Raw genomic sequence first — 57,671 nt, 5'->3', positions numbered from 1 at the left:
ATCGCATTACCCATCACGCTGTTATGAATGTTTTGGAGCCAATATTTACCAAATTATTCACAGCTGATACTTACAGTTGTATCAAAGGGAGAGGAATTCACGGGGCGGCTAACAATCTAAAAAAAGCATTGAAGGACCAGGAGAATACAAAATACTGCGTGAAATTAGATATTGTCAAGTTTTATCCAAATGTAGATCATGAAGTTCTAAAGCAGCTATTGAGAAAAAAGTTTAAAGACCAGAATTTACTTTGGTTGTTGGATGAAATTATTGATAGCGCTGACGGTTTGCCAATTGGCAATTATTTAAGTCAATATTTTGCAAACTATTACCTAACCTATTTTGACCACTGGATAAAAGAAAACAAGGAAGTAAGATATTATTTCCGGTATGCTGATGACATAATAATTCTTTCGAATAACAAACCACATCTTCACGAACTGTTGGCAGAAATTAAACAGTATTTAAATGAGAATTTAAAGCTTCAGATAAAAGGGAATTATCAAATATTTCCGGTTGAAGCCCGTGGAATTGATTTCGTAGGTTATAAGTTCTACCATACGCACACAATGCTTAGAAAATCAATCAAAAAAAGATTTGCCAGAGCAATATCAAAAACAAAAAATAAAGCCACAATAGCCGCTTATTTCGGATGGGCAAAACATTGCAATTCAAAACACTTATTAAAAAAATTAATACCTAATGAACAATTTTAAAGATTTCGATATAAAACCTGTGATAACAAATTTTGTAGGTGAAAAAATCAAGATAAATAATTTGCTTGACAAAGAAATAATCGTAGTTGATTTCAAAGTACTTCCATCAAACTATGAAGGAAAAGGAGATAGAATTGACATACAAATTGAATATCGTGATGAACCACGAGTAGTTTTTACTGGAGGTAAATATCTAATACAAACCATAGAAAAAGTGCCAAAAGACAAGTTTCCATTCAAAACAAAAATTCGCAAAAATGGTGAGCATTTAGAATTCACATAAAATAACCCTATGATTTACAACGCCACAAACCCGCTTCAAAAAAACCAAGCAATAGAAAAGCTGAAATATTTTATTTCTAAAGGAAAAACTTTCGAACTCAAAGCAAAGCATCCAAAAAGAAGTATTTCCCAAAATAGCTACTTGCATTTAATCCTGACTTGGTTTGGAATCGAAACTGGATATACAATGGAGGAAGTAAAACAGGAGATTTTCAAAAAGCATGTCAATTCAGCCATTTTTTATGAAGGAGAATTTGAGGGTAAAATCAAGGGATTCAAAATTGAGCGTTGGCGAAGTACTGCAAGTTTAGATACTGCAGATGCGACATTGGCCATTAATAGGTTTAGGAATTTTTCAAGCAATGAACTTGGGATTTATCTCCCGGAACCGAAAGAGTTGGCATTATTACAAGATTTAGAAAATGAAATTAGTAAACACTCAAATCAAGAATATTTATGACACCATTTGAAATAACTAACCAGGCCGTTGAAGAAGTTGAAGAAAACAATAAAGCCTATTGCGACAGACTTTGTGCATTTGCCGAGAATTGGGTCAAAACCCAAATGAAACCATTTACAGCCGATGATCTAAAAAAGGCATTTTATAATTTAGGAAATGCACCTCCATCTCAACCAAGTGTTTTTGGAGTTCCTTTTAGAAAATTATCAAAAAGATATTTGATTTTTGATACCGAAAGAACTCAAAAAAGCACTAATCCAGAAGCACACCAAAGACCGTTGAGAGTTTGGATCAGTAAAGAATACCGATACATTCAACAATCGAATGCAACACCGAATAGAAACCAAATATCAATATTTAATTAAATAACAATCATGGCAAAAGAAAAAGTTTTCACAATCCTTACAGAAAAATTAGGATTAGCAGATCAAGTTCAAAAAGATGTAGAAATAAAAAGCGCTTCTCTCAAAGATGCCCTTTGTAGCTATTCCTACGAATTATTAACCGGAAAAACAAAAGGCGACGGACTTTCAAGAAATGGGAAACATATCATTCATGAAGATTTACAAATAGCTTTTGATAAGTTTGATGTTTTTCTTGCTCATTTGGATGATGCTTTCACAGGAAATGACAACGCAACGGAATTATCCTTTCTAAAGGAAGAAACTGAAACAGAATCCTATTATGTGAATTCTTTTTCAATATCAGGAGTGGAGGAAAATAGATCTTTAGTTCTATCAGGGTACAAAGAAGTTTCAAATGGAGTAATTAAGTTTAGCGCTCCAAAGGTAAAACTAAACGGAAGCTACCTTTATTTGACCCAATTGATCGAATGTTTGGACAATGCAATCAGAGAGGTTGAGTTCTACATGAACGGTAAATCGGCTCCACAACCGGAACAAATGCACATGGATTTTGCCTCAGAAGATGCCTCTTTTGAAAACGCAAAACTTGACGAAGAAGCAGTTTAACAATGGGATTCCAATACAGAAATTATCAATCGGAATCTATCGAGGTAGGTATAAATTTTTTCCAATCAGACACAACTGACAATGGAATTACAATTTTACCTACCGGTTCTGGAAAGTCGATTGTTGTTGCGGGTATTGTTTCACGGCTGGAGGGCAAAACGATTGTTCTCCAGCCCTCGAAAGAGATTCTGGAACAGAACTATGACAAGTATTCAAAATACGGAAAAGCATCCATTTATAGTGCATCCGTTGGCGAGAAAAGAATTGACAAAGTTACGTTTTGCACCATTGGCAGTATCATTAACAAAAAACATCTTTTTGCCGGAACAAATAACATCCTCATCGATGAATGTCATTTGGTTAATTCCGAAGATGGAATGTATCAGGAACTTATTAATTATTTGCCTAATGCAAAGGTTTTAGGATTGACGGCAACTCCTTACCGATTGTCGCAAACAAGCGAAGGACCACAATTAACATTCTTGACCCGTTCTGCTCCAAAGATATTTAACAAAGTACTGTATTATGTTCAAAACAGTACGCTGTTTGATGCCGGATATTTGGCAAAGCTGGAATATTACTCCTTTGATGTTATTGACCGCTCCAAACTGGAATTAAACAGTTCAGGAACCGACTTTACCCAAGCTTCGTTAAGCCGGTATTACAAGTCAATTGATATGCCCAGCCGAATAGTGAAATATGCGTATCATATTCTTTCCAAAAAGCCCAATCTATTGATTTTTTGCGCCTTGATCACCGAAGCCAAGGAAGTGGTAAAACGTATTCCAGGAGCCGTTCTTTTGACATCAGACACCAAGAAAGAGGAACGGGAACGAATCCTTTCACATTTCAAAAAAGGAATTATAAAATGCTTGGTAAACGTAGGTGTTTTGACAACCGGTTTTGATTATCCGCAACTTGAAGCAGTCCTGATGGCCAGATCAACTATGTCACTTTCATTATACTATCAAATCATCGGTAGAGCAATGCGTATTTGGCCGACAAAAGAAAATGCTTGGTTTGTAGATTTAGGTGGAAACATCAACATGTTTGGCAAAGTAGAAACTATGAAAATCCAAATTGATAATGAAGGTAGATATGCAATTTGGAACAACGGCAGACAGCTGACCAACGTACCTTTTAAAAAGTAGAATTAATATGGCTAGAGAACAAAGAAAAGATGTTGATTATTTTCCACACGATTGTACTCACGGACGTAAAATGCACATCATTGAAACAAAGTATGGTAATGATGGGTATGCAACTTGGTTTAAGTTATTAGAACAGCTAGGAAAGGCCAATAATCATTACATAGATGCTTCGGATGAAATGACCTTGATGTTTCTAACTTCTGTTTTTAAAATTGATGAAGAAAAAACACTTTCGATTTTAAATGATTTGGCAAAATTAGGAGCAATTGACAAAGCTCTTTTTGATGATTACAAAGTGATTTTCAGTCAAAAATTTGCTGATAGTATTCAAGATGCTTATCGAAATCGAAAAGGTAAAATTTTTCAATACAGCGACATATTGGACGAAATAAGGCAAAAAAACGGTCAATCTTACGTAAGAATGACACCCAATGACGCCAATCTTACGGAAGTTATCCCTAAAGTAAATAAGAGTAAAGTAAAAGAGAGTAAAGTAAAAGAAAACAAAGAAGAATATACTCCTAACGGAGTTGTTGATTTTCCAAATCAACCTCCAGCTCACAAGATTGATTTTGATAAACTTCTTTCTTTTTTTAATTCAAACCGTGGGCTTTTGCCGGAGGTAAAAAAAATGTCAGATGTCAGAAAAAAAAGAATTCAGCTTTTAGAAAAACAATACGGCAAAGAATCAATTCAGACCGTAATTCAAAAAACGAGAGATTCTCCATTTCTGCAAGGCGAAAACAAAGAAAACTGGACGGCTAGTTTTGATTGGATTTTCAAACCAGCCAATTTTTTAAAAATTTTAGAAGATAATTATGCAAGAAAACAAAACATACGAGGTAATAATTCATCAGCAACAGATGCTGAACATAAGCAATCAGCAATCAATGCAGTTAATGCATTGTTTGGCGTCAAATGATGAGGTTGGATTAATTGTTTTTGAAAAAAATTTAAGTCTTCTAAATGCAATTGATGGAACTAAATTAAATAAACTTGAAAAATCAGTTGGCGAAATTAATACCATAACTGCAATTTGTTATTTGTTGAACCGGTTCAATTCTAATTTCAATGTAGGCAAATCCCTAACACAACAGCAATCAGCATTATTGGCATCGGATATTGTAGAAAAATACCCCTATGAAACCATTGAAGATGTAGTGTTGATGTTAAAACAAGTTAGACAAGGAATTCTTGGGGATGGAAAAGATTACAAGCTCGATGGCCAAAACGTACTTGCAAAATGGTTTCCTGAATATCTTGAAAAAAAATACATAGAATTTGAGCGCATAAAAAAGAAAGAAAATAGCGATTCTGAAACCGAAAAAAACATTCGAAGCAATGCGGTTCATCAGTTTTACGAAAAAAGAAAAGCCGAAAAAGCACGAAAGGAAAAAGAGGAAAAAATACATCTTGAAATTGACGAAATGATCCAAAATATGGATAGGCAAATGCTTGAAGACACTATTTCACACTGGGAAAAACAGGAAGAAATGAAACCTTTCTTAAATTATTTAAGGGAAAAAAGATTAGTCGTTAAAGGCGATTATAAATTTTAATTATGAGCAAAATACTTATTGGAATTGATCCAGATGTTGATAAAAGTGGTTTTGCAAGGATAGAAGGCAATCAATTGAAACTGGACAACCTTTCCTTTTTTGACTTATACGAAGAGTTGAAATTTTACAAGGAACTTGAAGTAAAGCCAGTGGTGTATATAGAATGTGGTTTTCTAAATAAATCAAACTTTCATAAAAAAGCAGGAATGAGCGCTGCATTAAATGCCAAGATTGGAGAGCGAACCGGAGCCAACTTTGAAACCGCAAAAAAAATTGTTGAAATGTGTGAGTATTTGAAAATGCCATACGTAAAAATTCAGCCGAAAGCTTCCAAAATTACCAATGACTATTTCAAAAAAATAACTGGTATAAACGCCAGGACCAACCAAGAGCAACGCGATGCAATGATGCTTATTTGGGGAAGATAATTTTAAACAATCAAATTTTAAAAACGAGTAAAATGAAAACATCAAACGCATTTAAAGAAACCATCAAGGCTTACCTTGACAAAAGAGCATCAGAAGATGAACTCTTCGCTGTTACCTACCAAAAAGAAAACAAAAATCTGGACGAATGCTGCAACTATGTTGTGCAATGCGCAAAAGAGGGAAAATGTGAGGGATATGATCCTACTGAAGTTTTTGGGTGGGCAGTTCATTACTACGATGAAGACGACATAAAAAACATCAAACCTATCAATTGTAGAGTAGTTGTTAATCAGGCCGTGGAACTGACCGAAGAGGATAAAGCATTGGCTAAAAAACAGGCAATGGACTTGGTAATTGAAGAATCAAAAGAGGAAGCAAAGAAAAACCTTTCTGAAACTATTGAACTATCTGAAGAAGATATACAGGCTGCTAAAAATCAAGCTATCGAGAAAATAGCTTCTGATCAAAAAGAAAAATTGGTCGCCAAGGCTGCCAAAAAGAAACCAACTGCCGAAGTGGAACAAATAGACTTATTTGAGTAATTATGAAGCCTAAAACTAAACTACATCTGGAAGTTTGGAATCTACATCAAAAACTTTCAAATCCTAAAGAACATGAACCTTTTGTAATTTCTAAACACGAATTCTACTATACAACACATTACAAGAATTTAATTTGCTTAGAATGTAATCATAGCTGGAAACCATCACAAGTTTGGCACGAAGAAGTTTTAGGTGTTAAATGCCCTTCATGTAATCAAAAACTTAAAAAAATAAGCACTGAAAACGGAGGAATGGTAAGCAGATTTATAACCTACTCTGTTGTTAAAGTTGTTGATAGATTTCAAGTAACAAGATACTTTTCGTGTTGGAAGCACATGTCTAAAAATAAAATTCCTAGATATGGTTTTCATAGTTTGTTTGAAGAATGGAAAGATTGGGATAAAAACAAAAGCGTAATTGTTGGAAGAACCAAAGGATGGACTGGTGATGGATTTAATTCTACTGAATATGAAATAAGATATATTAATAATTCAGGATGGCATGGAAATCCGTATGCTGCTTTTTCATCAGATTACAATTGTCCTAGAGCAGAATTTTTGCCTAGATTTCAAAAGTATGGATTGACAAAATACAAACACGACTGTGATTATAGAATTTTACTTGACAGAATCGAACATTCGCCAAAAATAGAAACCCTTTTGAAATCAAGGCAAAAAGAGTTGTTAGAATTTGCGTTGTACAAAGACAGCAGACACAACACTTATTGGGATTCAATCAAAATTGTAATCAGAAACAATTACAAGATAAAAGATGCCGGAATTTGGTATGATTACTTGGATTTGTTGCGATATTTCAAAAAAGATTTGCACAATGCAGTATATGTGTGCCCGAAGAATCTCAAAAAAGAACACGATCGATGGATGAAGAAAAAAAGAGAGATTATAAGGCTTCAAGAAATAGAAAACGAGCGTTTGAGCGTGATTAGACGCCAACAAAAACTGGAAAAAGCCATTGTAGATTATGTCGAAAGATGGCAAAAGTTTTTTGATCTGGAATTCAAGAAAGGAAATATATCTATTTCAGTATTGAAAAGCATTGAGGAATTCAAGGAAGAAGGCGATGAACTCAAGCATTGTGTGTACACCAATGAATATTATCTCAAGGAAAAATCCTTAATCCTTTCAGCCAAAGTCGATGGCAAACGAGCCGAAACCATCGAGTTGAAGCTTCCAGAACTAAAGATAGAACAATCACGAGGTTTGAAAAATGAAGCAACAAAGCATCACGAGGAAATAATAAAATTGGTCGAAAATAATCTGGAGAAAATCAGAAAAATAGTAATCAAAACAAAGCCTAGAGGCAAAAGCAAATCAGCAGCATAACAATTAAAAACAAAATTTATGAAAATTACAGTCGAAAGCCAATTGTTGGCAAAAAATTTAAACGTTTTGAAAAAAGTAGTTCCAAACAACTCCACAATGCCTATTTTAGGATGTTTTCTTTTCAAGGTAGATGAAGGCAAATTAACCATTATTGCCAGCGATCTGGAAACTACACTCCAAATCCAAACAGAAGCAATATGTACTGAAGAAAAAGGTGATTTTGCCGTGTCTGCCGATTTACTTATCGAAATTGTAAAATCACTTCCAGACGATTCATTGACCTTAAATTTATCGAAAACTGAATTGGAAATTGAAAGCTTCTCCGGGAACTATAAGATGGCCGTTGATGACGCAAGTGCTTTCCCAAGCACACCGGAAACTAAACAAGAAAATGAAGTTTCACTGGAAGCTCACGTTCTAAACAAAGCGCTTATGAGTACTTTGTTCGCCACCGGAACCGATGAGTTAAGAGCGATGTTGACAGGAGTTTGTTTGGATTTCCAAAAAGAAGCTTTGGTCTTTGTGGCCACCGATGCCAACAAACTGGTAAAATATACTCGAAACGACATCAAATCAGATGAAGCAAAACAGTTGATCATCCCTAAAAAACCAATTATGGTACTTACAAATGCATTAATGGGTAAGGATGAGACAGTGAAAATTGGCTATAACGTTACCAATATTTCTTTTGAAATGGAAAACACGGTAATGATCTGCCGTTTGATTGATGCTAAATATCCAAACTATGAAGGCGTAATTCCAAAAGAAAACCCAAATACGCTGGTGATCAATAGAGCCGAATTGCTGAAATCGATAAAAAGGATTTCCATTTTTGCCAATAGAACCACACACCAATTGGTTTTTGACAAAAAAGGAAACTCACTCACCATTTTGACAGAAGACAAGGATTACAACAATAAAGCGGTCGAAAACTTGACCTGTGTAGGTGATGGAGATGATTTAAAGATTGGTTTCAATGCTCGATTTTTGGGAGAAATACTCTCCAATTTGACCAGCGAAAAAGTTAAAATAGAAATGTCGCAACCCAACAGGGCAGGTATTATAACGCCAATAGTCACCACCGAAGACGAGGACAGTATTTTGATGCTGGTGATGCCGGTTTTAATTGCTTCATAAAAAATCCTGAAATAGTAAAAACCATCGGAGCATATATTCCGGTGGTTAAATTAAAAATCAATTAAAAATTTTTAGAATGGAATTACAGATACTACGAATTACCCATACAAAATATTCCGGAATGGATATAGAACTTTTAAGAGATAAAAATCAAGACGAGGAGGATTATGTTCCGCCAAAGTCAGGTGACTATGCTCTTGTGAAAATCGAATCACTAAACGACAGAATCGCAGTCGAGGAATTTATTAAAAATCTAAAAAAATAATTTATGAAAGCACTATCAATCAAACAACCTTGGGCATCATTAATCGCTCACGGCTTCAAGGACATCGAGAATAGAACCTGGAGAACTCATTTCAGAGGTAGAATTTACATTCACGTATCAGCAAAAACAGCAGGAGATTTTATGCGTTTATTAAGTAATAAACAATTAAATAAGGTAGTTTGGGAACTAGAAAACTATAAAACATTTGAAACATATTTCGAATATTCAGCCATCATTGGAGAAGTGGAGATTATCGACTGTGTTATAAATCACGAAAGCATTTGGGCTGAAAAACAACCAGATTTAACTAAAAAACCCATTTGGAATTGGGTACTTGACAATCCGGTTCTTTATGATAAACCAATTCTTAACGTCAAAGGGAAATTATCTTTTTGGTATCCTGATACTGACATTGTAGAATGTATTGGATGCAGTCAAAAATTTGACATTGAGACAATGGAAGAAGATGATGGTGGTGAGAAATTCTGTCCAGAATGTTGGGAGGTACTTGCTCCAATTATGGCACAAGAAGCTAAAGAAATTAGAGAATTAGAAAAATAAAAACTATGAGCGAAAACATTAAAAAAACTCAAAAGGTAATCCTGTTTCCGGAAGATCCGGAAATAAATAAAGAAGTAAATCAGGAAGTAGTAATTTCAGAAAATGGATCCTGCATTAGTATTATGCACGATGGAGAAGCAATTTGGATGAGTGTGGATAATTTCATAAAGTTTGCAGAACTGATTGATTCAGCTTTCAATGAATTATGTGTTGAAAACCATAAACGGTTTTTGTAATGCTTAATCCCAACAATACCTACAGCAGAAAATCCAACGTAATTTATGAAAATGATATTCCGATCATAATTCTGAAACATAATTTCATTGACATTGAAAAACTCTCTGAAACCGTTATCAATTATATGAACCGGTTTATGGTAATGTTTCCTGATTTGTTTGAAATAATAGTTAAAAAAGAGGAAGAAATCAACGACCAACTTTCTCTTTTTTAATTCAAAGAATAAACCAAATCCTCTTGACAGTGAAAAGATGTCAACCTAATATTGCTCTACAATTAACTTAAAAAAGACAATATTATGGCTATACTTTTATTCACTCCAAGAACAACAATTGACGCAAATTTACTGCAGTACAGATTAGATAATTCCTCTTACCACGCCGAGTGGAATGTTTGGACCGGTGCTTACGAATTTCAAGAAGAGGAAGAAAATATCGATCAACTGGAAGAGGACTTATCAATGTCAATTACTTACGACATCAATGGATATTTTGAACTACAAAGCTAAAATTTTAACCAATGACAGAAAACGAAAAATTATTTCAAAGCGCTTTATTAGAATTAGCTTTTGAGATTGGCAGAAACTACGAACAAATATTTTTGAGTTTGGATTTATACAATACTATAAATTTTGAAGAAATGAGTTTTGCTCAAGAAAAAGGAGCTATGTATTGCATAGATAATACAAAAATAGAAAATATTGTTAAGGCTAAATACAATTCACTATCTGAAATTGAACAAAGAAAGTTTCAAAGACTGATTGATTTAAAAAAACAAGTTTCTGAATTACCAACTAAATTTAAAATTTAATATGTTTCACTCTGAATTTTTCCCAACTCCATTATCAGCTATCGAACTTATGCAACTTGATTGCACAGGCAAAGTTATATTAGAACCACACGCTGGAAAAGGCGACATTGTGGATTATTGCTACCTAAACGGAGCAAAAGAAGTTTTGGCTTTTGAAATCAATAAAGATCTTCAGCAAATAGTAAAGCAAAAAGCCAATTTATTAGGGGATGATTTTTTTGACTGTAAACCCGAACAAGTCAGTCATATTCATGCAATTTATATGAATCCACCTTTTAGCAATGCTGATAGACATATTCTCCATGCTTGGGCAATTGCTCCGGAAGGTTGTGAGATAGTGGCGCTTTGTAATTATGAAACAATTGCAAAGGATTTGAGATATGGCCAGTTATCAAAACTGATTAATACTTACGGAACGGCTGAAAATTTAGGAGATTGTTTTTCCACAGCCGAAAGAACCACCGGAATAGACATAGGATTGTTGAGGTTATTCAAACCGTTAGTTTCAAAAGAATTTGAGTTTGAAGGCTTTTTTATGGATGAGGATGAAGAAGAAGAGCAAGGCGAAGGAATGATGCAATACAATGAAGTCAGGGCGTTGGTGAACCGATACGTTGGCACAATGAAAATTTTTGATAAAATGAAAACCGAAATTGATTCAGTCAACATGATGATTGGACAAATCGGAATGTCAAGCATCAATTTAGCCATTGGCCACGAGAAAGATGTAACTACCAAAGAGCAGTTTTCAAAAATAATCCAAAAGCGTTCCTGGAACCATATCTTTCATAAAATGAATATGGAAAAATATGTTACTTCTGGAGTAATGAAAGACATCAATAAATTTGTTGAAAACCAAGAGAAAGTTCCTTTCACGATGAAAAACATTTATAGAATGTTGCAAATCATCGTCGGAACACGTCAAGAAACATTCAATAGAGCGCTCGAAGAAGCAATTGACAATTTTACACGGCATACCCACGAAAACAGATTTGGAGTAGAAGGATGGAAAACAAACTCCGGATATATGCTTAACAAGAAATTCATTTGCGAGGGAATTATTGATACTGGTTGGGGATTTCAAGTAAAATACGATTCTTATAGTAGTCGTAAGATTGATGATTTGGTAAAAGTCTTATGCAACATCACGGGAACAAACTATAATGATGTTGGTTCGCTTTACCGATTCAATTTTGACCCTAAAAAAATGGAAAAGACATTTGATTTAGAACCAAATACTTGGTATGAATGGGTTTTCTTTCATATAAAATTCTTTAAAAAAGGCACAATGCACGTTAAATTCAAGGATGAAAACGATTGGTACTTGCTAAACAAAGCCTACGGAGAATTGAAAGGATTTACTCTTCACGAACAATATAAAAAAGCATCCTGATTACAAGTAATTAATATTCAGTTATTTATGATAAAGTCACTTACTACAAGTGGCTTTATTGTTATAACATATTTTGCAACATTATAACATATTTTGTTACATTTGTGGTATAATGTAACCAAAGAAAAATATTTCAAAAATAATGACCCCACAAACTATCAATTCAAGAATCATCAAAACAGAGCCAATCAACTGGCGTGAGCTTCAATTCATCCAACAGGAAAATTTCAAGGAATGGGTCAATAACGGAGCGGAAAAGTTAGTTGAATCTATATTAAAATACCAATTCATTTCTCCATTTATGGTATGGCATAACGGGGGAGTGAACTACTGCCTTGATGGTCGACATAGGTTTTTAGATTTGGAAAAAGTATCATTGTCCGGTAGTTCAGTTCCGGAATTGCTACCAGCCACTTTTGTTGATTGTGCCAATATGAAAGAAGCAGCCGAATTGGTTTTGGTATATTCATCGGCTTACGCAAAAATAACCCAACAAGGATTGCTTGACTTCGTCAACAACTTTGATTTGGACTTTCCGGATATGCAAGCGATGTTAAACATTCCAGACTTTGATGATATCGCTTTTCAAGGATTGATGAATAAAAATGATTCAGAAAGTGAGACAATCATTCCATCATCTTTGAAAGATAGTTTTATATTTCCTCCATTTTCAATTTTAGATACACGCTCTGGAATATGGCAGGAACGAAAACGTAAATGGCTGTCTCTTGGTTTCAATTCACAAGAAACCCGAGAAGATGTTGAGCTAATCGCAAAAAGTGGCCAATCGACAGCAATCTATGAACTTCGAAATAAAATGCGTGAAAGTTTAGGACGCGACCCCGAGTGGGATGAAATCCTCGATTATGCAAAGAAAAAAGGAATGCACGTTTATGAAGGCGCCAGTATTTTTGATCCGGTGTTGTGTGAGCTTCTGTACAAGTGGTTCTGTACTAACGGAGGTTCTGTACTTGACCCATTTGCTGGTGGTTCTGTTCGTGGTATAGTGGCCGGAGTTCTCGGTTATCCTTATGCCGGAATTGATTTGCGACTGGACCAAGTAGAAGCCAACCGAAAACAAGCTGCTTTGTTAAGCCTTGAAAATGTAGAATGGTTTGATGGCGATAGTAATGAGATTCTTGATACTTATAAACCACTCGATGGATTTGATTTTCTTATGAGCTGCCCACCTTATGCCGATTTGGAGAAATACAGCGACGATCCAAAAGACTTGTCGAATATGGATTATACCGACTTCAAAGAGGTTTATTTCAGTATCATCAAAAAGGCAGTTACACAACTCAAAGATGATCGTTTCGCCTGTTTTGTAGTGGGTGATGTTCGCGATAAAAAAGGATTCTATTACAACTTTGTGAGTGATACAATTCAAGCGTTTAGAGATGCCGGAATGGAATTGTACAACGAAATAATATTGGTAAACGTGGTTGGTTCTCTGGCCATTCGTGTTCGTCGCCAGTTCAACGGTGGCCGAAAAGTAGGCAAAATGCACCAGAATGTATTGGTGTTCTACAAAGGCGACCCAAAGAAAATAAAAGAAAACTATCCTGAATTAAACTTGGGTGATGATATGGAGGAATTAAATAATGAACCGACTATCGCTTTATAAATAGTTTAAAGTTTTGCTTACATTTATGCCATTGTAACAAAACTAAGTGAAGAAATGGCAAAAACAAACTACCAAATATTAATCGAAATGAGAGATTCCATTTTAGAATACTTAGAAGAAGAAAAAACGATAAATGAAAAAGCATTGTTAGCTTATGAGCCAAAACCAATTGCTGAAATACGTATTTTAAGAGAAAAAGAAGCTATCAAACTTCGTGATAGAATAACAGAACTGAGCCGACATATTGCAGTTATTAAACGAATGTACCCAAATCAATAAACGATATGCCGGGTGTTAGATCAAGTAAATTAGAAACTGAAAAGCGAGTATTCACTATTCAAGGTTGGATAATCAATGGCGTGCCCGATTATTTGATTTTAAAGAATATCGAGCAGCAGTTTGTAAATAAAGATGGCGAGTACATCAAGAGAAGGCAATCAAAAGTTTTACTTCAAAAGGCTTACAAGATTTGGCACGAAGAGCAAGAAGCTACCGTAGAACAAAAGCGGTCGTTAAAAATTGCAGAACTAAAGCAAGATGTTCGTTCTATGGATGCTAAATTTAAAAACACACCTCAAGGAATGGCTGTTTTGCTTAACTACAAAAAGGAAATAAATAAACTTGAAGCAATATACCCAGTGACTAAGATTATGATTCAGGGTGACAAAGAAAATCCTTTGGTAATAACTAATTCCGATGAACGAGAAGCACGCATAGCTGAACTTATAGCCAAAGCACAAAAATAAATTTTGGATTTTTTTTAACTTTATAATAACATATTTTGCAATTTAATAGTAAAATATGTTATTTTTGATGTCGTAATGAAGCCTTTCTAGTCAATGAAAGGCTTTTTTAAATGGGGAAGTAGCTCAGGGAGTAATCCAAGGTTAGAGCATCACGAAAACAATAGTCGTAATCTGAAAATGTACAAAAGTAGGGTTAGATATTCTAGTAGGAAGGTCAGCGGTTCGAGTCCGTTCTTCTCCACAAAACAAAAAGCAGTTCATACCGATAAGGCGGAACATGGAACCAGTCGGGTTGAAAAAGGCTCGTTAAATCATTCTATGATACATCGATTACTGGGTAAAAATAGGGATGTAGACAATTTGAATCGTATGGCGTTAGGTAGTATTAATGTTTTTTAATTTTCATTGATACACCTTATAAAAAATCAGATGTGAGCTGCTTTTGTTTTTTAATCAAACCAAAAAATTATGATAGAAATTGTAAACGGCCGTGTTTTCGTTGAAGGAGTAGAAACAGTAGACCCAACACTCATTGGCTACGCACTACTTGATTTTGCAGAATCCCAAGAAAATGACGGGATGAAAATTGTCTTCAAAGATCAGGATGTATTTGTCCAATCATTAATCACGGAACTATAATGGCCAGACAAACAAAATTTATCAAAGACAGCAGGATTTCAAACAATAGAGTATCAAAGTATGTTGGCGTTCGCTGGGATAGGGAATACTCTAAGTGGGTTTCTACCGTGCTACATAACAAAGTAAAATACTTATGTGGTTGCTTCGATGATGACCGAGAAGCGGCCAAAGCCAGAGACGTGAAGATTATTTCATTAGGACTTGCAAAACCATTACAAATTTTAAAAAGAGCGTGAAAATGAACTTCTTCCTAAAATCCATAAAAAGAAAGCTATCGATCCGGTTTCAAAACCTAATCAGGAAACGTGCCCAAAAGGAACAGGTTAAAAGAATCATCGAAAAACACAACCTAAAAGACCCAATCGAGCAACAAAAAATAATTGATAAATTTGTATTGATGCAACAAAATAAACGAGCCTTTGGGCGTAAAGCAAGGGAAAGCATCAAGGACAAAATCAAGTTTATGATCTATTATAAATTAATAAAAGTTGTAGAGTAATGAAAAGGCAAAACTATTACCAGGTTCACAAAAACAAAAAGCCTAAAAAGCTTCGAAAAAGCAATCCGAGTAGGTTTGTAATTCAAGCTGCAATTATTTCAATGCAATCATTTGCTCAACACGCTATAATAGTTTCTCAACAATTTAATTCAGTTATAGAAAAATCTTTGGCAGTAGTTGAAAACATAAAAAATCACGCTGAAGCAATCTCTAATTTAACCAAAAACAAGAATGGAAGAACTTCAATCCGAGCTAGACGAACTAATTCAACTTCGAGAAAGCTATATGGTAAATGCCAGAAACGATGAATCATTGAATGATAAAATCAGGGAACTGCAAAAGAAAATCAGGGATTTTAAAAAATAACAATTGCTAACAGATGCTGAAATATTGGAATTAGAAACTCTTTTGAAAGAAAGAGACATCGACATTTCCAGAAATAAGCTAAATGTAATTAACGATGACACCAATCCAAACTATAAACTTCTGCAGGAATCGATTGTTCATCAAGAATACAATGACAAGGATGAATTAGTTAAAGGAAAAAGAGGTTGTGCATTAGAAGGTTCTTCACGTTCTGGAAAAACCTGGTCCGGTGTAGACATCATTATTTGGCTTTGTCTTTACGTAGAAACCAAATGTACCATCAACATTTATCGTGCTACATACAACGAATTCAAAACAACTTTATACGATGATTTCAAACGTAGATTGGACGATTACGGACTTCCAAACAAGTTTCACGATGCCGAAGAGATTAAAAGTTTCAAAATAGGTCAAAATACAATCTATTTTCTTGGCGATGGAAAGCATGGTGGAGGTTGTGACTATGCTTTTTTCAACGAAATGATGTTTATTAAAAATTCGGTGTTTGATCAAGTAGAAATGCGCTGCCGTAAATTTTGGTGGGCAGATTACAACCCATCGTTTACAGAACACTGGTTTTTTGACAAAGTTCTTTCCCGTCCGGACGTTGGTTTCTTAAGAACCACATTCCTTGACAATCTCACGCATTTGTCGGTACAAGAAAAGAACAAAATCAAATCTTGGGAACCTTGGAAGCCTGGATCATATATTGTAAAAGATGAGGAAATACATTGCTACAATAAAGCAACTGGCAAGGTTGAACCTATAACCAAAATAAACCAACCGCCACCGCATCCAACAAACATTACTAACGGAACGGCCGACGACTTTATGTGGAAGGTGTACGGTCTTGGATTGCGTGGCGCAATGAAAGGCGTGATCTTCAATCACGTTACTTGGATTGAGCCAAATGAATTTCCAGACATACAGCACATTTATACCAATGACTTTGGATTCACGACCGATCCAAACGCATTAAATAGATATGCCGAAGATGAACATAATATTTGGATAGAGCCCCTGATTTATACACCAATTGAAACAGCGGCCGAATTGGCGGGTGTTTTAGAATCTTTTGGAGTACGGAAAAATTCCAGTGACTATGATGAAGATGGAGATTTAATTATTTGTGATAGTTCCGATAAATACACGGGCGAGAACAAAGGAACAGTTGAAATGGTTCGAGAATTAAAAAAAAACCATAGATATAATGCTAAAAAAGTAAGCAAAACCAAAGGTGTTATGTATTGGCTTAACTCGATGAAGACAAAAAAAATACACATCGTCAAAAACCATCTGTATGCCCAAATTAAGAAAGAAAAAGAGAATTATAAGCTGAAAGAAATTCAAGGAATTTGTATCAACCAGCCAATTGATTTGTGGAATCACTTTTGGGATTCTGGAAGATATGGCCACATGGCGCATAATAGCCAAGGCGAAACCGTATTTAAAATGACAGAGGAACAAAGCAGAAAACTAAATTATTAATAAATTATTGTTATGGAAGAAATAATCGCATTATTACAATCAGACCCAGCAAAGGCAATTGAGGCCATTAAAGCTCAAAGTACCAAGAAGGCATCTGACATCGAAAACTATGTCAAAGAGTACAAAGAATTTGACAGGAACCAACGAGATGGTCAGCTCGAAAAAATTCAGTTAGATAAAACTCTTGAAGCTGGAAAAACTTCTAAAATGGTTAAAATTTACATTAACCACGCTCAGAACATTGTCGAAACTTTGGCGGCTTTTGTCATTGGAAAACCTATCACGTTAATTCCATCAGAAGAAAATGATTTATCAAAATTGGTAAAACAAATCTGGAGAATAAACCGTATCGATTCTAAACTTTTAGATGCTACCATCATCAAATTTTCACAAACACAAGTAGCAATGCAATTCTATATTGTAGATGCCGGAGAAACTTCCCTTTTAAACAAAGTGTTGTCATTTTTGAAACTAAAAACACAAGTCAAAGAAATTAAAGCTTTGGTTTTAGATAATACCAAAGGAACAATGACACCTTATTTTGATGCTACAGACGATATGTTGCTTTTTATGTGGGAATATAAAGCCAAAGAAGGAGAAAAAGAAGTGGACAATGTGCAAATTTGGAACGAAACTAATATGATTCATTTCAAAGATTCAGTTTTATTCGCCAATCTTCCTCACGGATTCGACAGGATTCCAATTGTTTATGATAGTCAAGATGAGCCTCTTTGGTACACCGTGAAATCTCCAATCGATAGACACGAAGTTGCTTTGTCAAAATTAGGTGATGCCAATGATTATTCCGGCCATCCAATATTGGTAACTGAAGGAGAAGTGTCTAATATGCCATTGAAATCGGAAAGCGGTAAACATTTCAATATTCCTATTAAATTGGGAGGTGATGATGGAAAAACAGTTATCAAAGGCAGCGTTAGTTTTCTTGAAGCTAAAACAGCACCGGAAAGTAATAAACTAGAATTAGACAAGCTCGAAGATACAATTGCTTATGGATCTGGAGTTCCAAATTTATCATTAGAAAAACTAAAATCACTGGGTAATGTTGCCGAAAAAACAGTCAAACTAATGTTTTTAGCCACTGACATAAAAGCATCTTTGAAACAATCAGCAACGAGAACATTTATAGAAAGATGTTTGAATATCATCATTTCGGGTGTTACAAAAACAACTAATACAACTATGGCCACAGAAGGTAAATCGCTGTATTATGACGTGCAGTTCAATTCTATTTTGCCATCGGATATTGCAGAAACGGTAACATATCTTTCAGATGCAGTTGCCGGTAAATTTGTTAGTCAAAAAACAGCCATTGGATTAATTGATTTGGTAGATGATCACGAAGCAGAAATAGCTCAAATAGCATCGGAAAATAAAGTGGATATTGTAGTGCCTACAGCTTAAATTATGAAATCAAAAACAGTTCCAATACCCATATATTTCGGTAAACTTACGATCATAAGTACCGATGATTTTAAAGAAGTGAACAAGATTTACAAAACAAAAGCCAAAAATAAGCTTTATGATGCCGTTGTGTTTGAAACTCTTGGAAGAGGAGAATATGTAGTAGCCATAAAAGTAGTTGATTGGTCGATAATTGCCCACGAAACAGTACACTTGGTAAACGATATTTTTTTAAAGTGCGGTGTGCAACTAGACCGAGTAAATGATGAACCACAGGCTTATTTAACTGGATGGATAGTAAATGAAATCGATAAATTTTTAAAAGAACAATAATAAATAAAACAAAAAGTAAAATGGACAAAGGAGAAGTAATCGGAAAAGTGTATTTCAAAAGTGAAGTAGAACTTATTGGAGCCAACCAAATGAAAAAACAAAACTTGGTAGTGGAAACAGATGCTCAATATCCGCAAAAACTGCCTATCGAATTCATCAAGGAGAAATGTGATTTATTGAACAATCTTCAAATAGGCCAGCAAGTAAAAGTGAGCGTGAATGTCCGAGGTAACGAATATCAGGACCGTAACCAAGTAACCCGTTTTGGATTGAGTTTTCAAGGATGGAAAGTTGAATAAATAAAGCGGAACCCGAAAAGCTAACGAGTAGGGAAAATATAAAAATATATAATTATGCCACAAGTAAGAGCAAAATTCGTGTGTAATCAAATTACAGACAGTCCAGAGTATAAGCAAAAATTAGTTTCATTAACTCCAGTAGTTTCCGGAAGTGAAGAAAATAAATCATTTGCAAAATACACACCAGCTGGAAGCGTTTCATTAAATATTAGTGATGAAACAGAGGCAGCCAATTTCTTCGAACAAGGTAAAGAATACTACCTTGACTTCACAGAAGCATAAAATTAGAAACACTTCAATATTAAAACCACTCTTTTTTTGGGTGGTTTTTTTATGTTAAAATTTATTATTTAGAATGATTCTAAATAAGATATTTTATTTTACATTTGTTAAATAAAATTCCATCACATGAGTTTCCAAACATTTGTAACCGAGAGATTAGCAGCTATAACGGCTACTATAAATGCAATAGCTACTAATGCTAAGAAAATTGACGAGTTACCAGTTCAATCTAATTTAGATCCAGCATCAAAAATACACGTTTCAAGAGGTGGAATTTCTGAGAGTTTGGAAGTTCAAAAAATAATAGATGCTGTTGCTTCAGGTTCTTATGACCAATTATTAGCTATTGGTGAAATTACGTTAGCTGGCAATGTGGCCACAATTCCAGCCAATGCACAATGGAAGATAGATGAGGTATATTATGGAAACATAGCTGATATAGTAAGAACAATTCCTTATTGTGCAACGGGGCTTGCGAGAAAGGATATTTTAGTTGCCAATACTTCAAATGATATTGTTTTAGTAAAAGGACCTGAAACAGCTGGAATTACCATTAGACCAAACATCCCTATAAATACTGTTTTAGTAACTGAGATGGATGTGACTGATGTAGCTATTGGCGAACCTACGCCACCAATAGTAGGTGATAATTACATTGCTAAAATCGAAAAAACATATAAAACACTTACTGGAACAGGAATTGTTACTGTAGTTACCGTGTTGAGTGATACCTATAATTCAGCTATCTTGATCAATGATGCTGTCACTCAAATAAACACTATAGGATATGGTAATTCGATGTATTTATATCCAAATAAAAAACTGATAATAAAAAACGCACAAACTACAGATGTGATTTTAAAGCACAATACATCAGGTACTGGAAGTTACAAGTTTTTCTTTCCGAATCTTCAAGATTTTGTTTTAAAACCAAATGAAGTAATTGAATTTGTTTTACGATTTACAAATACTAATGCGGGTAAATTTGATTATGTTGGAATAATCACAGATTTATCCACAAAAGTAGATAAAGTAACTGGCTACTCCTTGACTAAAAATGACCTGACCGATGCTTTAAAGTCAATTTATGATAGTGCTGTAACGAATGCTAACAGCTCATGGACTTGGATAGCGACTAATGGAAGTAGTTTATTATCACATTTAACCAGAACTGACAACCCGCACAACGTCACGAAATCGCAAGTGGGATTGGGTAATGTTGACAACACGAGCGATTTAGACAAGCCAATATCTAACGCTACAAAAGCCTACGCGGATGGTTTAGTAGTGGGTTTAATTGATGATAGAGGTAACTATAATGCCTCAGTTAACACATTTCCCACAACTGGAGGAAGTGGTACAAGTGGCGCAATTCTTAAAGGTGATTTGTGGTATGTTTCCATAGCAGGAACTCTAGGAGGTCAATCAGTAAACGTTGGAGATAGTTTCAGAGCTTTAGTTGATACACCTGATCAAACAGCCACAAATTGGGATATTTTAGAATCTAATATTGGATATGTTCCAGAAAACACTTCTAATAAATCGACTTCAATTGTAACGGATTATTTAAGTAATATCAAGTTTCCAAGCGCAAAGGCAGTATATGATTGGTCTACAAGTATCTTTCAAACTTGGATTTTAGGAATTGAGACAACGGCAGGAATCACTTATACTTTGAATATTGCTAATATTTACAAAAGAACCGTTTTCACGGGAACTAATCCAGTGGCTCTTACGGTTCCAGTTAATTCAAGTATTGCAATAGCTATTGGAACTAAAAAAGAATTCACGGTACAAGGAACTGGAGCTGTTACTATTGGTGGTTCAGGAATAACTTTTGTTCAAACTAATCTAGTTTTTGGAACTGGAGAAACTTTTCATTTAACCAAAATTGATACTGATACATGGACTGTTGAGGGTAACGCGCCAGCTTCAGGTGCAAAAACGCCTTATACTTATTATGTAGATTTAATAAATGGAAATAACACAACAGGGACTTATCAAGATGCTAGTAAACCCTTTGCTACTTTAGATTATGTAATGTCTTTAACTGGTTTAGTAGCTAACTCAAAAATTCAGTTAATGGATACAGGCACATACTACGTTAATGGAATTTTTAATGATAAAGTAATTGAGATAAATAGTGATTTTGCTTGTACAATTAGTTTAGTAAATAATCCTTTAGCATCTGCAATATTTAGTAATGCAACTAATTTAAAAATAAATATACCTAAAGGTATTGTCGATTTTAGAAGTACGGCGGTTAAAAACCATTCAGGGTATTGGGGGTGTAAATTAAATATTACTTGCGATACTTATAAAATGAATGCTGGTTGCTACGTTAGGGCGACTCCTTTTAATCTTAAAGCTAATACATTAATTCATGAGGGTGGGTATTTAATTGTTCAAGGGGGACATGATGTAGGTTTAAGTACTATATTAATCGATACTATTGTTAGCTCTACAGGAGGAACTTTAATTCAATCAGGCTCATATTTTTTATTAGATTTTAATGAATGCAATGTAACTAGTAGTAGTAATGGCTTGATGCTAGTAGAATACGCAGGTGGAGGTGACTTACCAATATTTATAAATCATGGTAATTATACAGCAACTACTTCTAATGCTTTTACTTATATTCAATCGTGGCAACCAAACTGTACAGTGAATATAAATTATAAGAATAAATGCAAAGTTACAGGAAATGTAAGATTTGCAATGAATTCTGGGAATGCTATATGGTACTTTAAAGGTAATGCAGAATATACATCTACTGAAGCTTTAATATATCGTAGAGCTTTTACAATTGTATTTGATACTTGCGTTTTTAAATGCAAAAGATTAACAGAGGAAATGTTTGGGTTTACAGGTTGGAATACTCAATTTACTTTCATTGATTCATATATAGAAGTAGACTCTGATTTTCTTGCTTTTGATTATGCATCACCTACAGACTTTCAAGTTCCTAGTGGAATTTTTAAAGGTCATAATACTGTTTACATGAAAGTTACTCCTGCAAATTTTATACGTGCATCTTCAACAACAAATAATATGAGTATTAATGTTATTGGTACTTTAAAAACAAATGGAGTATTACAAACAGGAGTCACTCAAAATAATTTAATACCATAAAAACATGAAACTAGCCGCACAAAAATACATATCGCCACTTGCTATACAAGGTTCATTTTCTAATGTGGTTGTAGAAGATGTAAAATTAACTCATAAACGTTTTGATAAGTATTTGGCAATCACTTATGAAATGTCATATCTGCGTGATGGCCAAAGAATAGTTCTTGATACAAAAGATTTGGCTTTTTTGGGTATGAATGACAGTGACGTAAATTCAAATAGAACGGCAACTTTTAGTATTCCTAATCCTGATTACAATTCAGAAATTGAAGGTTCCGAAGAAAGAATAACGGTACCAATGATTGCATATTTACAACAGCATCTTGGAGCATTTCCAGAAGATTTTGTAATGGTTGACTGGGGTTATCCAACTTATGAAGATGCAGTCACTTATTTCATTGGAGGAACTTTGGAAGTTCAAGAAGTTCAAATATCTCAAGCATTTGCCAAAATGTGGTTTCTGAACACTTTCATTATTAATGGTGAGTTGATCGGTAATCAATTCACATTTGAAGAAGTACTATAATGGGATTCCTGCTGTTCATAATAGCCTACATACTTTTTCTGCCACTAACGGTAATTAACTTTTTCTATGTAGAAAAGAAGAAAGGCTATTTCAGGAGCACGGCAAGGAACATTGATATTTTTGCCAATAGGGAGTTTCGGGCATTTTGGAACAAAGTATTGATAGAGCCAGACGGGTATCAATTCGGCAAGGAAGGCGAACCCATTTCAAGCGCATTAGGCAGAAATCAATTGCTTAAAAAACTAAAACCAAAAGGATTATGGCTTGTGAAACAATTAGATAAAATAGAGGAAGATCACTGTATAAAATCAATAAGCTACGAAATATAAAAAAAACATGGAAAAACTACTGGCTTTTGCCTTACCAAAATTCACATTACTGTCATTATTTATAAAAAAACCAATATTAATAGTAGTAAGCGTTCCGGCTATTGCAGCAGTATCCCAAGTGGTCAGTTATGAAGGTGTTTGGTTTATTTTTTGGTGGTTTTTTGCCGGAGATTTATTATCAGGATTATTGGCGTCTTATTATGAATGGAAAAAAAGCGATCATAAAGAACGATGGTTTTTTGGTAAAGGCGAAGGGTTTTCCAGTGATAAAGCTAAAAAAATGGGTATTAAACTAGCTGTTTATTTATTGGTTCCTCAGTTATTGATTAATCTTCAAAAAACGCTGCTACTCAAAAATTTCAAATATTCAACTATCTCAGATGCTGAATTTGAATTAGCCACAATCGTTGTGCTGTTTTTTTGTGCCATTGAAGGCTTTTCTATTTTTCATGAAAACCTACCAAAATGCGGTTTTGATTTATGGAAATCAATAAAAAAAATGATTGGCTTTTATAAAGAAGCTAAAAAAGAAATAACAGAGTAATTATGAGTAATATGGACGCAACAACCAAAAAAAAAATAGAAACACTTCATCCATCAGTGCGTGAAGAAATGATTAAGATAGTCAATGAATGCAATTCAGTTCTAACCGGTAAATCACAAGTTAGAATTTGCGAAGCATTGAGAACCTTTGCAGAACAGGATGAATTGTTTAAGAAAAAACCAAAAGTAACCAATGCTAAAGGCGGTCAGTCGATTCATAATTATGGCTTTGCCGTTGATATTGTAATGATAATTGATGGTAAAATAGCCAGTTGGGACACACATAAAGACTGGGACGGGGATAAAGTAGCTGATTGGGATGAATGCGTTAAAATCTTCGCAAAATATGGATGGTCATGGGGTGGCAATTGGACTTCATTTAAGGATATGCCCCATTTTGACAAAATTGGCTTTGGAAACTGGAGGGTTTTATCTACAAAAAAAAGAGATAGTAAAACTAATTATATAATTGTGTAAAAATGAAAAAGCAAGATGTAAATCATGTTGTTTTTTGGATTTTGGTAATTGCTATTTCAGTAGCTATGAATTGGGAAAGTATAGAAATGTATTTTAATATAAAATAATTTAAAAATAGATAAAATGACAAATGAAATAAAATCAACTTCTAAAATCAAATAAGATGGGAAAAATATATGCAGGTCAGTCTGATTTAACAATAAAATTAGAAACAGGAAAAAACCTAACGGGAATTTCTAATGTTTCGATAATCACAAAGAATCCTTTGGGAGTTTTAGGAGCATTTCCAGCAACAGTTATGGATGCAACAAAAGGCACAATTCAATATGCAGTTACTTCTATAAATGATATAAATGCAGTAGGAAACTATATTTTTTGGGCTAAAGTTGTAGATGCTCAAGGATTAATTTCAATTGGAGAACCAACTACACTAAGAATATATAAAGAAGGATATTAAAATTAAAACTATGAAATTTATCACACCTTACATTCAAACAATCAGAACCATTTTAATAATTGCCGGGATAGCTTTGGCAATTTGGTTTTACAAAGACTGGCAGTTTCAAACATCTGAAAACAAAAGGCAAACTGAAAATATGCATCAAACACGAATTGCTGATAGCTTGCGATTTTCAACACAAAATTTATCTTCTGATGAGATAAAAGAGTATTTAGAATATCAGAACTCAGGTTTAAAAAACAAGCTCGCAAAAGAGGGCATTAAGCTAAATAGGATTGAAAGTATTATTTCTGCAAATTATAATTACAAGGATACTATTAAACGAGAAACCGATATATCTAATTTGGTTGTTGCGATAAAAAATAGCATTCCCAAAAGTCAAGAATGGAGTGACACCACTAAATGCCAAACTATAAAAGGGATTGTTTCTTTTGACGGTCAAAAACTTAAGGTTGTTGTCAATGATCGAGAGTTTAAAAACAAATCAGACGCCGTAGCGTATTGGGAACGTAGGCAATGGAATTTCTTAGGATTAAAAACTAGATTCCTTGGAAAAAAACAATTTACCTCAAAGGTATTTGATGAATGTGGAGAAAACAGGATTATAAAAATTGAGAAAAAGGAATAGTTTTATATTTATTTTGGTTAGTATCGGGAGTGGTTACCCGAAGGAAGCGGTCAATTACGACCGCTTTTTCTATTTTTCCAACTATCGTTATGGTATTTGTCACTTGGACTACTATTGAATTTCTCCCATAGTAATCTTATGACTAAGGCAAAAACGAAGATCGAGATTATAAAGTCTAAAATTGTCATATATGCAAATTTATTAAAAATCGGGAGAATTCTCCATTATTTGTTTTCTGTAAACCTCTTTCACTACTGTAGCGTATTTGGTTGTCATTAATTTGGAAGTATGGCCATATAGTTCTCGAAGTGCATCCAGATCCATTCCTGCCAGAATCTTTGCGTTTGCTCCAGCGTGTTTGTTGCTGTACATATTCACGTCTTTAAATCCTAAACCAATTTTCACAATAGTTTCCCATCTACGAGTTGCAGTATCTCGTTTCATTTTAGTAGGCCCTGGAATAAAATCCAATTTCCCACCTACATTTCCTTTGCCTGGTTCCCTAAAACTTCCAAACAAATAAAATTCTTTAGGTAGGTTCTCAAAATCCATTGATTTGTAAATCTCAAACAAATATCTATTAATCGGAACTATGCGCTCTTTGTTAGTTTTGGTAATCTCTGGAGGTAACACAATTTGAAAGCTTCTCATGTCAATCATAAACAATTGTATTTTCAATATTTCTTCAGGTCTTATTCCGGTATGGAATATTGTAACTATGAAATTGTAAAAATTGGAATGCGAACTTTGCAGACACTGTTTTATTATTTTGTGCTGTTGAGGTGTTGCCGGGATGTTTGCCCTGCTTTCAGCCACAGCCAAATTCTTGATGTTATTGGCTGGATTGAATTGGAGAATGTCCCATTGAATAAGTTCGCTTAAAACGGCTCTAAAATGGTCAAGATATTTATTATATGAATTATTTGAAGATTTGCGCTGCAGCTTTACTTTTTCCAAAATAGTTTTGACGTGGATGCGCTTGGTATCGGCTACAGGAAGATAATTCAATGAAAGAGCTTCGATGCCAGTTTTCACAAAATCAATAGAACCACGATAGCCTAAATAGGTTTTTGGAGCCAAAGCATCTTTTTTCTTGTCAAGTGCAAAATCCAATGCTTCCATTAAAGTCATTTCGGAACTTGTGTCAAAAGCATCCGGAATTAACGGATTCCATCCTTTTTTTAATTTGGCATACAAAGCATCACGCAAAGCGTTGGCTTCAGCTAAACGTTTGTTATAGTTCTTGATGTAGTTGATTCCTTTTTTGAAACAAATTTTTGTGCCGTTGTATCTGAAATACACGTACCAAGATTTGTTGAGGTCGTCATACTTGACAACTTTTGGAATAGTAAAGATTGATTTTTTCATTTTAATTTATTTAAAAATTAAAATGCTTGAGGGAACATTTAAAATCAATCGCTGTACACTATTTGTACACTTTTATTTTATAAAAAACGGGAAGCCTATATTTTGTAGGGCTTCCCGAATTTCAGCGGAGAAAGAGGGATTCGAACCCCCGGACCTGTTACAGTCAACAGTTTTCAAGACTGCCGCATTCGACCGCTCTGCCATTTCTCCAGTATGTCGCTTTCATTACCTGATTGCGAGTGCAAATATAAGAACCTTTTTTGGTTATGCAAATCTATTTTTATAAAAAAAGTATCTATTTTAATTACTATTTTTTAAATGTTTCATTTTCTATACTTTAGAAGAAAATTATTTTTATAAAAATTTAATAAATAGGTTTAATACTTTACATATTCGGTTATTTCCAATCCATATCCAATCATACCGACACGTTTAGTTCCCTCTGTATTGGAAACTAATCTAATTTTTGAGATATCAATATCATGTAATATTTGTGCGCCAATTCCAAAATCTTTACTATCAATAACGATTTTAGGAGCTTTCATTTCCCCTGTCTCTTGTAGTGATTTAAGCTCAGCAAGACGACTCAACAAATTAATAGATTGCATGTCTTGGTTGATAAAAATAAAGGCTCCTTTACCGTGTTCATTAATAACCTTAAACATGTCGTCAAGTTGTTGGTCAACATTATTGGTTAAGGTTCCCAATAAGTCATTATTAACTTGTGAGGAATGAATTCTGGTTAAAATAGGATCTCCTAAATTCCAAGTCCCTTTTGTTAAAGCAATATGAATTTGTTTGTTTGTTGTTTGTTGGTACGCACGTAGTCTGAATGTGCCAAAACGCGTCTCAATATCAAAATCTTCTTTTTTAACAATCAAGCTGTCGTGTTGCATACGGTATGCCACTAAATCTTCGATAGAAACTAATTTTAAATCGAATTTTTTAGCCACTTTTACTAATTGTGGTAAACGCGCCATCGAACCATCTTCATTCATGATTTCTACAATCACCCCAGCTGATTTAAAGCCTGCCAATCGTGCAAAATCTATTGCAGCTTCAGTATGCCCAGTTCTTCGTAATACTCCTCCTTGTTTAGCAATAAGAGGGAATATATGCCCTGGTCGTGCTAAATCGTGTGGTTTAGTTTTTGAATCTACAAGCGATAAAATAGTTTTGGCTCTGTCGGCTGCTGATATTCCAGTTGTAACCCCATTTCCTCTTAAATCTACTGAAACGGTAAAAGCAGTTTCCATAGGATCTGTATTGTTGCTCACCATTACATGTAGTCCTAATTCTTTACAACGGCTTTCTGTCAATGGAGCGCATATTAATCCACGACCGTGAGTAGCCATGAAATTAATCATCTCAGGAGTTACTTTTTCTGCTGCAGCCAAAAAATCACCTTCATTTTCTCTATCTTCATCATCAACCACAATAATAATTTTTCCTTGTCGGATATCTTCAATTGCTTCTTCTATTGTATTGAGGTGTATTTTATTTGTAACCATGAGTGTTGTTTAATTTTGTGATGGGAATATTTTTTGAAATATTTTTTGAAATGGAGCTAAAATAACATCCATATTAATTAATCCGATATCATTTGTGGCTCTGTAAGACAAAAGTATAGCTAATGGGGTTAGGATGATTGATGACATCCAGGCTCCCAGAAATGGTGTCAAGCCATCTTCTTGTGAAATTCTTTTACCAAAAGTATTTATAAAGTGGAATGTTATGAAAATTAAAACGGCAAAAATTATAGGAAGCCCAAGTCCACCTTTTCGGATAATTGCGCCCAAAGGAGCTCCTATAAAAAACATCAAAAAACAAGCAAATGCTATGACAAATTTGTCATAAAATGCAAGCACATGATTATTAATGTTTTTTCGTTTATTTTTAAATTCGGTATTACTGGCATCAATAGAATATTTAGTACTCGCTAAGTTGCTAATAGCGAGATCTAATATTTTTGATTTTTGATCATTGTTATACAATGAAAGAATGTTATTAGGTAGTTTTTTTGTTTTTTTAAGAGGCTGTATTTTATTGTCTTTAGGAATGGCTATTCGCTGATTCATGTTTTCAGAAAAAGAAATAACATCTGTTTTTAAGTTTTTATGCAGTGAATCCAATGTGTAATTTAATTCACTTACCGTAAGCATAGTGTTGGTGTTAGCAATACTTTGATCATTTACATCCACTTTATTCAATTTTGATAAATCAATATTGATTACGTATTTTTTAAATGAACTTTTTGCAAATGGCATTTTACTTCTGTCTTCAAATTTTTTAGGAACAATATCTTCATAATAGTAGCCATCATTCAGTACCAATTGCAGAATACTGGATTTATCGTTGCTTATCAATACCCCTTTTTTAGCTTTGATAACCGTTTTGCTGCCATCACCAAGATTTGATTTTTTGTGGATTGTGATTCCGGTAAGAAAATTTCCGTTTTCTCCGGATTTTTTATTGACTTTTATATTATAAAATCCCACATCACTAAACTGTCCTTCAGCAATTGCCAAAGCAGGCTTAGCTTGCGCTATATTTTTTCTAAAATTGATAAATTTAAATTCAGCAAAAGGAATCACATTGTTTGCAAAAAAAAACGCAATAATACTCAATAAAAGAATGAAAATAGTTAAGCTTTTCATCGCTCTTTTTAAAGAAACCCCCGCCGATTTCATGGCTGCTAATTCATAATTTTCAGATAAATCACCAAAAGTCATTATCGAAGCCAATAAAACAGAAAGCGGTAAAACCAAAGGAATAATTCGAGGCATCGAAAAGCCCAGAAACTTAATAACCATTAGTAAATCTAAATCTTTACCTGCTAACTCGGATATAAATAACCAGACAGTTTGAAGTATAAAAATGAAAAATAGTATTACAAAAACCGTAGTAAATGTAGTAAGGAATGTTTTTAATAAGTATTTGTCAAGAATTTTCACCTAAAATTAATCTAATTTATTGATGTAGTAATTTGGATATTTACTTTCGGTAAAGGTAAATTGATTTTTTGACAAAGGTTGGTTGGTTTTAAAAGAATTAACTGTTAAAGTGGTTTTTGTGCCTTTTTTACCCATTTCAATCAAATTGTAGATGTGTTTAGTCTGTACATCAATACCTAATAATATTTCTTTTCTCTGATCTTTTGCATTAGTAGGAACCAATTTAATATACTGAATTTTTCTTCCTTTAACATCCTGCAACATGTCCATATTGTATTTGTAACCGGTGTTGAAAAAAGTCAATAATTTTGATGGAGTAATGGCATTATCATCTTTATCATTTACTTTAGAAATAGTAATTTCTTCATCTTCAGGAACAATAGTATAGGTCTTTTTACCATCAAAAATTTTGGTAACTCCCATGAAATTTAATACAAATTGATTGCCTTTCATCGTTACGTTTCCTTTACTATCCTGATTGATATTTTCTTTAGTATTATTCAAAGAATATTTAAAATCAATTACAATATTGTCATAACTTCTCACTTTTGCAGTAACTTGATCCAAGAGATCTTTTGCTTTTTTATCTTGGGCTTGTATTGAAAAACTAAAAAGTAATAAAGCGGTAATTTGAAAAAACATTTTGCTCATTCCTTTTATATTATTTTTTTTTAATACTTGAATCTTTGATTTCATGGTGTTAATTATTTTGTTCATTGTTGAAAAATTGATCAAGAGAACTCATGTCCAGGATGTTTACACTACGTGCTTTACTTCCTTCAAAAGGGCCTACAATTCCTGCAGCCTCGAGTTGATCAATTAATCGACCTGCTCTGTTGTAGCCTAATTTTAGTTTTCTTTGTAACAATGAAGCGGAACCTTGTTGTGCGTTTACAATAATTTCGGCGGCTTCTCTAAACAAAGTATCTCTGTCGGAAATATCCATATCAAGATTAATGCCACTTTCCTCTCCAACAAATTCTGGAAGTAGATAAGCCGTTGCATATGCTTTTTGAGAACCAATGAATTCAGTGATTTTTTCTACTTCCGGGGTGTCGATAAAGGCACATTGTACGCGAACAACGTCATTTCCGTTTGTGTAAAGCATATCGCCTCGTCCTATTAATTGATCAGCACCTTGAGTATCAAGAATAGTTCTTGAATCAATTTTGGAAGTAACTCTAAATGCTATTCTCGCAGGGAAATTGGCTTTTATCAAACCAGTAATAACGTTTACAGATGGTCTTTGTGTTGCTATAATTAAGTGAATTCCAATGGCTCGAGCTAATTGTGCTAAACGGGCTATAGGAACTTCAACTTCTTTTCCGGCGGTCATTATTAAATCGGCAAACTCATCTACAACAAGAACGATATATGGTAAAAATCGATGTCCATTTTCAGGATTTAATTTTCGAGCTTTAAATTTATCGTTGTATTCTTTAATATTGCGCACCATTGCATCTTTCAACAAAGAATAGCGGTTGTCCATTTCTACACACAGCGAATTCAAGGTGTTGACTACTTTTGCATTATCAGTAATAATGGCGTCATCCATGTCAGGAAGTTTCGCTAAATAATGTCTTTCAATTTTATTAAACAACGTAAGCTCTACTTTTTTAGGATCGACCAATACAAATTTAACTTCGGCTGGATGTTTTTTGTATAAAAGTGAAGTCAAAACTGCATTCAATCCTACCGATTTTCCTTGTCCAGTTGCTCCGGCCATTAAAAGGTGAGGCATTTTGGCTAAATCTACTACGAAAGTTTCATTCGAAATAGTTTTTCCAAGTGCAATAGGCAGTTCCATTTCGGCTTCCTGAAATTTGGCTGAGCCAATAACACTTTTCATCGAAACCATCGTAGGATTCTTATTAGGAACCTCGATTCCTATCGTCCCTTTTCCTGGAATAGGAGCAATGATACGGATTCCTAATGCCGAAAGTGACAAAGCAATATCATCCTCTAAACTTTTGATTTTAGAAATACGAATACCCGCTTCCGGTACAATTTCATACAAGGTAACTGATGGTCCAACAGTCGCTTTTATTTGTGCAATTTCAATTTTGTAATTGCGCAACGTATCAACAATCCTGTTTTTATTTTCTTCTAACTCTTCTTGGTTGATGGTGATTCCTCCAGTAGAATATTCCTTTAATAAATCTATCGTAGGGAATTTATAATTGGATAAATCCAAAGTTGGATCGAATAATCCAAAATCAGCCACTAATCGAGAGGCTAAATTTTCCTCAATAATATCTTCTTCCGGAGCAGTTTCTATAACGAAAGTGTCTACAGGATTCGTAATAATTTCGGGAGTTACTATTGGTGTAATTTCCATAGCAAGTGGTTTTACAATTGGATCTCTATTAATATCCGATGAGTTGCTTATGGTTGGTTTCAACGCCTCTTTGTTAATTTCGAATTGAGAACCATTTGTCTTTAAATGTATTCCGTCCAGTTCTTCCTCTTCCTCTGCAACAGCAAATTCTTCTAAATTATACCCGCTACTTTTTCCTTCGTTTAAGGGAATAGTGGCTAAATCAGCTTTGATTTCTTTTTTTGTATTGTCAAAAAAGGATTGAATTTTTTCAGGGGAAATTTTAATTTTGAAAATTACATAGATGATTAATCCAAACAACAAAATCAATAATGTTCCTGTTTTTCCAATGTAATCTTGTAAAAATAAATTCAGTTCATATCCTATTGTTCCTCCTAATTCAGGAATTGAAGTAGCAAAAAAACCAAATAAAACGGATAGAATTATAATAACGAATAAATCCCAAAACCAAATATTTTTCAGTTTTTTTAAGGATATGGAAAGAACCATATACATTCCCGTAAGAAAAAATAATCGAACGAATATAAAAGCAGCAAGTCCAAATCCTTTATAAACAATCAAGTCAGCTAAAAAGGCACCAAATTTACCTAACCAATTGTGAACCGTTTCAGTTCTGTTCGTTAGTTCTCCAACGGCACTTTGGTCTTGTTGACCGTAAATGTAAAAGGAAATAAATGCGAATAATAAAGCAATTGAAAATAATACCAAAAGAGAACCAAGAACAATTTTATGTTGCTTGGTTACTCTCCACTGGTTATTTTCCTCAGATTTAGAATCCTTTTTTTTATCTAAAGGTGCTGTTTTTATTGTTTTTGCCATTCTTGATTGTAATTCTAGCTTAGAATAATATAGGTATGTATATGATTAAACCGATTGCTATTGCAGTTAATGCAGCAAAAAATACAGCTCCTGCGGCAATATCTTTGATGAATCCAATTCTTTCATGATAATTGGGATGTATAAAATCGGCTATTTTTTCAACAGCCGTATTTAAACCTTCGATACTCATAACAAGACCAATAGCCATAGTTTGAAAAAGCCATTGTGTAGCAGTTATGCCAAAATAGAATCCAGCAATAGTCATTAGAATTCCTAATGAAAACTGTACCATTATACTGTGTTCTGTAGTGATTAATTTTACTGCACCTTTAAAAGCATAAGTGACACTTTTTAATCTTCCGGTAAAGAAAGTATTATCTTTTTGAAATTCCATCCGTAGGCTGTTAAAGTGCCGCTAATGCAGCTTCGTAATTAGGCTCGTCTGCAATTTCAGCAACTTGTTCTGTATGTGTAACTGTTCCATTTTCATCAACAACAATGATAGCTCTGGAATGTAATCCGGCTAAAGGACCGTCTACAATTTCTAAACCATTTGTTTTTCCAAAACTTCCTTCTTGAAAATCAGATAAATTAACAACATTTTCAAGTCCTTCAGCACCACAAAAACGTTTTTGGGCAAAAGGTAAATCTCTTGAAATACATAATACATTGGTGTTTTCCAATTTACTTGCACTTTCGTTAAATTTTCTAACTGATGTAGCACATGTTCCTGTATCAATACTTGGGAAAATATTTAAAACTAATTTTTTTCCTGCAAAGTCACTTAGTGAAGCAATAGAAAGATCGTTTTTAACTAATTTAAAATCAATAAGTTTAGAACCTACTTTTGGTAATTCTCCTGAAGTATGTATTGGATTTCCTCCTAATGTGATTGAAGCCATAATATTTGTTTTTTAATGAGGTTCAAAAGTATGAAAATTATTTAAGATTTAGTTAGGAAACTTCGGGATAAAGTTCAAGATTTTGGAGCATTAAGTAAACCCGTACAACCCAATGTCTTTTTTATAAAATGCATAAAAAAACGCACTCGTTTCGGAGTGCGTTTTTAGAAATATTGATTTTTTTATTTATCGATCGAACCCAAAACTCGTTTCATAAAACTGTTTAAAGCTTCTTTTTTATCAGTACCCGTTTTTACCAGTTTGTTAACTTCTAAAGCGCCATACATATTAGAAATCAATTCACCAATTACATCTAATTCTTCATCTTTCAATGATGTAATTTCAGTCATTGCTTCTAGAACTTCAATTGTTTCTATGATGTAATCTTCATCATTTTCTTCTATAAACTGCGTTAAATGCTTAATTACCGGTAATTTCATATTTAGACTTCTTAGATTTTTAGACATTTTAGATTTTTAGACTTCTTAAATTCTTTTTAAATTTTAGATGAAAGATTCTAGGAATCTATTAAACTAAGAAGTCTAAAAAATCTAAGCTAGTCTAGTGATCTAATTAAACTATCTCGTTCACCAATTCAATTAATACTTCTTGTTTGTTAGTCTGTGTTTCGTTTACTAATTTTCCATTTACAAAAGTGGCAAAAGTTGGTAAATTACTGACATTAGCTAATTTTCTTGATTCAGGAAAATTTTCAGCATCAACAAGGGCAAAAGTAATTGTTTCGTTTTCTGAAGCCAATTTTTTAAATTTTGGTTTCATGATACGACAATTTCCACACCATGAAGCCGAAAATTGAACTACAACTTTTTCGTCTTTTGCAATTAAATCCGCTAATGTATCTTCGTTTAATTCGATTAACATAGTTTTTTATTTTTTAAAATTCAATAACAAAATCCAATGGCAATTTTAAAATAATGAAATTGCCATTGCTATTGAAATTGTTTTATTAGTTTAGAGTTAAGTATTCTGCAGTACTTTTTCTGTCAGCGCTCATTGCTTCTTTTCCAGCTTCCCAGTTTGCAGGGCAAACTTCCCCTTTTTCTTGAATGTGTGTGTAAGCATCAACCATACGTAAATATTCATTTACATTACGACCTAATGGCATATCGTTTACACTTTCGTGGAAAATTTTTCCAGTTTCATCGATAAGGTAAGTAGCTCTGTACGTTACATTAGATCCTTCAATAATGATAGAATCTGTTTCTTCACTGTAACCAGTTTCTTCAATATCAAGAATTCCTAAAATGTTAGATAAGTTTCTGTTAGTATCAGCAAGAATTGGGTACGTAACGCCTTCTATTCCGCCATTGTTTTTTGGAGTGTTTAACCAAGCAAAATGTACTTCATTGGTATCACAAGAAGCTCCTATAACTATTGTGTTTCTTTTTTCGAATTCTGGTAACGCCGCTTGAAAAGCATGTAATTCAGTTGGACAAACGAATGTGAAATCTTTTGGATACCAAAACAAAAGTACTTTTTTGTTGTTTTTTGTAGCTTCTTCGAAAATGTTGATTTTTAAATTATCACCCATTTCTGAAATGGCGTCAACTGAAATACTTGGGAATTTTTTTCCTACTAATGACATATTATTTATTTTTAGTTAATTTTTTTTGATGGTGCAAAAATAGCCTAAACAGAGGAATTGAATCAATAAGATTTGATTATAAATATTTATTTATAAATAAGTATTTTTTATAGTTTAGTATTCTTGAAATTAAAGCAGCTATTAAATACCGCTAACAATCACTGGAAGAGTACCTTTGCAAGTGGTGTTTTCTAAAAGCTGTTCCGCTGCGGTTTCTTGAAATTCTGTAAAATCTTGATACATTTCAATGATTCCTAAAGTGTGTTTTAAATTTGGGATAACTTGAAGTGCATACGGATTCCCAAAAACATAAAGGATACATTTTTTGTTTTGGAATAAATCACCCAAAAATTGAAGTACTGAATCTTCTATATCAAAATTATTTAAAGGTTTTGCCTTTGGTACAAAAAGAGAAATTATAAGGGTATCAAAACGGGTTAAAGCTTTTTCTAGTTCCTTTAATGTCAACTTCCCTCCAGTTTCATAACTAAATTCAGGTGAAGGTAAAGCAGCATTCAAGCTTTTAAAAAATGCATTGTCTGTGTTTTTATAAAAGCTAAGTTTGGCAAGATCTTCTCTATTTTTAGCATCAAAAATAGTTATAGTATTGTTGTCATCTTTTATTTTTGTAATAGAGTTTTGAGCAATTTTGCGGTTTAAAACGGACGTAGTTTCATAATCAAAATTACTTTCCGTAAGGTTTGGCAAAGGAAGTTTTCCATCTATAATTCCCACTTTTTGTTTGCATTTCCACAATCGGTTAAAACTGGCTTCAATTCGCTCTGGAGTTGCATTTTTTAGGATTTCTTGAATTCCTTCGGGTACATTTTCGGCAAAACACAAAACATCATTTCCAGCATTGAAAGCTTCCCATTCTAGTTGTCCTTTTTTCTGGTATAATTTAGAGACGCTATGCATATTCAATGCATCCGAAATCACTAAACCATCATACCCCAATTGCTTTCGCAAAAGCGTTTCAATTATTGATTTTGACAAGGTGGCCGAAGTGTCTTTGCCTTCGTTTAATGCAGGAACTGCCAAATGACCAATCATAATGGAATCGACATTATTCTTGATTCCTTTTATAAAAGGAACTAATTCATTTTCTAATAATTCGGCTAATGTTTCTTCTAAAACGGGTAATCCTAAATGTGAATCAACATTCGTATTTCCATGCCCGGGAAAATGTTTGAGGCAACCTAAAATGCCAACCTCATTCATTCCGTTTAAATATTCGAGGGCAAAATCAGCTACTTTTTCTTTATTTTCACCAAAAGAACGGTAGCCAATTACAGGATTATTCGGGTTGTTATTGATATCCGCCAAGGGCGCTAAATTATAATGGATCCCAACTGATTTTAAGTCCAAACCTATTTGTTTCCCAACTTCGTAAACCAAATTTTTTTGACTATTCGGTAAAGCCCCAAGCGTAATCGCATACGGATATTGAGGTGTTTTTTCCACACGCATGGCTAATCCCCATTCGGCATCAATGCTCATCAATAATGGAGTGGAGGCACAATTTTGATATCTAACGATAAGTTCCTTCAAACGTTTAAAACTATCCTCATTTAAAACTACTTTTTTCTTGGTTTCATAATTGGTTGCGGCACTGGCTCTACTATGAAAAAAAGTCAATCCACCTATATTGTGTTCCTTGATTAATCGTTCGGTTGCCAGTATGTTTTCTTCGGTATCATTGATGAAAACAGCAGGGAAGAAAAATTGCCCTATTTTTTGTTCTAATGTCATTCTGAAATAGTTTTAAGAATAATTTTTAATCCTATAAGAAATTTAAGTTCATATAAAAACCTAAAAAAAAAACACTTACTTAAGTGAACTTACATTTCTTATATGATTGAAGTTTATATACTTCTATACTTGTTCTGATTTTTTTCCGAAATCGGATGGGAAAATTAAAAATCGGGAAAGGATTAATCCTGGTATTGTGGCGCAAAACACCCAAATAAAGAAATTTCCATAGCCCAAATATTCCTGAATGAATCCGCTCAACATTCCCGGCAGCATCATTCCCAAAGCCATAAATCCGGTTGCGATAGAATAATGGGAAGTTTTAGATTCGCCATCGGCAACATAAATTAAATACATCATAAAAGCAGCGAAACCAAAACCATATCCAAATTGTTCGGCTATTACAGTCGCATAAACATAGAAAATGGATTCAGGATGAAAATGGGAAAGTAAAATGAATCCTATTATAGGCAAGTGCATGGCTAAAAACATGGGTAACATCCATTTACCAAGCCCTCCTTTGGAAATGGCAATTCCGCCAAGAATTCCTCCAATTACCAGTGCTGCAACTCCAAATGTACCATAAATAATACCTACATCTTCAGTGGCTAATCCCATGCCGCCTTTGATTTTTTCATCTATTAAAAAAGGTGTTAGCATTTTTAATAATTGGGATTCTCCTAATCTGAAAAGCAATATAAAGGCTAATACAATTCCGATTTGTTTCTTTTGAAAAAAGGTTTTAAAAACAACCCCGAAACTCTGTTTGTTTTCAATTTCAACAGTAACTTTAGTTTCTTCTACTTTTGGAGTGGTGAAATAGTTATAGATGGTTAGAAAAGCCATAATTAAGGCCACAATTATCATGGTGTAGGACCAAGCTTTGCTTTTGTCTCCGTATTTCTGTTCCAGAAAACCCCCTAGAATAACGATTAATCCATTGGCGGTAAGCATGGAAAGTCGGTAAAAAGTACTTCGAATTCCTAGAAAAAAAGATTGTTGTTCTTTGGCTAAAGCCAACATATAAAAACCATCACTCGCCACATCATTTGAAGCTGATGCAAATGCCGCAACCCAAAAAATAGCCAGACTTAGTACGAAAAAATTACTCATCGGGATGGTTAATCCTACAATCAAAAAAGCTATTGCAATAACCAATTGCATCGCCAGAAACCACTTTCTTTTGGTTGCATATAAATCGATAAAAGGGCTCCATAATGGTTTAATAACCCAAGGCAAGTACAATAAACTAGTGTAAACTCCGATATCCTCATTATTAATACCCAAACTTTTGTACATAATAACCGATACAGAGATTATGATAGCATACGGAAAACCTGATGCGAAATTTAATAATGGAATCCAATACCAAGGGCTGTTGTCTTTTCTCATTTATAGCGGATTATATTCAATTCAAATTTTATAGCGTAAAGTTTACTAAAGTTGGCTCACTTTCATTACCATAAAAATCAATGAATGTAATGGCGCAGGAATTATTTTTATCTAGTTTACAAGTGGGAATAATTACTTCAACAGCATTACTTTTTTCTTGAAACGGTATTTTTTCAATGATTTGACTTGGATCATTAATATCAATTTTAGTAGTTGCATTTGATCCATATACCATAACATAGCGAATTTTGCTATTCAAAGGAGATTTCACATTGAAGCTGGAAGAAACCGCATTTTTTACGATAGCATTGACTGTTGGTACATCAACTACTTTTCTAATGGAATTAGGAACAACATTAGGAAGCGCAGGGTATTTGTATTGATTTTCTAACAGTAGTTGCGTTACGTTTTGATTTCTGTTTAAAAATGATTTGGCACTAAAAAACGCATTTCCTTGAATATTTTTATAACTACGGGTGATGTCAATTTGATTTGGAATTTCATTTGGATTATTCCATCTTTTATCAGAATCAGTATTTATTTTATAAGTTCCGTTTCCAATGTAGATTGCTGTATTAGTAGAGTTTTCGGACCACCAACGCAATAATTTTGAATACGAAGCCTTAGGATGATCCATGCTCCAGTACAATTGAGGAACGAGGTAATCAATCCATTTGTTTTGCATCCACGCTATTGGATCGGCAAATAAATCATCATAATTTGTTTGGCCCGCTTCCGTTTCTGAGCCTTTTGGATCCACTGATTTATTTCTCCAAACTCCAAACGGGCTGATGCCAAATTGTACCCAAGGTTTTATATTTTTAATGGAAATGGAAACATTTTTGACAAAATTATTCACATTAGAACGTCTCCAATCTTCTAAACTTAGGTTGTTACCATATTTTACAAAAGCTGCAGTGTCATTAAAATACTCTCCTTTTACTTTGTATGGATAGAAATAATCATCAAAATGTATGGCATCAATGTCGTAGTTTTTAACCACTTCATCAACAACTTTTAATAGATGGTCTTGTACTTCTGGTAGCGCTGGATTGTAATAATATTTTCCACCATATTTAATCATCCAATCGGGATGTTGGTAAAAATCATGTTTCGGGCTTAAAATTGCCGTGTTTAAGTCCATTGTGGCACGATATGGATTTAACCAAGCGTGAAATTCAAAACCTCTGGCATGAGTTTCAGTAATCATCCATGCCAATGTGTCGAAATAAGGTTTTGGTGCTTGCCCTTCTTTTCCAGTCAAAAATCGAGACCAAGGTGCTAATTCCGTAGGATAAAAGGCATCCCCAACACTTCGAATCTGAACAATAACGGCATTATAATTTAACTTTTTATAGGTGTCTAAAATTTCAATAAAATCAGCTTTCTGTTTGTTAACATTGTCGGTGCTACTTTTTGGCCAGTCAATATTAACAACCGTAGCTATCCAAACCGCTCTAAATTCATTTTTAGGATTTGTAGCCATCATTTGTGCGTTCCCATTCCAAAAAGAAAGTAGGAAGAACGAAATAAGTACTAGGACAAGCTTGCAATTTTTCATTAGGGTCTTATTTTATAAAGTATTCAAAAATAGTTTTTTTAGTGAAATTTACCAGATAAAACAGGTATAAAATTTGACTTATTTTACTAGCGCAATTTCTTTGCCAAAGTATTTTTAAATGGAACTTTATGTCAAAAGAGAAAATTTTTTGATTTTTTCTTATTTGATTTTTTAATTTATAATAGGCTATATATTTATATTTGTCAAATAATGCTGTATTGTCAGTTTTTATAAAATATAATGTACCAGCCATGTCAACCCCACTTCAATTAGAGCAATTATCTCAATCATTAGAAGGAATACTTTTATATGACGATCTTCATAAAACACTTTATGCCACGGATGCTTCAGCGTATAGAATTATGCCACTTGCTGTGGCAATTCCAAAAACGGAAGAAGATATTATCAAAATTATTCGCTTTGCAGCAAAAAATAAAATTTCAATAACACCTAGAACTGCCGGAACTTCATTGGCAGGACAAACAGTTGGTTATGGAATTATTGTTGATGTTTCGAAACATTTTACCAAGATTGTTGCTTTTGATTCCATAAAAAAAACAGTAACGGTACAACCAGGAGTGATTCGGGATGAACTGAATTTATACTTGAAACCACACGGATTATTTTTTGGACCCAATACTTCTACCTCAAATCGATGTATGATAGGAGGAATGGTCGGGAATAATTCATCTGGAACCACATCAATACGTTATGGCGTAACCCGAGATAAAATTGTGGAATTAAAAACTGTTTTGAGTGATGGAAGCTTCGCAGTGTTTAAAGATATGACTACGGAAGAATTCTTGGAAAAAGCAAAAGGAAATACACTTGAGAATACTATATACAAAACAATTTATGAGGAACTTTCGAATGTAGAAAACCAGAAAGAAATTGTAAAGGAGTTTCCAAAACCAGAAATTCACAGGCGAAATACCGGTTATGCGATAGATCTGTTATTAAAATCAGAACTGTTTTCAGGAACAGAAAAAACAATAAACTTAGGTAAATTACTTTGCGGAAGCGAGGGAACTTTAGCATTTACCACCGAAATTACATTGAAAGTGGATGATTTACCGCCAACAAATAATGTCATGGTGGTAGCACATTTTCATACCATTCAAGAAAGTCTAGAAGCTGTAGTCACAGCGATGAAGCATCATTTGTACACGTGTGAAATGATGGATGACACTATATTAGATTGTACTAAAACCAACAGAGAGCAAGCCAAAAATAGGTTTTTTATACAAGGCGAACCAAAAGCAGTTATTATGCTTGAAGTAGCGTCTCATCATAGTATGGAAGATGCAGAATCACAAGCCAATGCTTTGATAGCAGATCTTGAAAGAAATAATTTTGGTTATGCATTGCCAAAAATTTACGGCTCAGACATTGATAAAATAAACGAGTTGCGAAAAGCAGGTCTTGGACTTTTAGGAAGTATTGTTGGCGATAATAAAGCTGCTGATTCTATTGAAGATACCGCTGTTGAGTTGAGTGATTTGCCTAATTATATTGCCGAGTTCTCTGCGATGATGGAACGCCACGGACAAAGTGCTATTTATTATGCACATGCTGGTGCTGGAGAACTGCATTTGCGACCTGTTTTAAATTTAAAGACTAAAGAAGGACTGCACCAATTTAGAAACATCGCAACCGAAGTGGCTATCTTGGTTAAAAAATATAGAGGTTCATTGAGCGGGGAACATGGAGACGGAATAGTCCGTGGTGAGTTTTTGCCTTTCATGATTGGGGAGAAGAATTATGAATTATTAAAACGAGTAAAAAAAGCTTTTGACCCTTATACAATTTTAAACGTTGGAAAAATTGTAAATGCCTTCAAAATGGATGAAAACCTTCGGGTAGAAGCGGGAAGGGTTGAACCGGATATCAAAACGATTCAGGATTTCTCTGATAGTATGGGAATTTTGCGTGCTGCAGAGAAATGTAACGGTTCCGGCGATTGCAGAAAATTACCATCAGCTGGTGGGACTTTATGTCCAAGTTATCGTGCCACACGAAATGAAAAAGACACGACTCGTGCCAGAGCCAACGCGCTGAGGGAATATTTGACGCATTCAGAAAAAGACAATAAGTTCAATCACGAAGAATTATATAAAGTATTTGAATTGTGTGTAAGTTGTAAAGCTTGTGCGAGCGAATGCCCAAGTAATGTAGATGTAGCCGCTTTAAAATCGGAGTTTTTGTACCAATACCAAAAAGCAAACGGATTTTCTTTGCGAAATAAAATATTTGCTTTCAACTCAAAACTAAATAGTTTAGGAAGCATTACTCCTTCGATTACCAATTTCATTGTTAATTTACCTTTGGTCAAAAAGAGCATGGGAATTGCTCCAAAAAGGGAAGTTCCTTTATTGGCTCCAACTTCTTTTAGAAAATGGTATAAAAAAAACAAATCAAAAGCACCAAGTAGTTCTTTTACAAACGGAAAAGTATACCTGTTTTGTGATGAGTTTACCAATTATTACGATGTTTCGGTAGGAATAGATGCATACGAATTATTGACAAAAATAGGATATGAAGTCATTGTAGTGGATCATGAGGAAAGTGGAAGGGCTTTTATATCCAAAGGTTTTCTGGAAGAAGCAAAAGCAATTGCTAATAAGAATGTTGCTATTTTTTCGACTATTATTACTGCTGATTGTCCGTTGATAGGAATAGAACCATCGGCAATATTGACCTTTAGGGACGAATACATTCGTTTGGCAGATGATAAAGAAAATGCCGAAAAATTATCCAAAAATGTATTTACTATCGAAGAGTTTTTTAAAAATGAGATTACCACTGGAAAAATTCATTCCGGGCAATTTTCTGATGTGGAGAAAACAATAAAGATTCACGGACACTGCCATCAAAAGTCATTGAGTTCCATTGAAGCGACTTTTACTATGTTGAATTTACCAAAAAACAGTTCGGTTACGATTTACAATTCGGGATGTTGCGGAATGGCAGGTTCTTTTGGATACGAAAAGGAGCATTATGATATCAGTATGCAAATGGGAGAAGATACTTTATTTCCAAAAATCAGGGCGACAGATGCCACTATAACTATTGCTGCTGCAGGGACCAGTTGTCGTCATCAGATTTTTGATGGAACAAATAGAAAAGCGCTGCATCCAGTAACTGTTTTAAAGTCATATTTAAAATAGATTAGTACTTGTTTTGGAACATTAAATGTTTAATATTTGTAAAAAAATGAATTTAGTTTAAAAGTTTTGTTTTATATCTGTTATTTCGTAAAAATTATAGCTATTAAATATTGATTTGATATTTTTTAATGGTTAAAAAAATGAAATATGGAATGGGATGTGAAGTTAAAAACAAAATAGTTTCCTTAAAATTTCTAATATTGAAATTGTTTTATATATTTGATTTTTTATAAAATTTACGTTATTTTCGGATTAAACCGTAAAATTTACGACAGATTAATTTTTAATGATAAAATTTACAATATGGCATTAAATGGTTTATTCAGAAAGAAAACAGTACAAGACATTCTAAAACAGGTCGAAAAAAATAATGCTGATGGCCATAATGCACTTGGAAAGCATTTAACGGCTCGTGATTTAACCGCCTTTGGAATTGCAGCAATTGTTGGAGCCGGTATTTTTAGTACCATTGGGAAAGCAAGTGCTGATGGAGGTCCTGCGGTTATCTTTCTTTTCTTGTTTACTGCCATAGCCTGTAGTTTTGCAGCTTTTGCTTATGCTGAATTTGCTTCGATGGTTCCTGTTTCCGGAAGTGCTTATACTTATTCTTATGTCGCTTTTGGAGAAATAATCGCTTGGATTATTGGTTGGGCATTAATAATGGAATATGCAGTGGGCAATATAACCGTTGCCATATCGTGGAGTGATTATTTTACCGGATTACTCGATAGTATGGGGATTCATCTTCCACAATATGCCCAAATGGATTATTTATCGGCTTCCAATGGTTTTAAAGACGCAACTGCTTTGATGCAAAGTGGTAAAACATTTGAAAATTTAAGTTTAGCAACACAAGCGGCATATACAGCATGGACTACTTCACCAGTTATTGGTTCCTTTCACCTTGTGGCTGATTTACCAGCTTTATTAATTATTGTTTTAATTACAGCTTTGGTTTATCGTGGTATGAAAGAGTCTCGTAATGCCAGTAATATAATGGTTGTTGTTAAATTATGTATCGTACTTTTAGTAATTGCTGTAGGGATTTTTTATGTAGATGTTGATAATTGGCATCCGTTTGCGCCAAATGGCGTTTCAGGGGTTTTAAAAGGAGTTTCGGCTGTATTCTTTGCTTACATCGGGTTTGATGCAATTTCTACAACTGCCGAAGAGTGTAAAGATCCACAACGGGATTTACCAAAAGGAATGATGTGGGCCATTATTATTTGTACCCTATTATATATTGCAATTGCATTGGTATTAACTGGAATGGTAAGCTACAACGAATTGAATGTAGGAGATCCATTAGCATTTGTATTTGATAAATTACATTTAAAATGGATGTCGGGAATTATTGCAGTAAGTGCTGTAATTGCGATGGCTAGTGTTCTATTGGTATTTCAAATGGGACAACCTCGTATCTGGATGAGTATGAGTCGTGATGGATTATTGCCAAAACGTTTTTCTACAGTGCATCCTAAATATAAAACACCTTCTTATGCCACAATTGTTACTGGTTTTGTAGTGGCAATACCTGCTTTATTTTTGAATTTAACCATGGTTACGGATTTGTGCAGTATAGGAACTTTATTTGCTTTTGTATTGGTTTGTGCAGGAGTTTTGGCTTTGCAAAACAGAACGGATATTCCTCGTGGAAAATTCAAAACACCTTATGTGAATTCAAAATTCATAATGCCAGTTTTAATGATTATGGGATTGGTTTTTGCTTTTGGATACAACAAAAAAAACACAATGGATTTCATTACTAATGAAACTCAAATCAATAGTTCAGCAGCGATAATTACATCATTAGATAAAGAAGAAACTCAAAAAGTATATGATTATTTAGTTAGCGTTGATGCAAAAAATGCGACAACTGGTACTCCGGATTTAGAATTTTTACTAAGTCAATACCAGCAAGACGATGCTAAATACGCCAGTGTAATTGCAAGTTTGCCAGTGTCAGATTCAATTAAATATGAAAGCGGTTTTGACTTGTTTAAACACAAAATTCCAATGTGGATTTTTCTGATTGTTTTGGTTGGATTATCAGTTTGGTCATTCAAAGAAAACTTATCGTTGATTCCATTGTTAGGTTTAATCTGTTGCTTGTATATGATGGCAGAGCTAAGCGTGTGGAACTGGATTTATTTCACTATTTGGTTGTTAATAGGTTTGACGATTTACTTTGGCTTCAGCCGTAACAACAGTAAGTTGAATTTGAAAGAAGCATAAAATTTGAAGATTTATATAGGAAAACGTCTTGTGTAATCAAGATGTTTTTTTTGGTTTAAACCCAAAAAAATCCGTTCGAAATATGGTTTCAAACGGATTCAACAAACTACAAAAACTAAAAAAAAACTATTCCATCAAAACGGATTCTGATGTTAGTACATTCAATTCCATCATGCATTTTTTCATCATCTGGTAGGTTCTTTCAATATCGTTGTCTAAACCTATAGAAAACCGAATTAAACCATCAGTCAATCCCATTTCTATTTGTTCTTCCATAGGAATTTCGCTTGAAGTAGAAGTTCCTGGTGCACTAAACAAGGTTTTGTAAAACCCTAAACTTACTGCAAGATATCCTAGATTTTTTGCCTGCATCAATTCCATTAGTTTATTGGCTTTCGCCAAAGTTCCAACATCCAGTGTCATCATTCCGCCAAAACCATATTCCGGATTAATCATAGTGGCATACAATTCATGACTCGGGTGACTTTTCAATCCTGGATAAACTGTTTTTAGTCCGTCTTTTTCAAAACGTTCCGCCAAATACATTGCATTGTAACTGTGTTGCTTCATTCGGATATGTAGCGTACGCAAGTTTTTCATCACACTGGCCGAACGCAAACTATCCATTGTTGGGCCTAATAACATGCTGGCGCCACTATTCACATTTTTTAAACTATCAATAAATTCCTGTGAAGCACAGGTTACACCGCCCACCGTATCACTGCTTCCGTTGATGTATTTCGTTAAACTGTGAATCACAATATCAGCCCCTAATTTTGCAGGAGAAACGGATAATGGTGAAAAAGTATTATCGACCACCAATTTCAAATTGTGTTTTTTTGCGATTTTTGCCAAACCGGCAATATCAGCCACTTCCAGTAAAGGATTGCTCACCGTCTCACAGTACAAAACTTTGGTTTCGGGAGTAATGGCAGCTTCCACAACGTCTAATTTCGTAATGTCAACAAAAGTGGTTTTGATACCTAATCTCGGCGTAAAATTCTTCAAGAAAGCATAGGTTCCGCCATAAATAGTTCTGCTCGAAACGATATGATCTCCCAAACCGCACAATTGCAATAACGTAGGCGTAATCGCTCCCATTCCTGATGCTGAGACGTTGGCTGTTTCTGTTCCTTCCATTGCTGCCAATGCTTTGTCTAGATACAAATTGCTCGGCGAGGAATGACGAGAATACAAATAACAGCCTTCCATATTACCTTCAAAAGTATCAAACATGGTTTTTGCCGATAAGAAAGTATAGGTTGAGGAATCAGAAATCGATGGATTTACACCACCAAATTCACCAAAGTACTGTAAATCCTGAATGTTGTCTGCGGGATTGAAATTTTTCATAATTATTTTTTAGTGTTATTTATGCTGAATTTATTTCAGTATCTGAAGCTATTCCTGCTATTCGCTATATCTTTTACTTTTTAAAGAAAAAAGTAAAAGTATGCCGCTTCTATCAGGGCTAGGGGATTTCGTTCTTTGATAAAATCTATTCAAAATAACATTGTTCTAGATTAATAATCAATTATGCTATTAAATATTAGATTTTAAAACTATAAAATATAAATAATGTAATTTAATTTTCTAAATTAGCTTCTTAAATAAGAATTTTATAGATTATTTATCCATTCCAATTTTTCAATAAAATGACATTAGATTCAATAGATAAAAAGCTGCTTTTTTTATTACAATCCGACAGTAAGAAAACCACCAAAGAACTTTCCTTAAAACTGAATCTTTCGGTAACTGCGGTTTACGAACGAATTAAAAAACTGGAAAGGGAAGGGATAATCGATAAATACGTTGTGTTAGTCAATCGTTCTAAAGTCGAGAAAGGTTTTGTTGTTTTTTGTCACCTAAAATTGATTCAGCATACCAAAGAGTTTATCGCTAAATTCGAAAGTGAAGTGGTTAAATTAAAGGAAGTTTTAGAATGCCATCATGTGAGTGGCGATTACGATTATATCCTGAAAATAGTGGTAAAAGACATGGAAGCTTATCGAGAATTTTTGGTTACAAAACTCACCACATTACAACATATAGGAAGTACACGCAGTACATTTATGATAAGTGAAGTAAAAAGTACGACAGTTGTCGATATTTAGTATATATGCCAATTTAAGTAGGTATTTAACGATATGTAAATGCTAATTGCTAAAAATTCATAACAAAAAACCTTGGAAATTAAACTTTAAACAAAACTTAATTCCTTAATTTTGTGCAACATTTTATAAAAACACAATAAAAAAATATACTATGAGTTCATTTGACGTAGTCATTATAGGTTCTGGACCAGGCGGATATGTATCAGCAATTCGTTGTGCGCAGTTAGGTTTCAAAACAGCAATTATCGAAAAATATTCTACTCTTGGTGGAACTTGCCTGAATGTAGGTTGTATTCCTTCAAAAGCATTGCTTGCTTCTTCTCATCATTACAGTGAAATTGCTCATTTTGCAGATCACGGAATTGAAGTTTCCGGAGAAGTAAAAGTGAACCTTGAAAAAATGATTGCACGCAAGCAAGCCGTTGTAGATCAGACTTCGGGTGGTGTAAAATTTTTAATGGACAAAAATAAAATTACAGTTCTGGAAGGATTGGGTTCATTTGTTGATGCTACACATGTTGCTGTTGCAAAAGCGGATGGAACTTCTGAAACTATCGAAGCTAAAAATATCATTATCGCTACCGGTTCAAAACCATCTTCTTTGCCATTTATCAAAATTGATAAAGAAAGAATCATCACTTCAACCGAAGCTTTGAAACTTAAAGAAGTACCAAAACATTTGGTGATTATTGGTGGTGGAGTAATTGGGATTGAATTAGGTCAGGTGTATTTACGATTAGGAGCGCAGGTTTCTGTTGTAGAATATTTAGACAGAATTATTCCAGGAATGGATGCTTCATTGTCTAAAGAATTGACTAAAGTATTAAAAAAACAAGGCATGAAATTCTACGTTTCACACAAAGTGAAATCAGTGGAAAGAAATGGCGAGGGCGTTGTGGTTCAAGCTGAAAATGCAAAAGGAGAAACAATTACTCTTGAAGGAGATTATTCATTAGTTTCTGTAGGACGTCGTCCTTATACTGATGGATTGAATGCTGATAAAGCAGGCGTGAAAATCTCGGATAGAGGAATGGTAGAAGTAAATGATCATTTGCAAACTTCAGTTCCTAATATCTATGCAATTGGTGATGTTGTTCGTGGAGCAATGTTAGCGCACAAAGCAGAAGAAGAAGGAGCAATGGTTGCTGAAATTTTAGCAGGTCAAAAACCACATATTGATTATAATTTGATTCCTGGTGTTGTTTACACATGGCCAGAAGTAGCTGCTGTAGGACAAACTGAGGAGCAATTGAAAGCAGCTGGTGTAGATTTTAAATCAGGTAGTTTTCCTTTCAAAGCTTTAGGACGTGCTCGTGCAGGTGGTGATTTAGACGGATTTGTAAAAATTCTAGCTGACGCAAAAACGGATGAAGTTCTAGGAGTTCATATGATTGGAGCCCGTTGTGCTGATTTAATTGCTGAAGCTGTTACTGCAATGGAATTCAAAGCATCTGCTGAAGATATTTCAAGAATGTCTCATGCACACCCAACATTTGCAGAAGCAATAAAAGAAGCTGCATTAGCCGCTACTGATAATAGAGCTTTACATGTGTAATTAAAAACACCTCTTTTATAAAAATAAGAAACCCGTCTCCTATTAAAACGAGACGGGTTTCTTGATTATAGGACTAAAAATTATTTAGCAGCAAATACACTTTTATAATTTTCCCAATGACTAAAGATTAAAAAGATATTTCCAAAAAACACAAATAATGCAATTGGTAAATTTTCTGGTGTTAAGAAAAAATTGATCAATAGTATGTTTAAAGTAACAGGTAAAATGATAAGATTGGCCAAGGTCACATAGCGTCCGGTGATAAATGATAATCCACAAAGAAATTCCAAAGATTTTGCCAAAGGCATCAAATAAGTAGAAGCCATTAAACCAACATTAAATGCCTTGAAGTTTCCAGTCGTTTCGGCCTCAGGAGATAAATGTAAAAAAAAACTAATTGAGGTGTAAAGGAAAAGGAGTCCAAGTAAAGATCGAATAATAATGATTGCAATTTTCATGATATATGGTTTTATAGGTTACACATTAAAAATTTACTATCGTTGGCATAGTACTTTCATTTCTAAACAAGATTTCAAATTTGGTACTCCTCTAAATCAGCTGTACCATCATATTCATCCATCATCTTGTCGTTTTATAAATAGCCAGTATCAATTGCATTTTTAACCATTTCATCTCCTTTTCCGCTGCTTTCAGTATCACTAGCAATCAGTTCTTCTAGTATTCTTATCTGTAAATTTTCAATGAAATTTAAAATCAATTTCCAGTTTTGACAACCATTATTTACAAATATTTCCTAATTCATCTGAATGAATTTTTAAATTATTATATAAAGATAATTAATTTTTTGACACGAAAACGATTGGTTTTTAACAGTTTTAATTTTATTTATGCAAATATTTCTTATAAACAATGAAACTAATAGTTCCAATTAACAGAATTGCCCAAAGATTGAAGATAAAAATAATTATTTCTTTAAGCATATACCAACCATTTTTGAGCGCATCCAGGATTTCGATTCCTATATTCGTTTGATAGTTGTTTTTATCTTTAGTATTAGTAATTTTTTCCTGTTTTAGGGATTCAGGCTGGTAGATTTGTACTTTTATTGTACTTAGATTTACTTGGTCTTGCAAGGATATGTTTTCGATTGTACTGGAATCATTTTGTTCCTTTTGATTCTCTAAATCACTTTCGGCGATAGTGATGTCATTTAGTTTTCTGCCCTTAGTATCAATGGCTTTTTCCAATCGTTTTTGATGATTTGCTTTCCTGTTTTGTGTCAATTGGTTTTTTATCATTTGTATGGAAACATCATCTGCTTTTATCAGCCGATAATCTAAAAAGGCAATTTGTTTTGTAATCACTTTTATTAGGGTGTCGAGCTTCGTATTTGGTACTCGGATGGTAATGCTATTTTCTACTGAAAACTTTGTAGTTTCCAGAATACTGTCTTGACTTATTTTGGTTTCAATTTGGTCTGAAATAGTACTTTGTAAATTAGTATAGGTAACATATCCTCCAAATTTATTGGTTGCGTTTTCGATAGCATATGTCGATTGTGGTACATTTTTTACTTTAAATTTAAGGTCGGCAGTTCGAATAAATTTTCGATTATCTCCTTTTTTCTCAACTGCTGCTGATGAAGAAATAGCATCAGTTACTTTGGTTGATGATTCGAGTGCTGCATCTTCTGCTGGAGCTTCCCCTTTTTTACAGGAAAATAATAATGCCATGATTACGAATGATACTACGCTTAATTTTACAATTGTTTTCATAGGGAATTGATTTTAAATATTGATTAAAAATGATTTACTTATTGCAGGTAAAGGAGTTATTTTATTAAAAAGGGGTAAGTAATTTTTTTATCAATAGCCGGATCAATTTATGGAGGTAAAGTCATTCTTTTTTGTAATAAAAATCGTGCCATTAATTTTTGGAAACTGCTTCTTGGTTGGAAATTTTTTATTGTAATTTTGAATCCTAAAATAAATCGTTTTTGAGAGTTTCAATTTATAAGCAAATTTCCGATCCGGCAGCCTTCAAACAGCAACTTTTACTTTGGTCGCAACAATTTCGTGAAGTCATTTTCATGGATAGTAATGATTATCCGCAAGGATATTCCAGTTATGATTGTCTGCTTGCAACAGATGCTTTTACTTCCATAAAAACAGATTATCACAATGCTTTTGAAGATTTAAAACAATACCAGCAAATTACCAGAGACTGGCTTTTTGGTTATTTATCGTATGATTTAAAAAATGATGTGGAGCAATTGCAATCCAATAATTTTGATGGACTGGGTTTTCCGGATTTATTTTTCTTTCAACCTAAGAAATTATTTTTATTGAAAGGAAATGAACTCGAAATCCAATACCTCAATATGTGTGACGATGAGGTCGACGAAGACTTTGATAAAATAAGTATTCAGTGTCCAGTATTCAGTGTTCAGGACTCACAAATAACGATTCAGCAGCGAATTTCAAAAGCCAATTATCTTGAAAAAGCATCCGAAATAGTAGAACACATTCACCACGGAGATATTTACGAAGCTAATTTTTGCATGGAGTTTTTTGCAGAAAATGCAACTATTGATCCAATTGAAAAGTTTGTAAAGCTGAACGAAATTTCTCTTCCGCCATTTGCCGTTTTTTTCAAGAATAACAAACATTTTTTGCTTTCAGCTTCTCCGGAACGCTATTTGAAAAAAGAAGGAGAACTGATTATTTCACAACCAATTAAAGGAACTGCAAAACGATTTTCGGATCCTGTAGAAGATCAAAAATCGAGAATCCAATTGGCTTTAGACCCAAAAGAACGTTCCGAAAATATTATGATCACGGATTTAGTTCGCAATGATTTGTCGCATACCGCACAAAAAGGTTCTGTAATGGTAACAGAATTATGTAAAATTTATTCTTTTTTGCAAGTGCACCAAATGATTTCTACGGTTACTTCAAAATTAGATCATCACTATACTGCGGTCGATGCTATAAAAACCACTTTCCCGATGGGAAGTATGACTGGAGCGCCAAAAATTTCGGCAATGAAAATTATCGAAAATTTGGAAGAAACAAAACGCGGTTTGTACAGTGGGGCAGTAGGGTATTTTACGCCAAGTGGTGATTTTGATTTCAATGTGGTAATCCGAAGCATCTTGTACAATCAGGAAAAGAAATACGTTTCTTTTTCAGTGGGAAGTGCCATAACATCACAATCAATTCCGGAAAAGGAGTATGAGGAATGTTTGCTTAAAGCCAAAGCTATGCGAGAAGTTTTAAGCTAAATCAAAATGAATTAATTACTTTTGAATATGCTACAGAAATTCCAAAACCATCTTCTTCAAAATTTTCAGTTTTTGAATGGAAAAAAACTGCTTCTTGCCACAAGCGGCGGTATTGACAGTATGGTTATGGTGCATTTATTTCAGCAATTAGAATATAAAATTGGTATCGCACATTGCAATTTTCAACTTCGCGGAATGGAAAGTTTTGGTGATCAGGATTTTGTTCAGGAATATGCTCTCGCAAATGATATTCAGGTATTTATAACACAATTTGATACCAAAGTATTTGCTGAGGATTATAAGCTTTCTACTCAAGTTGCCGCTCGCCAGTTGCGTTACAACTGGTTTTATGAATTATTGGAAACCGAAAAATTCGACTATATTCTCACCGCGCATCATGCTGATGATAATTTAGAAACCTTTCTCATCAATCTTACACGAGGAACGGGATTAGATGGTTTAACTGGAATTCCGGAACAAAATGAAAATGTGATTCGGCCATTTTTATTGTTTTCCCGAGAAGAAATTGAAGCGTACGCTAAAGAAAATACGATTCAGTGGCGAGAAGACAGCAGTAATGCATCCGATAAATACCTTCGAAATAAAATTCGTCATCATGTAGTCCCGATGTTAAAAGAATTAAATCCAAATTTCCTTGCTTCTTTTCATAAAACGGAAATATATTTGCAGGAAGCACAAGCTATGGTTGAGGATGCGGCTATAATTGTATATCAACAAGTGGCAAAGCAAGATGAGGAAAACATTCATTTTGATTTGAATCAATTGATGAAATTGCCCAATTACAAATCGTATTTGTACCAATGGCTGAAAGAATTTGGATTTTCGGCATGGGAAGATATTTATGATTTGGTTGAAAGTCAATCGGGTAAACAGGTTTTTTCTCCGGAGTTTCGATTATTGAAAGATAGAGATTCGTTAATCCTAAGTCCGATAAATTTCGTAAATGAAAAGAAGGAATATTTAATTGAAGAAAATCAGGAAGAAGTTAATATTCCCTTAAAAATTTCCTTTTGTAAAGTAGCCGACATAAGTATCGTTTCAAATAAAACTATCTTTGTTGACGCCAATAAATTACAATTTCCTTTGGTTTTACGCCATTGGAGTGAAGGAGATGTTTTTCAGCCTTTTGGGATGGACGGTAAATCTAAGAAAGTGAGTAAGTTTTTCAAGGATGAAAAATTATCATTGATTGATAAAGAAAATACGTGGCTTTTATGTTCCAAAAATGAAATTGTTTGGATTGTTGGGATTCGTCAGGATAACCGTTCTAGAATAGAAAATGAAACACAAAATATACTTAAAATAGAATTAGAATAATGAGGAAATTACTATTTATACTTTTTGCTTTTTTTGCTTTTGCCAAAGGAAATGCCCAAATTCTTGATCCTGCAAAATGGACTACAAAAATTGAAAAAAAAGCAGAGAACACTTATTTGTTAACTTTTAATGTAGTTATTGAAAAAGACTGGCATTTGTATTCTCAATTTACACCAGATGGTGGACCACTGCCTTTGGAAATTCTCTTTAAAGATCAAAAAGGAAATTTTACCTTAGTTGGCAAAGCCAAAGAAAGTAAAACTACAACAGCTTTCAACGATGTTTTTGGGGTGAACGAAACTTTTTTTCATGATAAAGCTCAAATCCAACAAGAAATCAAGATAACAAATCTGAAGATTACTAAAATTGAAGCCGACTTGAATTATCAAGTTTGTAAAGAAGTTTGCATCAATTTAGAGAAAAAATTTACTTTTGCAATTCCATTAAATTCAAAAATTGCGAAGGAAGTTGCCTTTAAAACGGATACAGTAAAAGTTGACACAATAGTTTCAAAACCAGCAGTAAAACAAATCGTTGTTCCAGCGAAATCAGAAGTTGAAGCTGCAAAACCGGCTACTCAAAAAGGGTTATGGTCTATTTTCTTTATCGCTTTTTTATCAGGATTTGCCGCATTACTCACCCCGTGTGTTTTTCCGATGATTCCTATGACGGTGAGCTTTTTTACCAAACAAAGTAAAACGAAAGCAAAAGGGATTAGAAATGCAATCATTTATGGGATTTCCATTATATTTATTTATGTGGTATTAGGATTTTTAGTGACCTGGATTTTTGGTGCTGATGCGCTAAATGCGTTATCTACAAATGTCTGGTTTAATATAATATTCTTTGTTTTATTGATTGTTTTTGCGTCTTCATTTCTTGGGGCATTCGAGATTATGTTACCTAATTCTTGGGCTAATAAAGTAGACAATCAAGCCGATAGAGGAGGGATAATAGGAATATTATTTATGGCATTGGCATTGGCAATAGTATCTTTTTCTTGTACAGGACCTATTGTGGGGACACTTCTGGTTGATGCTGCTTCCAAAGGGGGTATTGCACCCATTATCGGGATGTTTGGTTTTTCATTGGCTTTAGCCTTACCCTTTATGTTGTTTGCCATGTTCCCGGGTTGGTTACATTCTTTACCAAAATCAGGTGGGTGGCTCAATACAGTAAAAGTAGTTTTGGGTTTTCTGGAATTGGCTTTGGCTTTCAAATTTTTATCGAATGCTGATTTGGTTTTACAATTGCATTTATTGGAAAGAGAAGTGTTTTTGGCGATTTGGATTGCTGTTTTTGGAGCATTAGCATTATATTTATTTGGAAAAATTACGTTGCCACACGATAGTCCTATGACGCATATTTCAGTAGGAAGGCTGTTAATGGGATTATTGGTTTTGACGTTTACCATTTATTTAATTCCGGGGCTTTGGGGAGCACCATTAAAATTGATTAATGCTTTTCCGCCACCAATGGAATACAGTGAAAGCCCAATGGGCTTTGGAGGTTCAGGAGTTAAAACAGCTACTGCCATTTTACCTGAAGGTGCCAAAAGTGGACCACACGGACTAGTTGTTTTTGATGATTATGAAAAAGGCCTGGCTTACGCCAAAACGGTACATAAACCTATTATGCTTGATTTCACTGGCTATGCCTGTGTGAATTGCAGGAAAATGGAAAATAATGTCTGGTCCGATATGCGTGTTTTTTCTATTTTGAATAATGAGGTTGTTTTAATTTCTCTATATGTTGATGACAAACGCGAATTACCTAAAAATGAACACTATATTTCTAAAACCACTGGAGCGGAAATTGAAACGACAGGTGATAAGTGGACCGATTTTATGATTTCGAAATATAAAACCAATACGCAACCTTTGTATGTTTTAACAGATTTCGAAGGAAATAATCTAAACACGGCTACACCAACCATAAGTTATGTTGGAGTAGATGAATATGAAAGTTGGTTAAAAACCGGAATTTCAAATTTTAAAAAATAAGAATTTTTACTATTTTTAAAATAAAAAAAACCTGTTCAAGTAATTGAGCAGGTTTTTTTTATGGTATGAAATTTTGATCAATTTAAATTAAAGGAAGTAATTAAAGTGAATTTATTTTTTGATTAACCACTTTTATTTCATCTAAATAAGTAAAATGTGTAGTTAGTAGTTTTTTTTATTCCTTTAATCGAAAATGTATTAAAAATAAGATTAATGTCTTCTTAATTATATAAATTAGTGTTTAAGTTGATGAATTTTAGTTGATTATGTAAATATTTTCTGTTTAATAATATTTATTATAAAAAGAGTTCAGCTAAAATAAATTAAAAAAATAGAAACCCCATTCTATTGATTTTGCATTTTATAGTTAGGCATATAGTATTCGTTATTTTATTATTTTAAATCAATAAATATGAAAACATTTCTACGTAAATCAGCATTTTTAACTATTGTTCTTTTTATTGCAAATATGGTTTTTGCAAATGCAGCTTTTGGACAGGCGACAGTTTCAACTGATTTACTGGATTATCCACCAGGATCAACTGCTATTATCACGGGTTCTGGTTTTAAAGCGGGTGAAGCGGTAACGCTTCTTGTGGAACACGTTGGGGAAGAACCTACGGGAACTGATCCTCAATATCACCAGCCATGGACAGTTGTTGCTGATAGTATTGGAAAAATTGAAACCTCATGGTATGTTCCGACAGTAGCGGAAGGTGATGCTCTCGGAGCAACATTTCTTTTAACTGCCGATGGAGCAACAAGCAGTTTGCATGCGGAGTGGACGTTTACTGATGGAGTTAATGATCCTTATTATTCAGTTGTTATCACTCCAATTGTTGGAAGTGTTGGTGTAAATAATAATTATATATTGACTATTTCTAATTTAACTGGGGGGACACAAAATGGAGTAATTGGTTCAATTAGAATTGCTATTCCAGCAGGAGTTGGTGTACCAATAATTACAAGTATTACGGCAAATGATCCGGGTCCAATAAATAGAAGTTCAAACTGGAGCCTAACTCAGACTTCTACATTATTAGAATTTAAAAATAGTGCATCTGGTGGAGGAGCTAGTGCCAATGATATTGATCCAGGTGGAACGATTGTAATTTCTTTTTCAACAACAGCAACAACTGTAGGTTCTAAAGCATGGAGTACAACCGCATATAGAGGTAATAATTTTACTAATTCAGGATTATTGTCTGGGTCACAACCAATAGTGACAGTATGTTCTCCAGTTAACGCAGTAGGTGTTATTGCCGGTGCGACAATTTTTTGTCCCAATCAAACTGGAGTTGCATATTCTATATCTGCTGTAAGCGGGGCTACAAATTATATATGGACAGTACCAGCAGGGGCAACGGTTACATCTGGACAAGGAACGACTTCTATAACTGTCAATTTTGGAACTACATCTGGTAATGTTTCTGTTACACCAAGTAATGTCTGTGTTTCGGGTACATCAAATAGTAAAACAGTCACATTAGATAATGTAAACCCCACAATTGCAACCTTAACAGGCATCAGTGTCAATGCGGATGCTGGTGTTTGCAGTTATGCAAGTTCTCAATTAACGAAACCTACAGCTGCAGACAATTGCAGTGTGTTGAGTGTTGTGGCCAGTCCAGCAAGTTTAGTGTTGGGATCCAATACAGTGACTTGGACCGTA

61 protein-coding genes and 2 tRNA genes (1 of these 63 running past the window's edge) are annotated in these 57,671 nt (G+C 33.9%); 46 read left to right on the top strand and 17 right to left on the bottom strand.

Going from position 1 to position 57,671, the window contains the following annotated elements; genetic code table 11:
- The 38 genes from ACM55H_RS05370 to ACM55H_RS05185 all read left to right on the top strand — a co-directional run.
- A protein-coding gene (locus tag ACM55H_RS05370) for a reverse transcriptase domain-containing protein (RefSeq protein WP_416835525.1) crosses the window boundary here: on the top strand, nucleotides 1–716 show its 3' portion. 316 nt of this gene lie to the left of the window's left edge; only the last 716 of its 1,032 coding nucleotides appear in the window; its start codon lies beyond the left edge, outside the window; it ends in the stop codon at nucleotides 714–716.
- Nucleotides 703–999, top strand: coding sequence for a hypothetical protein (locus ACM55H_RS05365; RefSeq protein ID WP_416835524.1), 297 nt, complete (start codon nucleotides 703–705; stop codon nucleotides 997–999). The genes ACM55H_RS05370 and ACM55H_RS05365 overlap by 14 nt, the downstream gene beginning before the upstream one ends.
- 9 nt (nucleotides 1,000–1,008) lie before the next feature.
- On the top strand, nucleotides 1,009–1,458 hold the full coding sequence (locus ACM55H_RS05360; protein WP_416835523.1) for a NinB/YbcN family protein: 450 nt from the start codon (nucleotides 1,009–1,011) through the stop codon (nucleotides 1,456–1,458).
- Entirely contained in the window at nucleotides 1,455–1,823 is a 369-nt protein-coding gene (locus tag ACM55H_RS05355; protein WP_416835522.1) for a hypothetical protein, read from the top strand. Before ACM55H_RS05360 ends, ACM55H_RS05355 begins: the two co-directional genes overlap by 4 nt.
- A 9-nt stretch (nucleotides 1,824–1,832) precedes the next feature.
- A complete protein-coding gene (locus ACM55H_RS05350; RefSeq protein WP_416835521.1) occupies nucleotides 1,833–2,429 on the top strand; it encodes a hypothetical protein in 597 nt (198 codons plus the stop codon).
- Between the two features lie 2 nt (nucleotides 2,430–2,431).
- Complete coding sequence (locus ACM55H_RS05345) at nucleotides 2,432–3,580, top strand: DEAD/DEAH box helicase (protein ID WP_416835520.1); 1,149 nt, start codon at nucleotides 2,432–2,434, stop codon at nucleotides 3,578–3,580.
- 7 nt (nucleotides 3,581–3,587) lie between these two features.
- Nucleotides 3,588–4,502: a DUF4373 domain-containing protein gene (locus tag ACM55H_RS05340; protein WP_416835519.1), complete on the top strand. Its 915-nt coding sequence runs from the start codon at nucleotides 3,588–3,590 to the stop codon at nucleotides 4,500–4,502.
- Nucleotides 4,471–5,139, top strand: coding sequence for a hypothetical protein (locus ACM55H_RS05335; RefSeq protein WP_416835518.1), 669 nt, complete (start codon nucleotides 4,471–4,473; stop codon nucleotides 5,137–5,139). Before ACM55H_RS05340 ends, ACM55H_RS05335 begins: the two co-directional genes overlap by 32 nt.
- Nucleotides 5,140–5,141: 2 nt before the next feature.
- Nucleotides 5,142–5,567, top strand: coding sequence for a hypothetical protein (locus ACM55H_RS05330; RefSeq protein ID WP_416835517.1), 426 nt, complete (start codon nucleotides 5,142–5,144; stop codon nucleotides 5,565–5,567).
- A 32-nt stretch (nucleotides 5,568–5,599) separates the two neighbouring features.
- Entirely contained in the window at nucleotides 5,600–6,109 is a 510-nt protein-coding gene (locus tag ACM55H_RS05325; protein WP_416835516.1) for a PcfK-like family protein, read from the top strand.
- Nucleotides 6,110–6,111: 2 nt separating this feature from the next.
- Nucleotides 6,112–7,452: a PcfJ domain-containing protein gene (locus tag ACM55H_RS05320; protein WP_416835515.1), complete on the top strand. Its 1,341-nt coding sequence runs from the start codon at nucleotides 6,112–6,114 to the stop codon at nucleotides 7,450–7,452.
- 18 nt (nucleotides 7,453–7,470) lie between these two features.
- Nucleotides 7,471–8,589 carry a DNA polymerase III subunit beta gene (gene dnaN / locus ACM55H_RS05315; RefSeq protein WP_416835514.1) on the top strand — a complete coding sequence of 373 codons (1,119 nt, stop codon included), beginning with the start codon at nucleotides 7,471–7,473 and terminating at the stop codon, nucleotides 8,587–8,589.
- Nucleotides 8,590–8,665: 76 nt separating this feature from the next.
- Nucleotides 8,666–8,854, top strand: a complete 189-nt coding sequence (locus tag ACM55H_RS05310) for a hypothetical protein (RefSeq protein WP_416835513.1) — start codon at nucleotides 8,666–8,668, stop codon at nucleotides 8,852–8,854.
- A gap of 3 nt (nucleotides 8,855–8,857) precedes the next feature.
- Nucleotides 8,858–9,415 carry an ASCH domain-containing protein gene (locus ACM55H_RS05305; protein WP_416835512.1) on the top strand — a complete coding sequence of 186 codons (558 nt, stop codon included), beginning with the start codon at nucleotides 8,858–8,860 and terminating at the stop codon, nucleotides 9,413–9,415.
- A 5-nt stretch (nucleotides 9,416–9,420) separates the two neighbouring features.
- The gene (locus ACM55H_RS05300) at nucleotides 9,421–9,651 is read left to right on the top strand and encodes a hypothetical protein (protein ID WP_416835511.1); all 231 of its coding nucleotides are present in this window, start codon (nucleotides 9,421–9,423) and stop codon (nucleotides 9,649–9,651) included.
- Nucleotides 9,651–9,866, top strand: a complete 216-nt coding sequence (locus ACM55H_RS05295) for a hypothetical protein (protein ID WP_416835510.1) — start codon at nucleotides 9,651–9,653, stop codon at nucleotides 9,864–9,866. Before ACM55H_RS05300 ends, ACM55H_RS05295 begins: the two co-directional genes overlap by 1 nt.
- An 84-nt stretch (nucleotides 9,867–9,950) precedes the next feature.
- Nucleotides 9,951–10,160 (top strand): hypothetical protein, encoded by a 210-nt coding sequence (locus ACM55H_RS05290; RefSeq protein WP_416835509.1) that lies wholly within the window; start codon nucleotides 9,951–9,953, stop codon nucleotides 10,158–10,160.
- Between the two features lie 11 nt (nucleotides 10,161–10,171).
- Complete coding sequence (locus ACM55H_RS05285; protein WP_416835508.1) at nucleotides 10,172–10,462, top strand: hypothetical protein; 291 nt, start codon at nucleotides 10,172–10,174, stop codon at nucleotides 10,460–10,462.
- Between the two features lies 1 nt (nucleotide 10,463).
- Nucleotides 10,464–11,855: a DUF4942 domain-containing protein gene (locus ACM55H_RS05280; RefSeq protein WP_416835507.1), complete on the top strand. Its 1,392-nt coding sequence runs from the start codon at nucleotides 10,464–10,466 to the stop codon at nucleotides 11,853–11,855.
- Nucleotides 11,856–11,997: 142 nt separating this feature from the next.
- Complete coding sequence (locus tag ACM55H_RS05275) at nucleotides 11,998–13,482, top strand: hypothetical protein (RefSeq protein ID WP_416835506.1); 1,485 nt, start codon at nucleotides 11,998–12,000, stop codon at nucleotides 13,480–13,482.
- Nucleotides 13,483–13,536: 54 nt separating this feature from the next.
- Nucleotides 13,537–13,761, top strand: a complete 225-nt coding sequence (locus ACM55H_RS05270; protein ID WP_416835505.1) for a hypothetical protein — start codon at nucleotides 13,537–13,539, stop codon at nucleotides 13,759–13,761.
- A 5-nt stretch (nucleotides 13,762–13,766) separates the two neighbouring features.
- On the top strand, nucleotides 13,767–14,228 hold the full coding sequence (locus tag ACM55H_RS05265; RefSeq protein ID WP_416835504.1) for a hypothetical protein: 462 nt from the start codon (nucleotides 13,767–13,769) through the stop codon (nucleotides 14,226–14,228).
- 112 nt (nucleotides 14,229–14,340) lie between these two features.
- Nucleotides 14,341–14,469 (top strand) — tRNA-OTHER (locus tag ACM55H_RS05260).
- A 227-nt stretch (nucleotides 14,470–14,696) separates the two neighbouring features.
- Nucleotides 14,697–14,867 carry a hypothetical protein gene (locus tag ACM55H_RS05255; protein WP_416835503.1) on the top strand — a complete coding sequence of 57 codons (171 nt, stop codon included), beginning with the start codon at nucleotides 14,697–14,699 and terminating at the stop codon, nucleotides 14,865–14,867.
- A 238-nt stretch (nucleotides 14,868–15,105) separates the two neighbouring features.
- Nucleotides 15,106–15,366, top strand: a complete 261-nt coding sequence (locus tag ACM55H_RS05250) for a hypothetical protein (protein ID WP_416835502.1) — start codon at nucleotides 15,106–15,108, stop codon at nucleotides 15,364–15,366.
- 231 nt (nucleotides 15,367–15,597) lie between these two features.
- Nucleotides 15,598–15,732, top strand: coding sequence for a hypothetical protein (locus tag ACM55H_RS05245; protein WP_416835501.1), 135 nt, complete (start codon nucleotides 15,598–15,600; stop codon nucleotides 15,730–15,732).
- A 3-nt stretch (nucleotides 15,733–15,735) separates the two neighbouring features.
- Nucleotides 15,736–17,220 carry a terminase gene (locus ACM55H_RS05240; RefSeq protein ID WP_416835500.1) on the top strand — a complete coding sequence of 495 codons (1,485 nt, stop codon included), beginning with the start codon at nucleotides 15,736–15,738 and terminating at the stop codon, nucleotides 17,218–17,220.
- Between the two features lie 12 nt (nucleotides 17,221–17,232).
- Complete coding sequence (locus ACM55H_RS05235) at nucleotides 17,233–18,642, top strand: phage portal protein (protein WP_416835499.1); 1,410 nt, start codon at nucleotides 17,233–17,235, stop codon at nucleotides 18,640–18,642.
- 3 nt (nucleotides 18,643–18,645) lie between these two features.
- Nucleotides 18,646–18,975, top strand: coding sequence for a hypothetical protein (locus tag ACM55H_RS05230; RefSeq protein WP_416835498.1), 330 nt, complete (start codon nucleotides 18,646–18,648; stop codon nucleotides 18,973–18,975).
- Between the two features lie 20 nt (nucleotides 18,976–18,995).
- Entirely contained in the window at nucleotides 18,996–19,274 is a 279-nt protein-coding gene (locus ACM55H_RS05225) for a DUF3127 domain-containing protein (protein WP_416835497.1), read from the top strand.
- Between the two features lie 54 nt (nucleotides 19,275–19,328).
- Complete coding sequence (locus ACM55H_RS05220; RefSeq protein ID WP_416835496.1) at nucleotides 19,329–19,556, top strand: hypothetical protein; 228 nt, start codon at nucleotides 19,329–19,331, stop codon at nucleotides 19,554–19,556.
- Between the two features lie 126 nt (nucleotides 19,557–19,682).
- A complete protein-coding gene (locus ACM55H_RS05215) occupies nucleotides 19,683–22,688 on the top strand; it encodes a hypothetical protein (protein ID WP_416835495.1) in 3,006 nt (1,001 codons plus the stop codon).
- A gap of 4 nt (nucleotides 22,689–22,692) precedes the next feature.
- Nucleotides 22,693–23,214 carry a hypothetical protein gene (locus ACM55H_RS05210; RefSeq protein WP_416835494.1) on the top strand — a complete coding sequence of 174 codons (522 nt, stop codon included), beginning with the start codon at nucleotides 22,693–22,695 and terminating at the stop codon, nucleotides 23,212–23,214.
- Complete coding sequence (locus ACM55H_RS05205; protein WP_416835493.1) at nucleotides 23,214–23,543, top strand: hypothetical protein; 330 nt, start codon at nucleotides 23,214–23,216, stop codon at nucleotides 23,541–23,543. Before ACM55H_RS05210 ends, ACM55H_RS05205 begins: the two co-directional genes overlap by 1 nt.
- 7 nt (nucleotides 23,544–23,550) lie before the next feature.
- Nucleotides 23,551–24,087, top strand: coding sequence for a phage holin family protein (locus tag ACM55H_RS05200; protein ID WP_416835492.1), 537 nt, complete (start codon nucleotides 23,551–23,553; stop codon nucleotides 24,085–24,087).
- 11 nt (nucleotides 24,088–24,098) lie between these two features.
- Entirely contained in the window at nucleotides 24,099–24,563 is a 465-nt protein-coding gene (locus tag ACM55H_RS05195; protein WP_416835841.1) for a M15 family metallopeptidase, read from the top strand.
- Between the two features lie 163 nt (nucleotides 24,564–24,726).
- Complete coding sequence (locus tag ACM55H_RS05190; protein ID WP_416835491.1) at nucleotides 24,727–25,020, top strand: hypothetical protein; 294 nt, start codon at nucleotides 24,727–24,729, stop codon at nucleotides 25,018–25,020.
- A gap of 10 nt (nucleotides 25,021–25,030) precedes the next feature.
- Nucleotides 25,031–25,651, top strand: coding sequence for a hypothetical protein (locus ACM55H_RS05185; RefSeq protein WP_416835490.1), 621 nt, complete (start codon nucleotides 25,031–25,033; stop codon nucleotides 25,649–25,651).
- A 201-nt stretch (nucleotides 25,652–25,852) separates the two neighbouring features.
- Here ACM55H_RS05185 and ACM55H_RS05180 read toward each other — a convergent pair whose 3' ends face one another.
- The 14 genes from ACM55H_RS05180 to ACM55H_RS05115 all read right to left on the bottom strand — a co-directional run bounded on the left by ACM55H_RS05180 (nucleotide 25,853) and on the right by ACM55H_RS05115 (nucleotide 40,343).
- Nucleotides 25,853–27,019, bottom strand: a complete 1,167-nt coding sequence (locus ACM55H_RS05180; RefSeq protein WP_416835489.1) for a tyrosine-type recombinase/integrase — start codon at nucleotides 27,017–27,019, stop codon at nucleotides 25,853–25,855.
- Between the two features lie 125 nt (nucleotides 27,020–27,144).
- A tRNA-Ser gene (locus ACM55H_RS05175) sits at nucleotides 27,145–27,229 on the bottom strand.
- A 167-nt stretch (nucleotides 27,230–27,396) separates the two neighbouring features.
- A complete protein-coding gene (gene ribB, locus ACM55H_RS05170; RefSeq protein ID WP_039107827.1) occupies nucleotides 27,397–28,530 on the bottom strand; it encodes a 3,4-dihydroxy-2-butanone-4-phosphate synthase in 1,134 nt (377 codons plus the stop codon).
- A 9-nt stretch (nucleotides 28,531–28,539) separates the two neighbouring features.
- Complete coding sequence (locus ACM55H_RS05165; RefSeq protein WP_416835488.1) at nucleotides 28,540–29,973, bottom strand: LptF/LptG family permease; 1,434 nt, start codon at nucleotides 29,971–29,973, stop codon at nucleotides 28,540–28,542.
- Between the two features lie 6 nt (nucleotides 29,974–29,979).
- Complete coding sequence (gene lolA1, locus ACM55H_RS05160; protein ID WP_465245464.1) at nucleotides 29,980–30,624, bottom strand: outer membrane lipoprotein periplasmic chaperone LolA1; 645 nt, start codon at nucleotides 30,622–30,624, stop codon at nucleotides 29,980–29,982.
- 49 nt (nucleotides 30,625–30,673) lie between these two features.
- Complete coding sequence (locus ACM55H_RS05155; RefSeq protein WP_416835486.1) at nucleotides 30,674–33,130, bottom strand: DNA translocase FtsK; 2,457 nt, start codon at nucleotides 33,128–33,130, stop codon at nucleotides 30,674–30,676.
- Between the two features lie 19 nt (nucleotides 33,131–33,149).
- Nucleotides 33,150–33,524 carry a diacylglycerol kinase family protein gene (locus ACM55H_RS05150; RefSeq protein ID WP_416835485.1) on the bottom strand — a complete coding sequence of 125 codons (375 nt, stop codon included), beginning with the start codon at nucleotides 33,522–33,524 and terminating at the stop codon, nucleotides 33,150–33,152.
- 10 nt (nucleotides 33,525–33,534) lie between these two features.
- On the bottom strand, nucleotides 33,535–34,032 hold the full coding sequence (gene tpx, locus ACM55H_RS05145) for a thiol peroxidase (protein WP_416835484.1): 498 nt from the start codon (nucleotides 34,030–34,032) through the stop codon (nucleotides 33,535–33,537).
- A 182-nt stretch (nucleotides 34,033–34,214) separates the two neighbouring features.
- Entirely contained in the window at nucleotides 34,215–34,472 is a 258-nt protein-coding gene (locus ACM55H_RS05140) for a DUF6952 family protein (protein WP_039107819.1), read from the bottom strand.
- A gap of 133 nt (nucleotides 34,473–34,605) precedes the next feature.
- Nucleotides 34,606–34,914: a thioredoxin family protein gene (locus tag ACM55H_RS05135; protein ID WP_416835483.1), complete on the bottom strand. Its 309-nt coding sequence runs from the start codon at nucleotides 34,912–34,914 to the stop codon at nucleotides 34,606–34,608.
- Between the two features lie 85 nt (nucleotides 34,915–34,999).
- A complete protein-coding gene (locus ACM55H_RS05130) occupies nucleotides 35,000–35,638 on the bottom strand; it encodes a peroxiredoxin (protein ID WP_039107817.1) in 639 nt (212 codons plus the stop codon).
- Between the two features lie 141 nt (nucleotides 35,639–35,779).
- Nucleotides 35,780–37,390: a glycoside hydrolase family 3 protein gene (locus ACM55H_RS05125; RefSeq protein ID WP_416835482.1), complete on the bottom strand. Its 1,611-nt coding sequence runs from the start codon at nucleotides 37,388–37,390 to the stop codon at nucleotides 35,780–35,782.
- Between the two features lie 123 nt (nucleotides 37,391–37,513).
- Nucleotides 37,514–38,782 (bottom strand): MFS transporter, encoded by a 1,269-nt coding sequence (locus ACM55H_RS05120; RefSeq protein ID WP_416835481.1) that lies wholly within the window; start codon nucleotides 38,780–38,782, stop codon nucleotides 37,514–37,516.
- Nucleotides 38,783–38,810: 28 nt separating this feature from the next.
- Nucleotides 38,811–40,343, bottom strand: coding sequence for a glycoside hydrolase family 10-like protein (locus ACM55H_RS05115; RefSeq protein ID WP_416835480.1), 1,533 nt, complete (start codon nucleotides 40,341–40,343; stop codon nucleotides 38,811–38,813).
- Nucleotides 40,344–40,594: 251 nt separating this feature from the next.
- Here ACM55H_RS05115 and ACM55H_RS05110 point away from each other — a divergent pair, with 251 nt between their 5' ends.
- Both ACM55H_RS05110 and ACM55H_RS05105 read left to right on the top strand, forming a co-directional pair.
- Nucleotides 40,595–43,510 carry an FAD-binding and (Fe-S)-binding domain-containing protein gene (locus ACM55H_RS05110; protein ID WP_416835479.1) on the top strand — a complete coding sequence of 972 codons (2,916 nt, stop codon included), beginning with the start codon at nucleotides 40,595–40,597 and terminating at the stop codon, nucleotides 43,508–43,510.
- 303 nt (nucleotides 43,511–43,813) lie between these two features.
- Complete coding sequence (locus ACM55H_RS05105; protein WP_416835478.1) at nucleotides 43,814–45,745, top strand: amino acid permease; 1,932 nt, start codon at nucleotides 43,814–43,816, stop codon at nucleotides 45,743–45,745.
- 126 nt (nucleotides 45,746–45,871) lie between these two features.
- Here the strand turns inward: ACM55H_RS05105 and ACM55H_RS05100 are convergent, their stop codons facing one another.
- Nucleotides 45,872–47,098 (bottom strand): aminotransferase class I/II-fold pyridoxal phosphate-dependent enzyme, encoded by a 1,227-nt coding sequence (locus ACM55H_RS05100; RefSeq protein WP_416835477.1) that lies wholly within the window; start codon nucleotides 47,096–47,098, stop codon nucleotides 45,872–45,874.
- Between the two features lie 302 nt (nucleotides 47,099–47,400).
- Here ACM55H_RS05100 and ACM55H_RS05095 point away from each other — a divergent pair, with 302 nt between their 5' ends.
- Both ACM55H_RS05095 and lpdA read left to right on the top strand, forming a co-directional pair.
- The gene (locus ACM55H_RS05095; RefSeq protein WP_416835476.1) at nucleotides 47,401–47,859 is read left to right on the top strand and encodes an Lrp/AsnC family transcriptional regulator; all 459 of its coding nucleotides are present in this window, start codon (nucleotides 47,401–47,403) and stop codon (nucleotides 47,857–47,859) included.
- A gap of 151 nt (nucleotides 47,860–48,010) precedes the next feature.
- The gene (lpdA, locus tag ACM55H_RS05090; RefSeq protein ID WP_039107801.1) at nucleotides 48,011–49,414 is read left to right on the top strand and encodes a dihydrolipoyl dehydrogenase; all 1,404 of its coding nucleotides are present in this window, start codon (nucleotides 48,011–48,013) and stop codon (nucleotides 49,412–49,414) included.
- Between the two features lie 80 nt (nucleotides 49,415–49,494).
- Here lpdA and ACM55H_RS05085 read toward each other — a convergent pair whose 3' ends face one another.
- Nucleotides 49,495–49,872 (bottom strand): DoxX family membrane protein, encoded by a 378-nt coding sequence (locus ACM55H_RS05085; RefSeq protein ID WP_416835475.1) that lies wholly within the window; start codon nucleotides 49,870–49,872, stop codon nucleotides 49,495–49,497.
- Between the two features lie 384 nt (nucleotides 49,873–50,256).
- Complete coding sequence (locus tag ACM55H_RS05080; RefSeq protein ID WP_416835474.1) at nucleotides 50,257–51,150, bottom strand: DUF4349 domain-containing protein; 894 nt, start codon at nucleotides 51,148–51,150, stop codon at nucleotides 50,257–50,259.
- Between the two features lie 221 nt (nucleotides 51,151–51,371).
- Here ACM55H_RS05080 and ACM55H_RS05075 point away from each other — a divergent pair, with 221 nt between their 5' ends.
- From ACM55H_RS05075 to ACM55H_RS05060, 4 genes are all read left to right on the top strand, one after another.
- Nucleotides 51,372–52,658, top strand: coding sequence for an anthranilate synthase component I family protein (locus ACM55H_RS05075; RefSeq protein WP_416835473.1), 1,287 nt, complete (start codon nucleotides 51,372–51,374; stop codon nucleotides 52,656–52,658).
- A gap of 27 nt (nucleotides 52,659–52,685) precedes the next feature.
- On the top strand, nucleotides 52,686–53,996 hold the full coding sequence (tilS, locus tag ACM55H_RS05070; protein ID WP_416835472.1) for a tRNA lysidine(34) synthetase TilS: 1,311 nt from the start codon (nucleotides 52,686–52,688) through the stop codon (nucleotides 53,994–53,996).
- Nucleotides 53,996–55,999, top strand: a complete 2,004-nt coding sequence (locus tag ACM55H_RS05065) for a protein-disulfide reductase DsbD family protein (protein WP_416835470.1) — start codon at nucleotides 53,996–53,998, stop codon at nucleotides 55,997–55,999. The genes tilS and ACM55H_RS05065 overlap by 1 nt, the downstream gene beginning before the upstream one ends.
- A gap of 412 nt (nucleotides 56,000–56,411) precedes the next feature.
- Nucleotides 56,412–57,671, top strand: a 1,260-nt coding sequence (locus ACM55H_RS05060; protein ID WP_416835469.1) for a hypothetical protein, incomplete at its 3' end; no start/stop codon positions are given.

The organism is Flavobacterium cryoconiti, assembly GCF_048158645.1.
GTDB lineage: Bacteria > Bacteroidota > Bacteroidia > Flavobacteriales > Flavobacteriaceae > Flavobacterium > Flavobacterium cryoconiti.
This window is presented reverse-complemented; position numbering and strand designations above follow the sequence as displayed.

Bases quoted from the DNA above. Each gene is read 5' to 3' on its own strand.
- ACM55H_RS05085 (WP_416835475.1), bottom strand. From the start codon at position 49,872: ATGAAAATTGCAATCATTATTATTCGATCTTTACTTGGACTCCTTTTC.
- ACM55H_RS05350 (WP_416835521.1), top strand. From the start codon at position 1,833: ATGGCAAAAGAAAAAGTTTTCACAATCCTTACAGAAAAATTAGGATTA.
- ACM55H_RS05105 (WP_416835478.1), top strand. From the start codon at position 43,814: ATGGCATTAAATGGTTTATTCAGAAAGAAAACAGTACAAGACATTCTA.
- ACM55H_RS05150 (WP_416835485.1), bottom strand. From the start codon at position 33,524: ATGGAATTTCAAAAAGATAATACTTTCTTTACCGGAAGATTAAAAAGT.
- ACM55H_RS05115 (WP_416835480.1), bottom strand. From the start codon at position 40,343: ATGAAAAATTGCAAGCTTGTCCTAGTACTTATTTCGTTCTTCCTACTT.
- ACM55H_RS05195 (WP_416835841.1), top strand. From the start codon at position 24,099: ATGGACGCAACAACCAAAAAAAAAATAGAAACACTTCATCCATCAGTG.
- ACM55H_RS05190 (WP_416835491.1), top strand. From the start codon at position 24,727: ATGGGAAAAATATATGCAGGTCAGTCTGATTTAACAATAAAATTAGAA.
- ACM55H_RS05345 (WP_416835520.1), top strand. From the start codon at position 2,432: ATGGGATTCCAATACAGAAATTATCAATCGGAATCTATCGAGGTAGGT.
- ACM55H_RS05310 (WP_416835513.1), top strand. From the start codon at position 8,666: ATGGAATTACAGATACTACGAATTACCCATACAAAATATTCCGGAATG.
- ACM55H_RS05220 (WP_416835496.1), top strand. From the start codon at position 19,329: ATGCCACAAGTAAGAGCAAAATTCGTGTGTAATCAAATTACAGACAGT.
- ACM55H_RS05360 (WP_416835523.1), top strand. From the start codon at position 1,009: ATGATTTACAACGCCACAAACCCGCTTCAAAAAAACCAAGCAATAGAA.
- ACM55H_RS05325 (WP_416835516.1), top strand. From the start codon at position 5,600: ATGAAAACATCAAACGCATTTAAAGAAACCATCAAGGCTTACCTTGAC.
- dnaN (WP_416835514.1), top strand. From the start codon at position 7,471: ATGAAAATTACAGTCGAAAGCCAATTGTTGGCAAAAAATTTAAACGTT.
- ACM55H_RS05155 (WP_416835486.1), bottom strand. From the start codon at position 33,130: ATGGCAAAAACAATAAAAACAGCACCTTTAGATAAAAAAAAGGATTCT.
- ACM55H_RS05095 (WP_416835476.1), top strand. From the start codon at position 47,401: ATGACATTAGATTCAATAGATAAAAAGCTGCTTTTTTTATTACAATCC.
- ACM55H_RS05270 (WP_416835505.1), top strand. From the start codon at position 13,537: ATGGCAAAAACAAACTACCAAATATTAATCGAAATGAGAGATTCCATT.
- ACM55H_RS05265 (WP_416835504.1), top strand. From the start codon at position 13,767: ATGCCGGGTGTTAGATCAAGTAAATTAGAAACTGAAAAGCGAGTATTC.
- ACM55H_RS05250 (WP_416835502.1), top strand. From the start codon at position 15,106: ATGAACTTCTTCCTAAAATCCATAAAAAGAAAGCTATCGATCCGGTTT.
- lpdA (WP_039107801.1), top strand. From the start codon at position 48,011: ATGAGTTCATTTGACGTAGTCATTATAGGTTCTGGACCAGGCGGATAT.
- ACM55H_RS05080 (WP_416835474.1), bottom strand. From the start codon at position 51,150: ATGAAAACAATTGTAAAATTAAGCGTAGTATCATTCGTAATCATGGCA.
- ACM55H_RS05285 (WP_416835508.1), top strand. From the start codon at position 10,172: ATGACAGAAAACGAAAAATTATTTCAAAGCGCTTTATTAGAATTAGCT.
- ACM55H_RS05215 (WP_416835495.1), top strand. From the start codon at position 19,683: ATGAGTTTCCAAACATTTGTAACCGAGAGATTAGCAGCTATAACGGCT.
- ACM55H_RS05180 (WP_416835489.1), bottom strand. From the start codon at position 27,019: ATGAAAAAATCAATCTTTACTATTCCAAAAGTTGTCAAGTATGACGAC.
- ACM55H_RS05305 (WP_416835512.1), top strand. From the start codon at position 8,858: ATGAAAGCACTATCAATCAAACAACCTTGGGCATCATTAATCGCTCAC.
- ACM55H_RS05300 (WP_416835511.1), top strand. From the start codon at position 9,421: ATGAGCGAAAACATTAAAAAAACTCAAAAGGTAATCCTGTTTCCGGAA.
- ACM55H_RS05255 (WP_416835503.1), top strand. From the start codon at position 14,697: ATGATAGAAATTGTAAACGGCCGTGTTTTCGTTGAAGGAGTAGAAACA.
- tpx (WP_416835484.1), bottom strand. From the start codon at position 34,032: ATGGCTTCAATCACATTAGGAGGAAATCCAATACATACTTCAGGAGAA.
- ACM55H_RS05230 (WP_416835498.1), top strand. From the start codon at position 18,646: ATGAAATCAAAAACAGTTCCAATACCCATATATTTCGGTAAACTTACG.
- ACM55H_RS05210 (WP_416835494.1), top strand. From the start codon at position 22,693: ATGAAACTAGCCGCACAAAAATACATATCGCCACTTGCTATACAAGGT.
- ACM55H_RS05280 (WP_416835507.1), top strand. From the start codon at position 10,464: ATGTTTCACTCTGAATTTTTCCCAACTCCATTATCAGCTATCGAACTT.
- ACM55H_RS05185 (WP_416835490.1), top strand. From the start codon at position 25,031: ATGAAATTTATCACACCTTACATTCAAACAATCAGAACCATTTTAATA.
- ACM55H_RS05200 (WP_416835492.1), top strand. From the start codon at position 23,551: ATGGAAAAACTACTGGCTTTTGCCTTACCAAAATTCACATTACTGTCA.
- ACM55H_RS05290 (WP_416835509.1), top strand. From the start codon at position 9,951: ATGGCTATACTTTTATTCACTCCAAGAACAACAATTGACGCAAATTTA.
- ACM55H_RS05340 (WP_416835519.1), top strand. From the start codon at position 3,588: ATGGCTAGAGAACAAAGAAAAGATGTTGATTATTTTCCACACGATTGT.
- ACM55H_RS05245 (WP_416835501.1), top strand. From the start codon at position 15,598: ATGGAAGAACTTCAATCCGAGCTAGACGAACTAATTCAACTTCGAGAA.
- ACM55H_RS05100 (WP_416835477.1), bottom strand. From the start codon at position 47,098: ATGAAAAATTTCAATCCCGCAGACAACATTCAGGATTTACAGTACTTT.
- ACM55H_RS05065 (WP_416835470.1), top strand. From the start codon at position 53,996: ATGAGGAAATTACTATTTATACTTTTTGCTTTTTTTGCTTTTGCCAAA.
- ACM55H_RS05295 (WP_416835510.1), top strand. From the start codon at position 9,651: ATGCTTAATCCCAACAATACCTACAGCAGAAAATCCAACGTAATTTAT.
- ACM55H_RS05335 (WP_416835518.1), top strand. From the start codon at position 4,471: ATGCAGTTAATGCATTGTTTGGCGTCAAATGATGAGGTTGGATTAATT.
- lolA1 (WP_465245464.1), bottom strand. From the start codon at position 30,624: ATGAGCAAAATGTTTTTTCAAATTACCGCTTTATTACTTTTTAGTTTT.
- ACM55H_RS05120 (WP_416835481.1), bottom strand. From the start codon at position 38,782: ATGAGAAAAGACAACAGCCCTTGGTATTGGATTCCATTATTAAATTTC.
- ACM55H_RS05130 (WP_039107817.1), bottom strand. From the start codon at position 35,638: ATGTCATTAGTAGGAAAAAAATTCCCAAGTATTTCAGTTGACGCCATT.
- tilS (WP_416835472.1), top strand. From the start codon at position 52,686: ATGCTACAGAAATTCCAAAACCATCTTCTTCAAAATTTTCAGTTTTTG.
- ACM55H_RS05355 (WP_416835522.1), top strand. From the start codon at position 1,455: ATGACACCATTTGAAATAACTAACCAGGCCGTTGAAGAAGTTGAAGAA.
- ACM55H_RS05110 (WP_416835479.1), top strand. From the start codon at position 40,595: ATGTCAACCCCACTTCAATTAGAGCAATTATCTCAATCATTAGAAGGA.
- ribB (WP_039107827.1), bottom strand. From the start codon at position 28,530: ATGGTTACAAATAAAATACACCTCAATACAATAGAAGAAGCAATTGAA.
- ACM55H_RS05125 (WP_416835482.1), bottom strand. From the start codon at position 37,390: ATGACATTAGAACAAAAAATAGGGCAATTTTTCTTCCCTGCTGTTTTC.
- ACM55H_RS05135 (WP_416835483.1), bottom strand. From the start codon at position 34,914: ATGTTAATCGAATTAAACGAAGATACATTAGCGGATTTAATTGCAAAA.
- ACM55H_RS05330 (WP_416835517.1), top strand. From the start codon at position 5,142: ATGAGCAAAATACTTATTGGAATTGATCCAGATGTTGATAAAAGTGGT.
- ACM55H_RS05205 (WP_416835493.1), top strand. From the start codon at position 23,214: ATGGGATTCCTGCTGTTCATAATAGCCTACATACTTTTTCTGCCACTA.
- ACM55H_RS05275 (WP_416835506.1), top strand. From the start codon at position 11,998: ATGACCCCACAAACTATCAATTCAAGAATCATCAAAACAGAGCCAATC.
- ACM55H_RS05235 (WP_416835499.1), top strand. From the start codon at position 17,233: ATGGAAGAAATAATCGCATTATTACAATCAGACCCAGCAAAGGCAATT.
- ACM55H_RS05225 (WP_416835497.1), top strand. From the start codon at position 18,996: ATGGACAAAGGAGAAGTAATCGGAAAAGTGTATTTCAAAAGTGAAGTA.
- ACM55H_RS05365 (WP_416835524.1), top strand. From the start codon at position 703: ATGAACAATTTTAAAGATTTCGATATAAAACCTGTGATAACAAATTTT.
- ACM55H_RS05140 (WP_039107819.1), bottom strand. From the start codon at position 34,472: ATGAAATTACCGGTAATTAAGCATTTAACGCAGTTTATAGAAGAAAAT.
- ACM55H_RS05320 (WP_416835515.1), top strand. From the start codon at position 6,112: ATGAAGCCTAAAACTAAACTACATCTGGAAGTTTGGAATCTACATCAA.